Source organism: Bradyrhizobium sp. IC4060, assembly GCF_020193715.1.
Taxonomy (GTDB): Bacteria; Pseudomonadota; Alphaproteobacteria; order Rhizobiales; family Xanthobacteraceae; genus Bradyrhizobium; species Bradyrhizobium yuanmingense.
Genome location: NZ_JADYVJ010000001.1, coordinates 55,669 through 113,339, shown reverse-complemented (window position 1 = coordinate 113,339; position 57,671 = coordinate 55,669). Strand labels below are relative to the sequence as shown.

Here is a 57,671-nt window from a genome sequence, read left to right as displayed (position 1 = left end):
CGCGCGATCTCATCGAGTCCGAATTGTTCGGCCACGAGCGCGGTGCCTTTACCGGCGCCAACACCCGCGCCTCCGGCCGGTTCGAGCAGGCCGAGGGCGGCACGCTGTTCCTCGACGAGATCGGCGACATGCCGATGGAGGCGCAGACCCGCCTGCTGCGCGTGCTGCAGCAGGGCGAATACACCACCGTCGGCGGCCGTACCCCGATCAAGACCGACGTGCGCATCGTCGCGGCGTCCAACAAGGACCTGCGCGTGCTGATCCAGCAGGGCCTGTTCCGCGAAGACCTGTTCTTCCGCCTCAACGTCGTCCCGCTGCGGCTGCCGCCCTTGCGCGAGCGCATCGAGGACCTGCCGGATCTCGTGCGGCACTTCTTCACGCTGGCCGAGAAGGACGGTCTGCCGCCGAAGAAGCTCGACACGCTGGCGCTGGAGCGGCTGAAGCAGCACCGCTGGCCCGGCAACGTGCGCGAGTTGGAAAACCTCGCCCGGCGGCTCGCCGCGCTCTATCCGCAGGACGTGATCACGTCCTCCGTCATCGACGGCGAACTCGCGCCGCCCTCGGTCAGCCCGGGGGCTGCGGTCCAGCAGGGGGTCGACAATCTCGGCGGCGCCGTGGAGGCGTATCTGTCCTCGCACTTCCAGGGCTTCCCGAACGGCGTGCCGCCGCCAGGCCTCTATCACCGCATCCTCAAGGAGATCGAGGTGCCGCTGCTCACGGCCGCGCTCGCCGCCACCCGTGGCAACCAGATCCGCGCTGCGGACCTGCTCGGCCTCAACCGCAACACGCTGCGGAAGAAGATCCGGGATCTCGACATCCAGGTGTATCGGAGCGGGGGCTGACTTTCTTGCGACGAACGCCAAACGCGCTAGCGCGGACCGGTGGCTCAGCTCCCCCTACCAAGGCAGAGCTGAGCCTGTCCGGATCGCGCTGGCCGTTGTGGCTGACGCGGTGAGCACAAGTCCTGACGGGACTCTAATGTTCCGCCCGCACATTCAAATTGGTCGTCGGCCGCAGCGCGGCCATTGCGCCTATCTGACCAGTCCGCCGGAGGCTGGCACCACGCTCGCGACATTCAGCGGCGGCTGCTGAAGGCCGAGGCCGTTGACCAGGAGGTCGGCGGCCACGATCAGCAGCAGAACGGCCGAAACCATCGTCGCGAGAAAGATCCTATCCATGCGGATTAAGCCGGGACGGCGGGAATCCGTTCCGCCCAGGCGGCATGTGCCTGTGGATTGCGCGGGTCCGCCAGGGCGAACACGCCGCGGAATTGTCGCAATTCGGCAACAATGTGGTACGAATACATCAGTATCCGCGCGTCCGCGGACCCGTTTTCAGCATCATTGCCGGAATGACCAGCGCAGATACCTCGGCCGCACACTTTGACACGGCCCCAGCGGAAGAGCCCCGGCGTTGGTCGGTGCGACGCTGGCTGGCACCCTTTGCCGTAGCGCTGGCGCTGTTGTCGGCCTTCCTGACCTTCCTGGTCCTGACGGGTCTGAGCACGATCGAGCCGACGCCCGGGGTGGTCCGCACATTCTATCTGATCAATGCCGCCACGATCCTGCTGCTGGTCGGGATCATTATCCGGGAACTCTGGCAGCTGATCCTGGCGCGGCGGCGGGGCAGGGCGGCGGCGCGTCTCCACGTCCAGATCGTCAGCCTGTTCTCGATCGTGGCGGTGCTGCCGGCGGTGCTGGTCGCCGTCGTCGCCAACGTCACCATCGAGCGCGGCCTCGACCGGCTGTTCTCCGGGCCGACCAAGGAGGTGATCCAGAACTCGCTGACGATCGCGCGGGCCTACATGCAGGACCATGCGCAGCTGATCCGCGGCGACATTCTCGGCATGGCCAACGACATCGCCCATGCCCGGCCGCTCTACGACCAGGACCGCCGCTCGTTCCGCGAGATGCTGACGGCGAGCGCCGCGTCGCGCAACCTGCCGGGCGCGATGATCATCGACAAGAACACCAACATCCTGGAATCCGCCGACACCGGCATGCGGCTCGCTTATTCGCCGCCCGCGCCGGACTTTCTCAGCAACGTCAACGAGAACGAGCCCGAGATCGCGGTCCTTCCCGATGCGAGCTTCGTTGCCGCGGTGATCCGCCTGCGCGCCTTCAACGACACCTTCCTCTATGTCGCCAGGCCGCTTGATCCGAATGTCGTCAATCAGCTCAAGCAGACCGAGGTCAGCGTCGCCGAATACGCCCAGATCGAATCGCGCCGGCTCGGTATCCAGGTCGCCTTCGCGCTGATGTTCGCGGTGATCGCGCTGACCATCCTCATGGCTTCGGTGCTGATCGGTCTCAACTTCGCCAACTCGCTGGTCTCGCCGATCCGGCGGCTGATGAACGCGGCACATACAGTTTCGACCGGCGACCTGCACGTCCAGGTGCCGGTGCACCAGTCGGAGGGCGACCTCGCCCAGCTGGGCGAGACCTTCAACAAGATGACGCAGGAATTGCGCAGCCAGCGCGACGAGCTGGTCAATGCCAGCGATCTCATCGACAGCCGCCGCCGCTTCATCGAGGCGGTGCTGTCGTCCGCGAGCGCCGGCATCATCGGCGTCGACGCGTCCGGCAGCGTCGGCATCCTCAACCGCTCCGCAGAGAAACTGATCGGGCACTCCGAAGCCGAGACGCTCGGCCATCCGCTCTCCGACGTGCTGCCCGAGCTCGACGAGATGATGAAGACGGCGCGGGAAGGGACCCAGCGCCTGGTGCAGGGCCAGATCACGATCACCCGCGACGGCACCGAGCGCAACCTGTCGGTCCGCGTCAGCGCCGAGAAGAACCAGCCGCATGACAGCTACATCATCACGCTCGACGACATCACCGAGCTGGTCTCGGCGCAGCGTACCTCGGCCTGGGGCGACGTGGCGCGCCGCATCGCGCATGAGATCAAGAACCCGCTGACGCCGATCCAGCTCTCGGCCGAGCGCATCCGCCGCAAGTTCGGCAAGGACATCACCGAGACCAAGGACAAGCAGATCTTCGACCAGTGCACCGATACCATCGTCCGCCAGGTCGACGACATCAGGCGCATGGTCGACGAGTTCTCGCGCTTTGCGCGGATGCCGAAGCCCGTGATGGAAGGCGAGGACGTCGCCGACACGGTGCGCCAGGCCGTGTTCCTGATGAAGGTCGCCCATCCCGAAATCGACATCGAGGCCGAGTTCAAGCAGGATCCGTTGCGCGCCCAGTTCGACCGGCGCCTGATCTCGCAGGCTGTCACCAACATCGTCAAGAACGCCACCGAGGCGATCGAGCAGGTCCCGCCCGAGGAGCTCGGCAAGGGGCGTATCGACGTCGTGGTGTCGCGCGAGGGCGACGACGTGCTGATCGACGTCATCGACAACGGCATCGGCCTGCCCAAGGTCGCGCGCTCGCGTCTGCTCGAGCCCTACGTTACCACGCGTGCCAAGGGCACCGGGCTGGGGCTTGCGATCGTCGGGCGCGTGCTGGAAGACCATGGCGGGCGGATCGAGCTGAAGGACGCCTCAGACTTCCGCCCAGGCCAGCGCGGCGCCTGGATGCGCATGCGCTTTGCCGTGTCGGGGCAACCCGCGAAGTCCGCGACAACAGAGCAAGTGCCGACGGTCAACGACGCGACTGGGACAACCTCCAAGCCCGACATCACGCAAACGGCGACGGAATCCGTCGCGACCCAGGCAACAAAAGAGCCGGCCGCCGGAACCAAAGAGCCGGCTGAAAAGACCAATGATTCAACCAAAATCGAAGCCTCAACAGGCAGCTGACAAGACAGGCGCGATCCATGGCAAGTGAAATTCTGATTGTCGATGACGAAGCCGATATTCGCGATCTCGTTGCAGGCATTCTCGAAGACGAGGGGTTCGTCACCAGGACCGCGCGTGACAGCGACACGGCGCTCGCCGAGATCGCCAATCGCAGGCCGCATCTGGTGTTTCTCGACATCTGGCTGCAAGGCTCCAAGCTCGACGGCCTGCAGCTCCTGGAGCAGGTCAAGAAGGACAATGCCGATCTGCCCGTCGTGATGATCTCCGGCCACGGCAACATCGAGACCGCGGTCGCCGCGATCAAGCGCGGCGCCTACGACTTCATCGAGAAGCCGTTCAAGGCCGACCGCCTCATCCTGGTCGCGACCAGAGCGCTGGAGAACTCGCGGCTGAAGCGCGAGGTCAAGGAGCTGAAGCAGCTCGCCCCGAGCGCCAGCCAGCTCGTCGGCCGCTCGCCCAGCATGAACCAGCTGCGCCAGACCATCGAGCGGGCAGCCAAGGCCAACAGCCGCATCCTGATCGTCGGCCCCGCCGGGGCCGGCAAGGAGCTGACCGCGCGCACGCTGCATATCGCTTCGGGCCGCGCCGACGGTCCGTTCGTCGTCATCAACGCCGCCGCGATCACGCCCGAGCGAATGGAGCATGAGCTGTTTGGCGTCGAGCAGTCCAATGGCGAGCAGCCGCGCAAGCCCGGCGCGCTCGAAGAGGCGCATGGCGGCACGCTGTTCATCGACGAGATCGCGGACATGCCGCGCGAGACCCAGAACAAGATCCTGCGCGTGCTGGTGGAGCAGTCGTTCCAGCGCGTCGGCGGCACCGCCAAGGTGCAGGTCGACGTGCGCATCATCTCATCGACCGCACGCAATCTCGAAGAGGAGATCGCAGCCGGCCGTTTCCGCGAGGACCTCTACCACCGGCTCTCGGTGGTGCCGATCCGCGTGCCCGCACTGTCGGAGCGGCGCGAGGACATTCCGGAACTGATCGACTATTTCATGGAGCAGATCTCGGCCGGCAGCGGCCTGCCCAAGCGCCAGATCGGTCAGGACGCGATGGCGGTGCTGCAATCGCATGTCTGGCCCGGCAATGTGCGCCAGCTCCGCAACAACGTCGAAAGAGTCATGATTCTGGCCGCCGGCGGGCCGGAAGTCATCATCACCGCCGACATGCTGCCGCAGGACGTCGGCTCGATGGTGCCGGCGATGCCGACCAGCAACAATGGCGAGCACATCATGGGCCTGCCGCTGCGCGAAGCACGCGAGGTGTTCGAGCGCGACTATTTGATTGCACAGATCAGCCGTTTCTCAGGAAATATTTCTCGAACGGCCGAGTTCGTTGGCATGGAACGTTCGGCCTTGCACCGGAAGTTGAAAGCGCTCGGCGTCGGCTAATGCTGCGACGCTGCGGCGGCATCTCGGAAATAGGCAAAGAAAATCATCGATTTCCGTAATTTTTCGGGGCAATAGGGCCACGCCTGCCGCTTCAAGCGGCTTGCCTAATACCCCGACCTGTCCTCTAATCGAACCGCTGTTCCTTCCGAGGGGGATCTCATGAGGGACGGCAACCGGAGGAGGCCCCGAACTCCACAAAGAGGGCCGCATTCGGCGCAATAAAAAGAAACTCAAAGCGAGAAAAAAACAATGGCGGCAGACCGCGCACAAAACCTACAGGACACCTTCCTTAATCACGTTCGCAAAACCAAGACGCCACTGACGATCTTTCTGGTCAACGGAGTGAAGCTCCAGGGCATCGTGACCTGGTTCGACAATTTCTGTTTGCTGCTTCGGCGCGACGGTCATTCGCAGCTGGTCTACAAGCATGCGATCTCGACCATCATGCCGGGCGCTCCGATTCAGTTGTTCGAAGGCGGCGAGGACCAGCCGGCTTGAGAGTGACCTGATTGGAACCCCGGAATTTCGACGGGGATGCCGACCGTCCGCGGTCGGCAGGGGCTACGCAGACGGGGCGGGTGCTTGTCATCGGCCCCTACTTGCGCGTGCGCGCGGGCAGCGCCGACGTGCAATCGGTGACTCATGCCTTGCGCGATACCGAGGCCCGGCTCGATGAAGCCGCGGGCCTCGCGCGGGCGATTGATCTCGTCATTGCCGATGCCATCGTCGCGCCGGTCTCCCAGATCCGGCCTGCGACCTATATCGGCAAGGGCAAGGTCGAGGAGATCGCCGGGCTGATCAAGACCCTCGAGGTCGAGCTCGTGGTGATGGATTGCGCCTTGTCGCCGATCCAGCAGCGCAATCTCGAAAAGGAATGGCACGCCAAGGTGCTCGACCGCACCGGGCTCATTCTCGAAATCTTCGGCCGCCGCGCCAAAACCAGGGAAGGCTCGCTGCAGGTCGAGCTTGCGCATCTCAACTACCAGCGTTCGCGCCTGGTGCGCTCCTGGACCCATCTCGAACGCCAGCGCGGCGGTTTCGGCTTCATGGGCGGCCCCGGCGAGACGCAGATCGAGGCCGACCGCCGCCTGATCCAGGAGCGCATCTCCAAGCTGGAGAGCGAGCTGAAAAAGGTGCAGGCGACGCGGCGTCTGCATCGCGCCGGCCGTCAACGCGTGCCGTATCGTGTCGTCGCGCTGGTCGGCTACACCAATGCCGGCAAGTCAACGCTGTTCAATCGCCTGACCCGCGCCGACGTGCAGGCGGCCGACATGCTGTTTGCGACGCTTGATCCCACCTTGCGGGCGCTCAACCTGCCGCATGGCGGCAAGGCGATGCTCTCGGATACCGTCGGCTTCATCTCCAACCTGCCGACGCAGCTCGTCGCCGCCTTCCGCGCCACGCTGGAGGAGGTGCTGGAGGCCGACGTCATCCTACATGTCCGCGACATCTCGCATGAGGACGCCGAGGCGCAGCAGAGCGACGTCGACGCAGTGCTTCGCCAGCTCGGCATCAACCCTGATGATTCCGGCCGCATCATCGAGGTCTGGAACAAGATCGACCGTTTCGCCCCCGAGCAACGCGAAGAGCTGCTCAACATCGCCGCGCGCAGGCCGGAGGATCATCCGGCGATGCTGGTCTCAGCCGTGTCGGGCGAGGGCGTCGATGCTCTGCTCGCCGCGATCGAGCAGCGGCTCGCGGCGAAAAGGACCACGCTCGATCTCTCCATCGACGCCGCCGACGGCGCCGGCATCAGCTGGCTGCACCGCAATGCCGAGGTGCTGTCGAAGGAGCTGCACGACGGCCGCTTCGACATGACGGTGCGGGTGGACGAGACCAAGCGGGATATCGTGGTGAACAGGTTCGACGCCGTGCCGCGCGTGGCTTGAATCGGCGAGGGCCGTCATTTTCCCTTGACGGCCTGAGGGGGGAGAGTAGGATCGCCTTCAGGTTGCATTTGGCTACCTGTATAGCGCAGTTCATTTTAAGGTTCTGGCTGCTTTCGACGCTGCCCAAGTTTTGCATTTTTTATCTCGACCAGCCGCGTCGAACTGCCGCGTTCGAAGGCATTGGGCATGGAATCATTCATCAAGATATTTCAGGAAATCTCCAAGGGATTCATGGTGATCCCGTTTTTCCGAATGCTTTTCTACGGGATCATCTTCGCAATCATCATGACCTTCATGATTGGATGGTCTATCGGCGTGTTTACACCAATTCCGACCTTCCCATATTTGACCAACGCGAGTCACTCACCCTGGATACCCGTGATGTTCGGGTCGTTCAGTTTCCTGTTCGCATTTGCTGGCTATTTGAGCAACCTGCAACTCAAAGAAGATATTCTGAGCCCAATCCGGCAGAAGCTCGTAGGAATTTGGGAAGTTAGGGCGCTGACTTGGAAAATCGATCGTACAGAAATTGTCCAAGCCGAGGTCGTCACACACTGCACGATCGGCATCGAAGATGTAGGGAGAAAGCTCATTTTGCACTTCGAAATTACCAACAGCGATATATTCTCCGATCAGTCATTGGATATTACCAACGTGATGATCGCGTTTGTTGGTGAGCCGAAGAAATTGATCTACTTTCAGGACCATGAACTCACCCTTAGAGAGCCGATCGGCACCGGACCGAACCAGGTCACCACAGCGCGGTTTCCATTTCTTGGCGTGCTCAACATCAGCACGAAGAATGATGAAATCAACGAGATGTCCGGGCTTTGGTACGACATCGACAATTCGGTGTTCAACTTAGCGCGACGCATTCCTGATTTGCGAGGCATGGACGATCTTATGAAAGAACTCGAGAAAGGCTCAATCACATTCAAGGGGCCCCTTGCGTTTCGTCGCATCGACCCGCCGAAGCGATAGCGCAGCTGGACGTCTTGATGATTGGCAAATCGTTCGAACGAAAGTCTAGACTTCCGCCTTCGCCGCATTCCACAACGCGTCCATCTCCGCCAGCGAGGCCTGCTCGAGCGTCCGGCCCTGCGCCTCCAGTGCCCGCTCGATATAGGCAAAGCGCCGCTCGAATTTTGCATTCGTCGCGCGGAGCGCAGCCTCCGGATCGGCATCGACATGGCGGGCGAGGTTGACGAGGGCGAACATCAGGTCGCCCGTCTCCTCCGCAATCTCCTGCTTGTCGTTGCGGTCCAATGCCGCCTCGATCTCGTCGACCTCCTCGCGGATCTTGTGCAGCACCGCGCGCGGGTCGTTCCAGTCGAAGCCAACGGTGGAGGCCTTGCGCTGCAGCTCCATCGCGCGGGTCAAAGCGGGCTGGCCGGCCTTAACGCCCGAGAGCAGCGACTTGTGCGTCGGCGCCTCCTCCGGCGGCCGGCGCGCGGCGCGCTCGGCCTTCTCCTCCGCTTTGATGCGGTCCCAGACTTCCTTGACATGGGAGGAGGCGAGATTGCCGTCCTTGTCGGCGAAGACGTGGGGATGGCGGCGGATCATCTTGCGGGTGATGGCCAGGACCACATCACCGAAATCGAACGCGTTCTGCTCCGAGCCCATCTGGGCGTGGAACACGACCTGGAGCAGGAGATCGCCAAGCTCCTCTCTGAGATCGTCGAGATCGCCGCGGGTGATGGCGTCGACCACCTCATAGGCTTCCTCGATCGTGTAGGGCGCGATCGTCGAAAAATCCTGCTCGAGGTCCCAGGGGCAGCCGGTCACCGGCGTGCGCAGCGCCGCCATGATCTCGATCAGGCGGGAAATGTCGCGGGAAGGGGTCATTGCCGGGCAGTCTCCTGGGATACAGAGCCTTATGCCAAAAGCGGGCCCCCGATCCCAGCGCAAGGCGGCGGAACTGGCCGATTTCCACCGATTGGCGGGCAAGTCGTGCGATGCTAAAGCGCGGGCCATGAGTGATGCATTTTCCTCACAAATCGCGCTGGTGCTGTTCTCCGGCGGCCAGGATTCCACCACCTGCCTCGCCTGGGCGCTGAGCCGCTTCGCGCGTGTGGAGACGCTGGGGTTCGACTACGGCCAGCGCCACGCCATCGAGCTTGCCTGCCGCGACCGCCTGCTCGACGGCATCAAGGGCCTGCGCGCCGATTGGGCCGCAAGGCTCGGCGAGAGCCACACGCTGTCGATCCCGACGCTGGCGGCCGTCTCCGAGACGGCGCTGACCCGCGACGTCGCGATCGCGATGGGCGCGGACGGCCTGCCGAACACCTTCGTGCCGGGCCGCAACCTCGTGTTCCTGACCTTTGCGGCGGCGCTGGCCTACCGGCGCGGCATCAGCCACATCGTCGGCGGCATGTGCGAGACCGATTATTCCGGCTATCCCGATTGCCGTGACGAGACCGTCCGCGCCATGCAGGCCGCGCTCTCGCTCGGCATGGCCAAGCAGTTCGAGCTGCACACGCCACTGATGTGGATCGACAAGGCCGCGACCTGGCGGCTCGCGCATGACCTCGGCGGCGACGGCCTCGTCGATCTCATCCGCGAGCACTCCCACACCTGTTATCTCGGCGAACGCGGCGCACGGCACGATTGGGGCTACGGCTGCGGCGAGTGCCCGGCCTGCAGTTTGCGGGCGAAGGGGTGGAACGAGTACGTGGCGGGACGGTAGGCTCGCTCTGTCGTCATTGCCAGGAGCCCTTGCGACGAAGCAATCGAGACTGCCACTGCGGAGGGATTCTGGATTGCTTCGCTGCGCTCGCAATAACGAGAGGCAACAGCTAACCAAAATCCTCCGGCCTGAGCTCGATCGGCTTGCCGTGCGGCGTGCGATCGGCGGCGTGGTCCCACGCATTCCGATAGCGGTGCAGCGTCTCCATCGACGCGACGCCCTTGCGGGCGACGAGGCCCTCCAGCGTGGCGAGCCAGTGCAGATAGTAGGTCTCGCCGGTATCAGGGTCGCCGGCGGCCTGGGCTCGCTTGATCTCGTCTGCGAGTGCTGCGGCCCATTCCGGCCAGGTGAATACGCCGCGCTCGTGCAGGCTCAAGGCCATCGCGAAGGCATGCGCCTCCCAGGGCGCTCGGAACACCGGGCCGTCGTCGTCGCACGGAATGCTCGGGATCGCCGCCGTCGCGGCGGCCGCAAGCGCGCTGCTCATCACGCCGGATCCAGATAGGGCTCGAACGCGTCGATCGAGACCTTCAGCGTGGGATCGCCGTCCTCGCCCCAGAGATCGCGGCCCTCGAACACCACGGTGTAGAGCCATTGCGGGTTCTCCCCGCGCTCCATCGCTGCCGTGTCAGGAAACACGTGACAGCCATGGTTCAGCTCGACCACGCCGACATGGCCACGGACATAGCGCGGCAGCCGCGTGTGCGTGGCTGGATGAATATTCCTGGCGCGGACGCGATCGCCGATGTTGAATTTCGCCGGAGCCGGGGCAGGGCGGCCGAACTTGCCGCGCACCATCACGCGCTCGACATTGGCGCGGTCGAACTTGCCGTGCTTGAGCGCCTTTGCAGGCTGCATCGCATGGCCGGCAGCGACCTCCTCGCGGGTGAGATAGCCCTTGTCGATCAGCATCTCCTCGAGCCCGAGAAACCATTTCTTGTAATAGGAGCTCGACAGATACACGTGCGGCGGCAAGGTCTCGCGATAGAAGCGCGAGGTGTCGATGTTGAAGGCGCCGGCCGCGCCCATCGCGCGCACCATGGCCAGCACGCGCGACTCCCATTCCTCGTGGAACATCGGCTCGTTCGGCTCGGGCTCGACCTTGCCGAAGCCGTCCATGCCGCCCATGTCGTGCACGCCGTTCACGACGGTGCTCCCGGCGTCCTGGGGAAACCGGTGCCGATCATGGAGTCGCGCGTCACGAGCTCGGCGAGCTGCTCCTCGCTCCAGCCTTCCGTGCCCGCGGGGCGCATCGGCAGCACCAGGAAGCGCGTCTCGGCGGTGGAATCCCACACCCGGATCTCGGTGTCCTTCGGCAGCGCGACGCCGAAATCGGCGAGCACGCCGCGCGGGTCCTTCACCGCGCGGGAGCGGTAGGGCGCGGCCTTGTACCAGACCGGCGGCAGCCCGAGCATTTCCCAGGGGTAGCAGGAGCACAGTGTGCACACGACCATGTTGTGCCGCTCGGGCGTGTTCTCGACCACGACGAGATGATCGCCGACGCGGCTGACATGGCCGAGCGTGCCGATCGCCTTGGAGCCGTCCTGCAGCAGCGCGGTCTTGAACGCGGGATCGGTCCAGGCCTTGGCGACCACGCGCGCGCCATTGTGCGGACCGATCTTGGTCTCATAGGCCTGGATGATGGCATCGAGCGCAGCCGGCTCGACATAGCCTTTTTCGGTCAGGATCGTCTCGAGCGCGCGCACGCGCAGCTCGGTCTCGGACAGCTCGGAATGATCGTGATCGTGGTGATGATGGTCGTGATCTTGGCTCATGCGGCGGAAGATAGGCGCAATGGCTAGGGGCTGTCGAGGGCTCGTTGCAGTGCAGTCCTGGCACGTATGCGTGAGGGCAGTTGTGCGCTAGCATCCCGCAAACATCGTGGAGATGATGGTGACCGACTACGTGAAGATCGAGAAGGGTCTCGGGCCGGAGGGGCGGATCGCGGTCGTGCGCTTCGACCGCGGCGACGGCATCAACGCGCTCTCGCCGGAGGCGCTGCGCCAGCTCACGGCGGCCGCGCGCAGCTTCGAGGACGATGCAGCGACCTCGGTCGTTGTGCTGACCGGCAGCTCGGGCGCCTTCAGCGCCGGCTTCGATCTCAAGGACGCTGAGGGACGCTCGCGCAAGGAGATGGACCTCGGCGCGCTGCGGCGGCACCTCAAGCTCGGGCCGCGCCTGACGCACGCCTGGCAAGAGATGGAGCAGATCACCATCGCCGCGATCGAAGGCTTTTGCGTCGGCGGCGGCGTTGCCCTCGCGGTGGCGCTCGATTTCCGGGTGATGGGGCGCGATGCGCATCTGCGCGTGCCCGAGATCGGACTCGGCATGAATATGAGCTGGCAGAGCATTCCGCGCATGCTGCATCTGATCGGGCCGGCTCGTACCAAGCAGGCGGTGATCCTGGCCGACCAGCGCATCAGCGCGGACGAGGCCTATGAATGGGGGCTCATCGAGCAGGTGGCGGATCCCGGCCATGCGTTCGATACCGCAATGGAGCTGGCCCGCAAGATGGCCGCGCAACCGCCGCTGTCCGTCGCCATGACCAAGCTGACCGTCAACCGGCTCGCGCATGCACTGGACGATCTTGCAAGCCATATGGATGTCGACCAGTTCGCGCTCGCCAGCCTCAGCGAGGACCACAAGGAGGGCGTGGAGGCGTTCCTGACGCGCCGCAAGCCGCGGTTCCGGGGTCGGTGATCACAGCGCCGATATTCGGCGGATAATCTTCTCCGCCAGGAAGCGATCGGGAAAATTTCGTCCAAGTCCTTCCAAATATCTGAGATTGCAAGGAAGACCGGAAACAGCGAAGGTGCGTGCTGCGGTGCAGCGCGCTCGATTGAGCCCTCATCGCCATTTTCACCCCGTCGCAGACGCGACCGGTTCCCATGTGCCCTGGGCATGTGGGTGACCGAGCTATCGTGCATGAAGGCCGTCTCCTTGAACGCCCACCAATCGCTCGCGATCGGACGACCGATCGAAACGCTCGAAGCGATTTCACCCGCTCCGGCCGAGCCGGACGCGATGGTCCGTTTCGCCGGCATCTCGAAGACCTATCCGGCCTATCGCGGCAAGCCCGGCGTCAACGCGCTGCAAGACATCGACTTCGCCATTCCGCGCGGCTCCATCACCGGCGTGATCGGCCGCTCTGGCGCCGGCAAGTCGAGCCTGGTCCGGCTGATCAACGGCCTGGAGAAGCCGACCACGGGCCGCGTGATCGTCGACGGCCGCGATATCTCGGCCTTGGCCGGCCGCGAGCTGCGGCTGGCGCAGCGCTCGATCGGCATGATCTTCCAGCATTTCAACCTGCTGTCCTCGCGCACCGCGGCCGACAACATCGCGCTGCCGCTGGAGATCGCCGGTTGGACCAAGACCGACATCAAGGCCCGCGTCGCCGAGCTGCTCGCGCTGGTCGGCATCGCCGACAAGCACGACCGCTATCCTTCCGAACTGTCCGGCGGCCAGAAGCAGCGCGTCGGCATCGCCCGCGCGCTGGCGACGCGGCCGAGCGTGCTGCTGTCGGACGAGGCGACCTCGGCACTCGATCCGCAGACCACGCGCGCGATCCTCGATCTGCTTGCGAACATCAACCGCGAGCTCGGCGTGACCATCGTGCTGATCACGCATGAGATGTCCGTGGTGCGCCAGCTCGCCAAGGAGGTGGTGGTATTGGACGCCGGCCGCGTCGTCGAGAGTGGTCACGTCGCCGACATCTTCACGCAGCCAAGACATCCGATCACGCAGTCCTTCCTGGCCGAGGTGATCGGCGACAGCCTGCCGGTCTCGCTGGAGAGCCGAATCGTTTCGAAGCAGCCTGCCGGCGGGCAGGCCGTGATCCGGATCCAGGTGCGCGGGGCAGGGGCGGGCGACACCGTGGTGGCCCGGCTCGCGCGCGAGCTCGGGCTCGACGTCGCGCTGCTGTCTGCGCGCATCGACGAGATCGGCGGCCAGCATGTCGGCTCGCTCACGCTCGGCATTCCCGGCGGCGAGGACGCGGTGACGCGGACGCTCGCCTGGCTCTCTCAATATCAATTCTCGGCGGAGCGTCTCGGCTATGTCGCCTGAACTCATCAACCTGATCGTCCAGGCTACCTTCGAAAGCCTGTACATGGTCGGCATCGCGGCGCTGCTCGGCACCGCCTTCGGCCTGCCGCTCGGCGTGTTCCTGGCCACCAGCCGCAAAGGCGAGCTGTTCGCGGCGCCCATCGTCAATCGCGTGCTCGGCATCGTCGTCAATGCGACGCGCTCGACGCCCTTCATCATCCTCGTCGTCGCCATCATCCCGTTCACGCGCCTCGTTGCCGGCACCTCGATCGGCTCGACCGCCGCTATCGTGCCGCTGACCATCGCCTCGACGCCGTTCATCGCGCGCCTCGTCGAGGCTGCGATCCGCGAGGTCGACGGCGGCCTGATCGAGACCGCGTCCTCGTTCGGCGCTTCGCCCCTTCAGATCGTGCTCAAGGTCCTGATCCCGGAGGCGCTGCCCGGCCTGCTGCTGGCGCTGACGCTCGCGGTGGTCAGCCTGCTCGGCTATTCCGCGATGGTCGGCGCAGTCGGCGGCGGCGGCCTTGGCGATCTCGGCATCCGCTACGGCTATCAGCGCTTCATGCCGGAGATGATGCTGGCCGTCGTGGTCGTGCTGATCGCACTGGTGCAGATAGTCCAGAGCGCCGGCGATTACCTGGCGCGCCGGGTCAACCGCCGGCTGCGGCATCGCTGAATCCGATCAGGCGGCACACCTCGCGCGACGCAGCGTCTGCGAGGGCAGCTCGCCGAAGTGACGCTTGTAGTCGAGCGAGAACTGGCTGAAGTGCCAGAATCCGTGCTGCACCGCGACGTCGTAGACCGAGGTCTCGTTGCCGCCGGCGCCCTTGAGATCGCGCCGCACACGGTTCAGTCGCATCGCGCGCCAATAGTGCATCGGGCTCGTGCCCAAAACCTCCTGGAAGCAATAACCGAGCTTGCGCGGGCTGGCGCCGACGGCCTTGCAGACCTCCAGCAGCGAGAGCGAGCGATCGCCCCTGCCATGCATCAGCTCGCGGGCACGATCCACGGTTCGCTTCCGAGCCGCCGCACTGCGGCCGGGATCGCTCGGACGTGCGGTCGGCAGCATGTCCATGATTTCGACGAGGAGGGCGTCTTCCAGGGCCTGCCTCGCCGCCGGATCGTTGAACGTTGCCGGAGCGGTCGTGATCGTCGCTTGAATGGCGGCCAGATGCGCCCGCAGCCGCGCGACCGGCGCTTCCGCCATTTCGATCACCTGCAGCCGGTGCCAGGCGGTGCGCGGCAGCTCGATGTCGAGCCGGGCGGCGAGCTCTGCGATCAACACCGTGCTGGCAACGACGCCGCGCAGCTCGAAGGCCTTCGGGGTACACATGTCGATCTCGGCGTCGATGCTGGCGAGGACGCGGGCGCCGCTGGCACCGGTCCCGTTGAAGCTGAGCTCGCCGTCGCCGTGCCAGGGCAGGCCGATGCCAAAACTGTCGGCGCCAAGCTGGCCATATTGGCGGACCTGCTGGCTGGTGATCTCGCAGAACACCTCCAGCCGCGGCAAGGAGAGTTGCGTGAAACTGCCCCGGAACGCGCCGGCGCTGATCTGGTCGTAGCTCAGCCGCCAGCGGCCGAGGCTTGCGCAATGCTCATCGACATCCGTGCTGTTCGCCTGGAGCAAGCCGGCAGCCGAATCCTGAATCGGAAGAGTTGCCCTTAAGGCCATGGCAGAACGTCGAAAATCCTCGAAGCCGGCAGTCAGCCGGGACCACGTCAGACTGGCACGGCCATGGGCGCTGTCCAGCAAAATATTGCCGGATCTCGATAACGCCCGACAACGCCGCGGTGCAGGCTTCCGTCCTGCCATTCCGGCATCGCAGCCGGGGCGGCGCTTCGCGGAGGGATCGAGATGCGACCGACCGATGTCATGCGCGGCAGCCCGCCCGCGCCCGAGGCTCAGGTGACGCGCGCCAATTGGCGCAGCTTTCCCGCGATCCGCTGGGGTTTTACCCACACCCGCGAAGTGCTGCCGACCGCAGAGATCCGCCGCTCCGCCCAGCCGACGCCGATGAGAAGCGCCCCGCGCGAACTGGCAAAGCTCGGCTTCACCGGGCCTGATGGCAAAGCGACCACGATCGAATGCGCGCTGCGCGAAACCTTTGCCGACACGCTCCTCGTGATGCATCAGGGCACGCTGATCCATGAATGGTACGGCGACGGCATGAGCGCGACCACGCCGCATCTGATCTGCTCGATCAGCAAGGCGATCGCTGGCACGCTCGGCGGCGTGCTGGCCGCGCGCGGCCTGGTCGATCCGGAGGCGAGAGTGCTGCGCTACGTGCCGGAGCTGGAGACATCGGTCTACGCCGGCTGCACCGTCCGCAACCTGCTCGACATGGCCGTCGCCATCAAGTTCGAGGAGGATTACGAGGACCCCGCCGGCGACCTCGCGCGCTATCGGTTCTCCTCGGGTTGGGACGTGCCGCCGCCGGACGTCGAGCCCAGCCATCAGCGCGCTTATCTGACGACGCTGCGCGGCAGCGGCAAGCCGCACGGCAAGGTGTTCCACTACGTCTCGCCCAATACCGAGGTGCTCGGCTGGGTGTATGAACGCGCCTGCGGGATGCCCTACCATCTTGTTCTCTCCGAGTTTCTCTGGCAGCCCCTGGGCGCGGAGGAGGACGGCTCTCTCACGCTCGATAGCCACGGCATGGGCCGCATTGCCGGCGGCATCTCGGTCACCGCGCGCGATCTCGTCCGCTTCGGGGAGATGATCCGCTGCCGCGGCGTCGTCGAGGGCCGGCAGGTGGTGCCGGGCTGGTGGATCGACGATATCCGCGAGAACGGTGATCCCAAGGCGTGGGCCGATGGCGACCTCGCCGAGTTCTTCCCGGGCGCGCGCTACCGCAGCAAATGGTTCACCATCGATCCTTCGCGCAACGCGCTCACCGCGATCGGCATTCACGGCCAGCACCTCTATGTCGACCTCGACTCCGACACCGTCATCGTCAAGCTCGCAACACAGCCCAAGGCGATGGACGTGTCGATCGACCAGCGCTGGTTTGCTGCCTTCCGCGCCATCACCGCACATCTCGCCTGATATTTGGACGTCCTCATGCTTGAAACCACCAAAGCCCAACCGCGAGCGCAGACCGCGACACCGCATCCGCTCGATCCGCTGACGGCCGACGAGATCACCGCGGCTTGCGCTTTGGTGCGGGCGGCGGCCACCTCAGCGGCGAACTGCCGTTTCCCGACGGTGCGGCTGGAGGAGCCGACCAAGCAGGAGCTGGCTTCAGGCGAGGTGGGGCGCCGCGCCTTCGCGTTGACGCTCGACGTCGCCACGGGCGAGGCCATCGAGCATATCGTCGACCTCGGCCGCGGCGAGATCGTCGGCCGCAAGGTCGTGCCGAACCGCGAGGCGCCCTATGGGCAGCCGCCGGTGATGCTGGAAGAGTTGTTCAAGTGCGATGCCGTGGTGAAGGCCGATCCCGCTTGGCGGGCGGCGATGGTTCGGCGCGGGCTGACCGACAAGGACATCGAGCTGGTCCAGGTCGACCCGTTCTCCTCCGGATTCTTCGACAAGGAGTTCGAGCGCGGCGCCCGCATTGTCCGGGCCGTCAGCTATTTTCGCGAGCATCTCCAGGACAACGGCTACGCCCATCCGATCGAGGGCGTGGTCGCTGTGGTCGACCTCATCGGGGGCAAGGTCATCGAGCTCACGGATGAAGATCCGATCGTGCCGATTCCGCGCAAGAAACGGAACTACGGCGCGCATGAGGTGCCAAACCCGCGCACCGACATCAAGCCGCTGCATATCGAGCAGCCGGAAGGGCCGAGCTTCAAGGTCGACGGCTGGAAAGTCGACTGGCAGAAATGGAGCTTCGGCGTCGGATTCACGCCGCGCGAGGGTCTCGTGCTGCATCAGCTCGCCTACCAGGACGGCGCGCGTAAGCGGTCGCTGATCCACCGCGCCAGCGTTACCGAGATGGTGGTGCCTTACGCCGATCCGACCGCTAGCCACTTCTGGAAGTCGGCCTTCGATGCCGGCGAATACGGGCTCGGCATGCTCGCCAACGCGCTGGAGCTGGGCTGCGACTGCCTCGGCAACATCCACTATTTCGACGTGCCTGCCGCCGACAACAAGGGCGAGCCCTTCGTCATGCAGAACGCGATCTGCATGCATGAGGAGGATTACGGGATTGCCTGGAAGCACTACGAGTTTCGCAACGGCTTGTTCGAGGTGCGGAGATCCCGACGGCTCGTGATCTCGTTCTTCGCCACCGTCGGCAATTACGATTACGGCTTCTACTGGTATCTCTATCAGGACGGCACGATTCAGCTGGAGACGAAACTCACCGGCATCATCCAGACCGCCGCGGTGCGGCCGGGCGAAAAGTACCGATGGGGCGGCATGGTCGACGATAATCTCGGCGGCCCCACGCACCAGCACTTCTTCAACGTCCGCCTGCATATGGATCTCGACGGCGGCGGTAACACGGTGACGGAGCACGAGTTCGTGCCGCGGCCCTGGGGCGACGACAATCCGCACGGCAACGTGTTCGACACCACCACGCGCGTGCTGTCGCGCGAGCGCGACGCCGCAGCGGTCGCCAATGGCGAGACCGGCCGATTCTGGAAGATCAGTAATCCGAACGAGATCAACTCGGTCGGCGGTGCACCGGCCTACAAGCTCGTCGTCAATCCCAGCCCGCTGATGCTGGCCCAGGAGGGTAGTTACGTGCGCAAGCGCGGCGGCTTTGCCACAAGGCATATCTGGGTGACTGCATTCGATCCGGCCGAGAAATATGCCAGCGGCGACTATCCCAACGTTCACGCCGGCGGTGACGGCCTGCCGCGCTATGCCGCGCAGAATCGCAATATCGAGAATGCCGACATCGTGGTGTGGCACTCCTTCGGCCACACCCATGTCTGCAAGCCCGAAGACTTCCCGATCATGCCGGTGGAATATGCCGGCTTCGTGTTGAAGCCAACCGGATTCTTTGCGGTGAATGCGGCTGGCGACCTTCCGCCGGACCGCAACAGCCGCAGCGTGCTGGCTGGCGAGAAGAGCACGACCTGTTGTCACGCGGACCGGACGTGACCTTCATCCGCTCCCACCCCTGGCTTTGGTTGCAACGCTGATTGCGCGACACGGCCGTCACATGCGGTCGGGTTCCGAACACACTGACAAGATCATTTGGAAGGATTCCAATCCCAAAGAAGCAGCGCGCATGAGCGCATGCGTCGCACGTGCTGTGCACACGTCTGGAGAAATTCTAACGCCGTTCCTATCGCACTCCGAAACCGCCTGAGTTAGGGCGGGCCATCAAGATCGATACCGGCATAGCCGGCAGTGCGTGGGGCTCAACAGACGTGACCGATTTCCAACCTTCTTCGCGTAAGAACACGCGCCGCCGACAAATCCAGATGCTCTTCCTCGGTGCGGCCAGCACACTCGCTCTCGCCGTGCCCTTCGGCTCTGCCCAAGCCCAGACGCAGATTCCCTCTGTCACCGTCGAAGCGCCGACGCAGCGCACCCGTCCAGCGGCGATTGCGTCGTCGCGACGGGCTGCGGCGGCGCGAACCGCACGCGCCAATCGTCGGGGCCCGGCGCAGCAGGCCGCGCCCACTCAGTCGGCATCGTCGAACGGTGCAACGGGCGAACGCGCCAACGGACCGTTACGCGGTTTCGTCGCGACGCGCAGCGGCACCGCCACCAAGACCGATACGCCCTTGATCGAAACGCCGCAGTCGGTGTCGGTCATCACCACCGACCAGATCAGAAACCAGGGCGCGGTCTCGATCGGCGAGGCCTTGCGCTACACCGCCGGCGTCAGCGGCGACGTCAATGGCGGCTCGGACACCCGCTTCGGCGGCCTCCAGATCCGCGGCTTCGACATGACGATGCCGGGCCTCTTCGTCGACGGCTTGCGGATTCCCTCCAGCAACTACGTGCACTTCAATGGCCTCGAGCCCTATGGGGCCGAGCGTATCGAGGTGCTCAAGGGTCCGTCCTCCGCGATGTATGGCGGCAGCGGCACAGGCGGCGTTCTCAACTACGTGACCAAGCTGCCGACGGCGCAGCAGTTCGGCGAGGTCTCGATCTCGGGTGGCAGCTTCAACCGCTATCAGGGCCAGTTCGACATGGGCGGCGCCGCCAACAAGGAAGGCACGGTGCTGTGGCGCCTGACCGGCGTCGTGCGCGACGGCGAGACCCAGGTCGATTTCAGCAAGGACAATCGCGTCTTCATCGCGCCCACCGTCACCTTCAAGCCGAACGAGGACACCACCATCACCCTGCTCGCCAACTATCAGCGGGACCGGGCAGGGTGGGGCCTTCAGTTCCTGCCGGCCTCGGGCACGGTTTGGCCGAACAACGGCCGCACCATCCCGGTCTCGTTCTTCGCGGGCGTGCCGGGCTTCGACGCATTCAACACCGAGATCGCAACCGTCGGCTACCAGCTCGCGCACAATTTCACCGACAACGTCACGTTCCGGCAAAATCTGCGCTACGCCTATCAGCACAACGAGGAGAAGGTGTTTTACGGCGGCGGCTATACCAACGAAGCCGCAGGGCAGCTCGCGCGCTATGGCAGCTACAGCAACTCCTACATCAACTCATTCGCCGTGGACAACCAGCTCCAGGGCAAGTTCACCACCGGCATTCTCAGCCACACCACGCTGGTTGGCGTCGACTATCGCAACACCTCCTTCCGCGACACCGCCTTCGGCGTCACGACCTCGTCCCCCGAGATCAACGTCTTCAACCCGAACTACAGCTACGACTACGCCATCGGCGCCATGTACGACAACACCGGCGTCAAGCAGTCCCAGGTCGGCGTCTATGCGCAGGATCAGATCAAGCTCGGCCGGCTCTCGTTCCAGCTCGGCGGCCGTCAGGATTTCGTGACCACGCAGGTCGATAACGGTATCGCCAATACCACGGCCGCGAAGGACGCCTCGGCCTTCACCGGCCGAGCCGCCGTGATGTACAATTTCGATAGCGGCATCGCGCCCTATTTCAGCTACTCGGAATCGTTCCTGCCGCTGCTCGCGACCGGGTTTGGCGGACAAATGCTCAATCCCGAGACCGGCGTCCAATACGAGGTCGGCGTCAAGTATCAGCCGATCGGCTGGAACGCGCTGTTCACCTTCGCCGCCTTCGACCTGACGCGCGATAACGTCGCTGTGTACGTGCCCGCGGCCACCTTTTACGAACAGATCGGGCAGGTGAAGTCGCGCGGCATCGAGCTCGAAGGCACGATGTCGCTCGCCGATGGCTGGAACCTGCGCGCCGCCTATGCCTATGTCGACGCCATGGTCACGCAGGATCCGGTGAATGTCGGCAAGGCGCCAACTACGGTGCCGCTCAACCGCGCTTCGCTGTGGAGCGACTATACGCTGCAGAACGGGCCGCTCGCCGGCCTGCAGTTCGGCGGCGGCATCCGCTATGTCGGCGCGACCTGGGGCGACGAGGCCAACACGTTCAAGGTGGGATCGTCGACCGTTCTCGACGCGCTGCTGGCCTACAACAGGGACAATTGGCGCCTGGCGCTGAACGTCACCAATCTCGCCGACACCCGCTATGTCGCCTCATGTTACAGCATGTCGGGCTGCTTCTACGCGGAAGGGCGGAAAGCCATCGCCAGGCTGACCTACCGCTGGTGAGCACAACGCGAGGACGGTCCGGCCTTGGAGGCCGGACCTGTTCCTTCCGCCCGATCAGAACGGATAGTGCCGGGGCCCGGTCTGCACGGTGACCCAGCGCAGCTCGGTGAACTCGTCGATGGCGGCCTTGCCACCGAAGCGGCCGTAGCCTGACGCCTTGGTGCCGCCGAACGGCATCTGAGGCTCGTCATGCACGGTCGGGGCGTTGACGTGGCAGATGCCCGCCTCGATCCGCCTGGCAACGCCGAGCGCACGGGCGATGTCGCGGCCGAACACGGCCGAGGAGAGGCCGTACTCGGTGTCATTGGCCACGCGCACGGCCTCGTCCACCCCGCTCACGCGCACCACGGTCACGACCGGACCAAAGCTCTCCTCGCCATAGATCCGCATCGCCGGCGTGACATGATCGACGATGGTGGCGGGCATGATGGTGCCGCTGCCGTGGCCGCCGGCAGCGAGCACGGCGCCCTTGGCGACGGCATCGTCGATCAGGCCCCGGACGCGCTCGCAGGCGGCGTCACTGACCAGCGAGCCGAGCACGACATTGCCCTTGCGTGGATCGCCGAAGGGAAGGCTCCTGGCCTTGGCGGCGAACTTGGCGATGAAGGCGTCCGCCACCTTGTCGTCGACGACGATCCGCTCGGTCGACATGCAGATCTGCCCCTGGTTCATGAAGGCGCCGAACGCTGCCGCATTCACGGCGGCGTCGAGGTCGGCATCGTCGAGGATGACGAGCGGGGCCTTGCCGCCAAGTTCCAGCAGCGCGCGCTTCAGGTGCTTTGCACATGCCAGTGCGATGAGGCGGCCGACGCGGGTCGAGCCGGTGAAGTTGACGCGGCGGATCGCGGGATGGGCGATCAACGCCTCGACCACCGCCTGCGCATCTTCTGGCGCGTTGGTCACGACATTGACGACGCCGTCGCCGAGGCCGGCCTCGGCCAGGCAGCTTCCGATCAGCCGATGCACGCCGGGGCTCATCTCGGACGCCTTCAGGACCACGGTGTTGCCGCAGGCGAGCGGCATCGCGACCGAGCGCACGCCGAGGATCACAGGCGCGTTCCACGGCGCGATGCCGAGCACGACGCCAACCGGCTGGCGAAACGCCATGGCGAGATTGTCGGGCTTGTCGGTCGGAATGACCTCGCCGGATATCTGCGTCGTCATGGCCGCGGCTTCGCGCAACATGCCTTCGGCCAGGTGCACGTTGAATCCGGCCCAGCCCGCGGTGGCGCCGGTTTCGGCGACCATCAGCGCGGTGAATTCCGCGGCCCGGCGTGCGAGGATGTCGGCGGCCGCATTGAGCCGCTTGCGGCGCTCGGACGGGCCAAGCTGCGACCAGGCCGGGAAGGCGGCGGCCGCAGCGTCCGCGGCCCGCATCGCGTCGTCGATCGAGGCCGCCGCCACGATCGTCGCGACGTCGCCGGAGATCGGGTTGTGGCGCTGGAAGGTACGCTGATGGCTGGCCGACTGGTCCTTGCCGCCGATGAGAAGGTCGATCGCGTTCATGATGCACTCCAAAGGTTGCAGGCGGGATTGAGCGATTATGGTGGGGACGGGGCCGCGCGGGCCTTGCCGAGATAGGCGCGCTGGACCTCCGGATCGTTCTTCATCGCACTGGCCGGCCCGCTGCCGGCGTTGCGGCCGGACTCGATCAGGTAGACACGGTCGGCGATGTCGAGGCTCGCCCGCGCATTCTGCTCGACCAGCAACACGCTGAGGCCGCTGCTACGGATCTCCGCCAGTGCACGGAACACTTCGCGGCTGAGCAGGGGCGACAGGCCGAGCGAAGGCTCATCGAGCAGGAGCAGCAGCGGGTTCGACATCAGCGCCCGGCCGATCGCCACCATCTGCTGCTCGCCGCCGCTCATGGTGCGAACGGCCTGGGCCATACGCTCGGCAAGGCGCGGGAACAGTCGCAGGATCCTCGCGAGCCGGTCTGCCTCGCCTGCGCGGGCGCGGGCGGGGTAGGCGCCGAGCTGCAGATTCTCGGCAACCGTCAAATCGCCGAATACGCCGCGGCCTTCGGGCACCAGCGCGATGCCGCGCTCCACGATCAGGTGGGCGGGCAGCTCGCCAATGTGATGTCCCTCGAACCGGATCGTTGCGCCGGGGGCAGGCTTGACCAGCCCGGCGATGCTCTTGAGCAAGGTGGACTTGCCGGCGCCGTTGGCGCCGAGGATCGCGACGATCTCGCCTTGCCCAATAGCGAGCGCAATGTCGGCGAGAGCCTGGTGCTTGCCATAGAAATGGGAGAGGGCGGCGACCTCAAGCATCGTCGCCTCCGAGATAGGCTGCAACGACTTTTGGATCGGACAACACGGCCTCCGGCGCGCCGCGCGCGATCACGCTGCCGGCATTCATGACGATGCAATGGCTGCACAGCGCTCGAATCGCATCCATGACATGCTCGACCATGATGATGGTGAGGCCGCGATCGCGCAATTTCGCGATCAGCGCGATGCCGGTCTCGAGCTCGCTCGGGTTGAGGCCCGCCAGCCATTCGTCGAGCAGCACGAGGCGCGGCTGCAGCGCCAGCGCGCGGGCAAGCTCGAGCCGCTTCTGGTCGATATAGGTCAGCTCGCTCGCGGGCGTTTCCTGCAGCTTGCCGAGCCCGACGAGGTCCAGCAGCTCGCTTGCCGTTGCGCCCGAGCCGTTCGTCGTCGAGAACAGCCGCGCCGCCGCAACGTTTTCGGCCACCGTCAGGTCCGGCATCACGCGCACCAGCTGGAACGTGCGCGCAAGGCCAAGGCGCGCGATCTGGTGCGCGCGCATACCGTTGAGGACGATGCCGCCCAGCCGGATCGTGCCCGAGGAGGGCCGCAGCGCCCCGGACAGCGTATTCAACAGCGTCGTCTTGCCGGATCCGTTCGGGCCGATGATGCCGATGATCTCGCCCGGCGTGACTGTGAAGCTGACACCGTCGACGGCGCGTAGTCCGCTGAACGATTTGCTGACGCCGTCGACCGCGAGCAGCGGTGCATCGCCCGCGCGGGCGGGCGCGGCGGCGGGACCGCCGGCCGGAACACGCCAGCGGCCCGCCCCGAACAGGCCGATCACGCCGTTCGGCAACACCATCACGATGAACACGAAGATGACGCCGAGCACGATGCTGAAATGGTTGGGCAGCGTCGCCGTCAGCACCTCGAACAGCAGGACCAGGGGAATGACGCCCAGCACGGGCCCGAACAGCGAGCCCGCGCCGCCCAGCAGGGCCATGATCACGACCTGGAACGAGATGGTCGGATTGAACGCAATGGCCGGATCGATATAGGTCCAGCGTGGCGCCATCACCGCGCCGGTCACCGCCATGAAGGTCGCGCTCAGAATGAAGACGCCGAGCTTGATCCGCGTGGCATCGATGCCGGAATGGCTCGCCGCGGTCTCGTCGGCGCCGATGGCGCGCAGGGCCAGCCCGTAGCGCGAGCGCCCGAGCATCCACCCCACCAGGAAGACGATCGTGGTCAAACCGAGGAGCTGCCAGTAGAGAACGTCCTGCGTCACCGCACTGAAGAGATAGCGGCCGACCGACTTGTGGATGTTGACCTCGTACCAGATCACGAGCTGCCGGATCAGCTCGGCCAGGCCGAAGGAGAAGATCACGAAATAGATTCCGGACAGCCGCAGCGTCGAAAGCCCGGTGATTGCGGCGGTGAGTGCGCCCACGCCGGCTGCGGCCAGCAGCACGACCGGCCAAGGCATGGTCTCGCCGAGCACCGCAGCCGTGTAAGCGCCGAGCCCGAAGAACGCGACCGTTGCAAGCGAGATGTAGCGCGTCGGGCCCGAGAACATCGCCCACGCGGTCGCCAGGATCGTGAAATAGAGCACGCTGATGCCGAGCGCGAGATAATAGCCGTTGGCATAGAGCGGATAGGTGACGAGGCATGCGGCGAGGGCGAGGCCGGCGCACCACAGCAGAATGCGGACGGGCCCCGTCATGACGCCGCCCTGCCGAACAGGCCGGTGGGCTTGATCACGAGCACGCCGAGAAACAGTGCGTAGGTCGCAGCCAGCGTCAGACCGGGATCGACCAGCCGCGCCACCGCGGTCTCGACCACACCAAGCAGCAGCCCGGCGACCAGCGCGCCGATGACGTTGCCGACACCGCCCATGATGACGACGACCAGCGCCTTCATCGTGAAGACCACGCCCATCGCGGCATTGAAGGTGAGGAACATGCTGATCAGCACACCGCCGACGGCGACGAGGCCGCCGCCGAAGGCAAACGCCAGCCCCGACAGGGCCGCGACGTCGATGCCGACGAGACGCGCGGCGTTGGCATCGACGGCGATGGCGCGTACCGCAGTGCCGATCCGGGTGCGGGTGAGGGCGAGATAGACGGCGCCGCCGACCAGCGCCGCGAACAGCAGCGCGACGAGCCGATTGACGGCAAGCGTCGAGCCCATGATCGTCAGCGGAATGGAGAGATAGCTGTAGCTGTAGTACTGGCCGCCAAAGGCGACCAGCATGGCGCCCTGGATCACGAACAGAACGCCGAAGGTGACGAGGATGCTGTCGATCTCCTGTGCGCCCCGGTCCTTGCCGCGCCGCATCAGCCGTTCCAGCAGGAAGCGATATAGCAGCCAGTTCAGCACCATCGCGACCGGGACCGCCAGCAGCAGCGCCGCGAGCGGGCTCAGCCCAAGGCCGCCGTAGAGCGAGAACGCGCCGAAGGCGGCCGCGACCAGCGACTCTCCATAGGAGAGGTTCATGATCCGCGCCACGCCATATTGCAGCGTCAGCCCGAGCGCGATCAGCGCGTACATGCCGCCGAGCACGAGGCCCGGCAGGATGATGTCGACGAGCAACATGAAGCGGCGTCCCCTTGAGCGGACGGCAGGCAGGCCTCGCCGACGCAAGGCCTGCCAACCAGCCTTACTGCCACTGCGGCTTGGGCACGACCGCGGCGCGCGCGCCCGTCAGCGAGGTTGGCGCGAGGGCGTAGAACTCGCCGTTCTGCCACTGTCCGACGCTCCAGACCTCCTGCAGCAGCCCGTCCTTCAGCTTGACCTTGCCGATGATGGTCTCGAATGTGCCCGCACGGATTTCCGCCGCGACAGCGGTGCGATCCAGCTTGCCGACCTTTTCGATCGCCTGCTGGAGCACCTGCAGGCTCGCATAGGTGATCGAGCTCGCCCAGCGATCGGGCTCCTTGCCGGTCGTGGCCTTGTGGCGCGCCAGATACTCCTTCAGCTGCGGAGACTCGGCATTCCAACCGCCGATGCCCATCACGCCGTCGCTGTTGGCGGCAAACTTGCCCTTGTAGAGCGGGAACGCGGTGCCGACGCCGACATAGAAAACCTTCGGGTTGAACTTCAACAGCTGCGCCTGCTCGGTCAGCGCGATCGTATCCGGCGGATAGCTGAAGGCGACGAACGCATCCGGGTTCGACGCGATCGCATCCTTCAACAGAGGCTGGAGATCCTGCGTGCCCATCGGATAGGTCTTGTCATAGCCGAGCTTGAAGCCGTGCTTCTTGAAGGCCTCGCGGCCCGCGGCGGACAGCTCGATGCCGAACTGGTCGGCGATGCTGACCATCGCGATGTTCGCCCCGATCTTGCCTTCGCTCTTCAGCTTGCCGAGCAGATCGGCGAGCCCCTCGGATATCTGGGCCGACGTCCCGAGCCAGAACGTCGCGTTCGACCAGCGCTTGGCAAGCTCCGGCGCCTTGTCGGTCACCGACGTGACCGCGAGGTGAGGGTAGCCCAGACGGTTCAGAGTCGGGCCGACCGCGAGATTGAGGCCCGTGCCCCACGGCGAAAGAATGAAATCGACCTTGTCCTGGTTGGCGAGGCGCTCGATCGCCTTGACGGCTTCTTCCGAGCTGCTGCGGTCGTCATATTCGACCACCTCGATCGGCAGCGTCTTATCGCCGAGCTTGATGCCGCCGGCGGCATTCACGTCCTTCACCCACAGCTCATAGTTGGGCAGGGTGGTGATGCCGGCGCCGCCGGCATAAGGACCGGTCTTGGAAATGGCGTAGCCGATCCGGATCTTCTCCTGCGCATCGGCCGAGGACGTCCCCAGCGTTCCGGCCAGAGCCGCAAGGCCAACGACGCGCAGCAACGTTCGACGGTTCGCTGAAAACATATCGTGTCTCCCTCCTGTTGCACTCAAGCGATGGTCGGCATCGCAGTGAGTGGTCGTTTCCTCTTGATCCCAACTTTCTCTAGGGCGGCATCATTGAGCCGGCCGCCACCGGGACTTGACCTAGCAAGCATCCCAAGCTTTGCTCGCACAATGGACAAATCCGGTGAAAGATTGGACGGTTCTGGTCTCGGTGGCCAAGTGCGTCGAGGCGTCGCGGGCCCAGATCCGGCACCGGCAACCGCCCCGAGTGGGGCTGTGCCTGTGGGCGCCGAGCTGATCGCGGCGCACTACGTCGCGCGGCGATGGACGCTGACCTCGAAAGCGGCCCGTCCGTTCATTCATCTGCTCTGCCTTCCCGGCGGCGGGACCGCTGAGATCGGTCAGGCCGGCAGGACCATGCGGACGGTCGGATCCGCGCTGGTCTGGCTCCCGGCGGGATCCGCCGACTATCTGGAGGTGTCGGCAGGCACGACGGCGCAGCTGCTGCAATTGCGCGCCGGTATCTGGCATCGCTATCTCCCGCCGTCGGCGGAGGCGGCCTATCTCGCGCTCGAGGGCGCAGGCGGCATCCTGGCGTTGCAGGTCGAGGCCGATCTCGCGGCCACGTTCGCGCGTTCGATCGCGGCGATCGCCGCCGAGATCGCCTCGCCCGCACGCAGTAGTGCAGCGTCGATCATGTCGGCGGAGCTGACGCTGTGCGTGCTGCGATTCTGGCGCCTGTTCGCTGGCGATGGGAACCGCAACGAGGAGAGCAGCAGCACCGAGATCCTGAGCCGGTTCCGCAGGCTGCTCGAGGAGCGCTATCAACAGCACTTGCGCGTCAGCGATTACGCCAGGCTACTCGGCACCACGCCGGATCGCCTGCACGCGCTGTGCAGCCGCGAGCTGAAGCGCTCGCCGAGCGAGCTGATTCAGCAGCGCCTCGTCAGGGAAGCGGCGACGCGGCTGGAGGCTGGAACCATCGCCGTCAAGCAGATCGCATTTGCGCTGGGCTTCACGGACACCGCCTATTTCAGCCGCTTTTTCCGCAAGCACACCGGCGAGGCACCGGGCGTATGGCGTCGGCGCGTTGCGGCACGCGCGAGAGCGGGGCGATCGAGACCGACGCTGAATTTTGCCGATTGGCCGTAACGCACGCGGCTGCGTCGACACCCGATCACGCATGGACGCTTTGTCGCGCAGCTTATTGGCCAGTCTCGATAAATTCTAATGTCGGACCTCTCGCACTGCAACTGTCCCTGCGTTAGGCCGAAGGCCCACCGGCTGAACTGCCGGCGGCGAGTCCAATCGAAAAGCGGTCCGGCAAATGAGGGGCCGGGCCCAGTGGGAATGAGATCTGAGCGATGAGAGCGATATTCGGCAAACTGCATCGCTGGGCGGGACTGCTGACGGCCGCCTTCCTGTTCTTCTCCGGCATCACCGGCGCGATCATCTCTTGGGATCACGAGCTCGACGACGTCCTGAACAGCCATCTGTTCGATGTCTCGACGAAGGGCCCGGCCATTCCCTCGCTCGAGCTTGCCAAGATGATCGAGCAGCGCGATCCCCGCGCGCGCGTCGTCTACCTCTTCATGACGCCGGAGCAGGGCCACTCGCTGTGGTTCTTCGTCATGCCGCGAATCGACCCCGCGACCGGCAAGCGTTACCCGCTCGACTACAACCAGGTCTTTCTTGATCCCAACACCGGTGCGGAGCTCGGCCGGCGCTATTGGGGCGCGGTCTGGCCCGTCACGCGGGAAAACTTCGTCTCGTTTCTGTACAAGCTGCACTACACGATGCACATCCCGGAATTCTGGGGCAGCGACCGCTGGGGCATGCGCGTGCTCGGCATCATCGCCATCATCTGGACCATCGATTGCTTCGTCGGGTTCTATCTGACGCTGCCCTCGCGCCGGCGCGCCAAGGCCGCGCGGGCGCCTGAGGTCACGCGCCAGCTCGAGCGCGGCTTCTGGGCGCGCTGGGCGCCGGCCTGGACCATCAAGACCTCGGGCAGCGCCTACCGGATCAATTTCGACATCCACCGCGCATTCAGCCTGTGGACGTGGGGCGTACTGTTCATCATCGCCTTCACCGCGTTTTCGCTGAACCTCTACTTCGAGGTGTTCTCGCCGCTGATGAAGATGGTGTCGAACTACACCCCGACACCCTATGAGCAGCGGCCCTATCGCGATCTCGATAATCCGATCGAGCCCAAGATGACCTTCGCCGAGATTGCTGCCCGCGCGGCCGCCGACGGCAAGGCGCGAGGCTGGACCACCCCGGTCGGCGCGCTCAGCTACGGCCCGGCCCATGGCGTCTACGCCGCCGCGTTCTTCCATCCCGGCGACGATCACGGTGCCGGCGGCGTCGGCCCGGCGCAGCTCTATTACGACAGCGAGGACGGCCGCCCCATTGGCGAGCGGCTGCCCTGGGTCGGCACCGCCGCCGACATCTTCGTGCAGGCGCAGTTTCCGCTGCATTCGGGGCGCATCGTCGGACTGTTCGGGCGTATCCTGATCTCGGTGATGGGCCTCGTGGTCGCCGCGCTCTCTGTCACCGGCGTCGTGATCTGGTGGCGCAAGCGCCGCGCCCGCGTTCGCGTGCGGGAGACGGCGGCCGTGCGGCTGAACCGGGAGCAACTGACGCCGGCAGAGTAGGGCACCCGCGTTCCGCCAATGGATGAACCTTGGCACGCGGCCTCGGCACAAAGATGGGAGATCGCTTTCCAGTCTTCCGGAATTGCAATGAGATTGCTTGCCTTGCTCTGCGTGCTCGTCCTGGCCGCGCCCGCCGGGGCGGCCGCGCCCGAGCAGCATTATCTCGACCTGCGTGACCGCTACATCGCAAAATTCTCGAATGCCAAGGAGAGCGACGAGATCTATAAGCAGCACGATGCGGCCCTGAAGGAGCTGGCCGGCGTGCTGCGCGGTCTGATCGGTCCGGTCGCGATCAAGGGAGTCCCGGCCGAGGGCAAGTCGAATGTCGATACGCTGTTCAAGGACGACATCGGCTTCGGCCATCTCGACGGGCTGAGCTTCGCATCCGAAGGCGACAAGATGCAGGCCGTGGTGACCACGACCGGGCTGCTCAAGCACTGGCTTGGCGAGCATCGCGAGGACGGCATGCCTCAGGACAGTGGCGCCGCGTTGAAATCCGACCGCTTCTATTATTACGCCATCCAAGACGCCGCCTTCGCGATCTACGCGGAGCTGCCGATCACCAAACCGGCAAGGGCGAGCGTCGCAGCCGCTGTGCTCGGCGTGCGCGGCAATGGCGGCCTCAAGGGCCCGCCGGACGAAATCGATGTCGTCGCGATCCAGGGCGACAAGGTCTATTTCCTCGCGGCAAGGGAGGCCGTGAAGACCGCCCCGATCGCGACCTGCGAGAAGGTCTGGAAGCAGAGGATGGCCAAGCCCATCGACAAGAAAGACCCGCGCGGCGAGATGGCCCGCGAGGACAAGGCAATGACCGCCTTCACGGCGTGCTTCGCCAAGGAAGCCCCGAGCCAGAGCTGGTATGCGGCCGCCGTCAAGAAGGCGCAGAGCCAGCTGGACCGGCTGCCGCTTCCCTAGGAATGCCAGCTCGATATTCTCCGCCGTGATCCTCCGGCTGTGAACCACCGGCTTTGAACCACGCCTTAGACGGCGCAGGCGAGGCGGCGCCGCGCCGTCGGCAAACGGAAGACATGAGGTTTTTGAATAGGTTAGGCCAATGCGGTCGTCCTGATCGTCATATTCGGCGGATGCAATCCCCGCGAGCTTCCACTTGCGGGTTGGGCGAGTTACTATGGCCTTTTGCGATACTTGCTGCATCCGGTCTGGCACCCGCTGGAGACCGTTCTTGCGGTTCGTCAACGAGTTGGCTGCGATTGACGATGATTACGCAGACCCGCGACCCCAGAGGCGAACGTCATCGATTGACGGTGCTGTTCTCCGACCTTGTCGGATCAACCGCCCTGGGCCGGGATGTCGAGTCCGAGCACCTTTCCGAACTCCTCAGCCAGTTGCGGCAGATCTGGCATCGCGCGGTGGCGAAGCACGGTGGTCGCATCATCCGAACGCAGGGAGACGGTGCGCTCGCCATTTTCGGCTATCCCCAATCCGGCGAAGATGACGGTCGTCGTGCTGCGGAAGCAGCACTCGATATTCACGAATGGGTCGGAGAGCTGCGCCACGATGGCGTATCGCCGGCGCTGATGCCGCTTCGAATGCATTCGGGTATCCATGCCGGCACCGTGCTCCTGACCCAAGGCGACATCGAGTCCGGCCGGTATGACCTGATCGGCGATGTCGTGAACACGGCAGCGCACCTGTCGCGCCACGCCGGTCCGGATCAGATCCTGGCCAGCCTCGATGCCCTTGGGCCGCATGCCAACTTCTTCGAGCTCGCCGCCCACCTCCCGGCGGCTTCGGGAATGCCGCAGGCGAGGCTGGTGTTGGGTCGAAGCACGGCGACCCGACGCTTCGAAGCAACCTCGCGCCGCGGCCTGACACCCTTCATCGGCCGCAACGAGATATTCGGCTTCCTGACACGCTTTCTGAGCGAAGCACCTGCGCAGGCGCAACGCTGCGCGGTGGTCGTCGGCGGGCCCGGACTCGGCAAGACGCGCCTTCTGGAAGAGGTGCTGGGGCACGTCGGCACCGAGCGCATCAGGCTGCTGCGAGGCAGTTGCGAGAGTTACGTCGGTGCCGAGGTTCTGCAACCATTCCTGCAAATGCTGCGCGCTGCGCTGGGAATTCGAGCGGACGCCTCCCTCGTCGAGGCAAAGGAGACGGCGCGCGCGGCTCTGGAGCCATGGGCGGCCCAGCTCGGTCCGAATGCAGAATCGATCCTGGCACTGGCGTCGGCCGGCGCCGATGCGCGTGGCGGCCGCATCACCGTCGATGGCGTCGTCGGCGATCTGCTCGGGTTCTTCACCGGACTGTCGGCACATGGCCCGCTGGTGCTGGTGATCGACGACTGGCAATGGTCTGATGACGCGAGCCGCCAATTGCTGCAGGCTTTGCTGGAATTGCCCAACGGACCTCGCGTCATCCTCGCCAGCCGGCCGCGCGAGGACGGCACCGAATGGATTTCCGGCGCGCCGCACCTGTTTCTCGAACCGTTTCAGGGGCCGGAAACCGACTTTGCCGTACGACGTTGGGTCCCGCAGGCCGATCCCTTCCTCGTAGCCCGCATCCATGCCTATGCGGGCGGGGTGCCGTTGTTCATCGAAGAGCTCTGCCATTCCATCGCCGCCAACGATCCGGCCTCGTTCGAAGCGCGCAGCAAACAGGGCTGGATCGCAACCCTGGTCGCTTCGCGCCTGGCACGCCTGCCGCCCGATGAGGCGAAGGTGGTGCGCGCCGCGGCCGTTATCGGCAACACCGTGCCGCACGGGTTGCTGGTTTCGGCCTGCGGCAGCGAACCCGACCCGGCCATCGTGCGGGCATTGGCGGATGCGGACTTTCTCTTTGCGGATCCAGCGGGCGGCGTCCTTCGCTTCAAGCACGGCATCACGCGCGATGCGGTCTACGACACCATTGGCCTGCACGAGCGTCAGGCATTGCACAAGCGGATCGAAGACACCCTGCTGGCGCGGTCCGAGCAGGCTGATCGCGAGGATGCGATGGAAGCTCTGGCCTACCATTCGCAAGGCGCAGGTCATTGGGAAAGCGCAGCCCATTATGCTGAACGTGCCGGCGACAAGGCCATGGCTGCATTTGCGCTCGATCGTGCCAGTGCGCAGTACCAGGTCGCGATGCAGGCGCTGGATCGCGTGCCCGATCGCTCGCGCGAACAATCGCTGCGCTGGTGCCTGCTGGCCAACAAGCTGGGTATGGCCAACATCTTCGACCCGCTGTCGCTGACCGACGATACCTCCGTGTTCGAACGCGCGGTCGCGATCGCGTCCTCCCTCGGCGAGACCGCCGCGATGGCCAGCGCCTATGAATGGCTCGGCTACATGTGTTACGGGTTCGGCCGCTTCCGGGAGGCCGTGACGCACACGCGGACGGCACTGGAATTGGCACGCAAGCTCGAAGATCGTCGCCTGATCGCCCAGATCGAAGCTACGCTCGGGCAGATTCTGGCTGCAAGCTGTCAGTACGACGAAGCGATCGCCTTGATCGACGCTGCCATTTCGACCAAGCAGCAACGCAGCCGGCGTCATGGTGCGATATCCTTCGGGGCGGCCTATGCGCTGTCGTGCAAGGGCGGTGTCTTGGCGGATCGCGGCGATTTCGAGGGCGCCCACGCCTGTTTCAGTGAAGCCATGGCTCTGGTCGAAGGCTCGACTCACCCAGTCGTCAATTCCGTCCGCAACTGGATTGCGGTCGCACTGATCTGGCAGGGCCGCTGGCAGGAGGCGGAGCAGCTCGCCGTGGAAGGGGCGCGCATCGCCGAGAACACGCGCAGCCTGCTGCTTCTGGCGGATTGCCGCGCCGCCTCCGGATTTGCCCGCTGGTCGGCGACCGGCGACGCCGACGGCTTGCTGCAGTTGCGGAATGCCGCGGAATGGATGGAGCGGCGCAATTTTCACTTCTACACGTCGGTTCAGTACAGCTGGCTCGTCGAGGCGGCGACCGCCGAAGGCGATGTCGAGACGGCGCGGCGGTATGCCGCCCATGTCCTGCGCCGTGCGCGCGAAGGCGAGCGACTGGGCGAGGCGGCGGCATGCCGCTCGCTGGCGAAGCTCGCAGCGCTGCGCCAGGATCGCGGCCTGAGCGAGCGCTGGTTGCGACGGGCTGAAACCTCCGCAGGCTGGCGCGGTTCGCTGCGCGATGCGGCTCTGAACCTCTCCCTGCGCGGCGAGCTTCTCGCAGGGCAGGGCCGGGGCGAGGCGGCCCGCCAGACCATGATGGAAGCCGCCGAGAAGCTGCGCGCGCTCGGCATGCACTGGCATGCGGAGGAGACGATCAGGCTCGTCATTGGCATACCCGTCGGCTACGCCAACGATCAGCTCGCTCGGCATTGTGCCGTCTAACCCCTGCGCACCTTTCCTTACACGGCTCTAGGGTGGAGATGGGCTCGGCGCGGGAACTCTTCCGTCCATCGTCAGGCTCATTGGAATGGGGCCGGTCCGCAAGGGCAGCTCCGTCTCCACCAGTGCGCTGAAGAAACCCAGCATCACCGCCAGTGCCGGGTCTGCTCCGGGACATGAATGCGTCGGATGCCCCGCGACCCTGCGGTTGCCGCCGAAGGCGTGATAGATGTCCTGGCGACCTTCGGCGAGACTTTGCTGGGTGGCGGAGACTGCGCCGGCGACGATGACGTCGCCAGGCCTCACCTCGACCCCTCCGATGCTTTGCGAAACGACGGCTGTCCGCCAGATCAATTCTGGCACCGCGCGAAGTTGCATCGCGGGGATGAAGTCGTCTCTTAGCCGGTTGAGGGCGTCCATGTAGTTCTTTGCCTTCGTGCCGGCATAGCGAGCGCGCAACGCCCATAGCGTTCCTTCGCGCAGCCATTCGTTCAGTATCCGCCGCAGGTTGCCGTCGACGGTCGGAATGAATCCCATCATGGCGCCGGCGACCGTGCGCGCCACGAACGGAATGTCGCCGTTGCCCCGCGGCGAGTTATAGACCGCCTTGGTCACTGGCCCGTTTGTCGGCCCGAACTGCGTCAGGAAACCTTCCATCGCACGGCGCGCAGCGTCGCCATGTGCCGCGCCGATCGCCTCCACTGTCGCGTTCGGGTGCGGCTGGAAGATGTAGCGCGAAGGCGACAGGAAATGCCCGGGATAGCCGGGCGGCTCGCCCGGCGTCCAATCCCAGCGATAGCCGACGCGGCGGAAATGACCCCCGTCCTCGCTCAACCCGAACCACGCTTCGCAGAAGGCGGCGAGCAGCGGATCCACCAATTCGTGCACGTCGACGGTCAGCTCCCAGCTCACTTCGCCGTCGCTGGCGGCATAGTCGATCGTCTGCTTGACAAACAAGCCCAGCACCTTCTGTGTGACCGCGCGCGCCAGCTCGAATGCGGCGGGCTGGTCAAGGGCCATGATCGCGGCGTTGCAGGCCTCGGATTCCTGCTCGTAGACTTGGTCTGGCTGCCCGGCGTCGCGGCCAAGATAGAGGATGCCGAACGACCGCAGCATGCGGGGAAGATAGCCGGTGATGGTCAGCTTGGTGTCGGAATCGGCGAACACCTTGTAGACCATGTCGCGGTCGGCCACCAAGACCCCGAAGGGCGTGCGAAGTGCGCCGCCGTGGCGCTCGCGGATCGCAGCCCAGATCGAGGCGTTGACGAAATGCGAGGCTGAATCCGGATCTTCGAGCGCTGTCTTCCACGCGGCCATCGCCGCGGCTTCGCCCTGCTGGCGCTCGATCAGGCGCAGACGCGCGATCTCTTTTTCCCCCTGATCCGCGGACCACGTCACGGCCGGTTTGTACCCCTGGCTCGCCGCCCATTGCTTTAGATCGGCAAGCGCCTTCTTCGATGGCGCAAAGAAATATGCTCCCCATTCCAGCCGAACGAACGGACGAGGTTCGTCGTGGAGCCGGTCCGAGCCGTCCAGCGCCACGCGAATGGTCTGGCCTTCATGCTCGAAACGGAAATGCCGGAGCCGGCCAGGCTCGGCGAGGCCGAGGAAAGGATCGCTGACCCCTGAGGACGAACCCGCGCTGTTGCCGCCGGAGAGCCAGCTCTGCACCACCTCGAACTGCTCGCCGAGGCTGGCATTGTAGGCCATGAAAACCAGGCCCCGCTCTGCTTGCTGGCCGGATTTGGCGGCTTGCGGGTCGACGGGCGGCCCGTAGGACATGCCGCGCCTGACGATCCGTGGGGGCCGGGCGCCGGCATCCGCCTTGGTGATCGATACGCGCGGATTGGCGCGCCGTATGTGCGCGTGAAACGGACACGATTGGGCCTGCGGGTCGGCGTCGTAGTTGAAGTCGTTGTGGCCTTTGTCAGGGGGCGGAGTGGGGGTCAGGGGTTGCCCGGCCTGGGGATGGCCGGTCGGCCAGCGTCCCATCATCTTGGCCATCAGCGTCTCGCGCGTCAGGGCAGGTGCGTCCGGTCCGGCCATCTCGGCTGCCTGTCGCGTCGCGCGGGCAAGCACATCCTCGAGCTGCTCGACGTCCTGTCGCAGCTTGCGCAGCGCCATGAAGCTGCCGTCGCGGAGCATCGCGTGAGCACGATTGGTCGCGTTGCCGAACGGCGCCGTCTCGTCGGCGATGTTCGGATAGCCGCACAGAATTTCGCCGAGATGCACCCGATTGGAATAGTACGTGCCGGCCTCGCACTCACGCAGCACCGGGTTCGAACTGCCGTCGGCGAACCCGAAATGGTCCTGCATGTCGCGGGATCTCTTATCGCGCTGCCGCTGCATCCATTGGATCGAAAGGGGCCTGATACCCGCATCGACCCCGACCAGGCGGTTCATTTCGGCCATCAACGCGTGTCTCGCATCCGCCGTCGTCTGCGCGTCCTTGGACAGCAACAGGCGGAGTTGAAGGACGGCATGGACCGAGCTCATGCTGATGCGCGGCGCCGGGTCGCCTTCGGGCAGGTCCGGCGCGTCGGTCCCGAGCGACCAATTGCTGGCGGGAAGGCGCCATCGTTGGGGATGATTCCAACGCACATCGCCGAGCAGGCCGGCGCGTCTTTCCATGCCCTGCACGAACTCTTCCGGCAGAGTGCGCACCTCTTCGTCGGACAGGCCGGCCTGACGCAGTCCCTCGACCGTGAATGCGATGTTGGTGACGATTTGTCCCGGCGTCAGAACGTCGGCTTCGGAAGTCACCTGGAGGACGCCGAGAAACGCGGCCAGTGCGGCCGGGTTGGCGAACTGCAGCAGCAGCAGGCAGCCGTGATCTGAATTGTAGGCGGTCAGAATTCCGCCCTGCACGTTGCCGGGATCCTGCAACGGCAGTTTTGCCGGCGGGGCGAGGGGCAGGTTGCGCCGTACCGGCGCCACATCGGGCGGGGTCATCAACCAGCGCAGGGCCTCTTCATAGCGCCGGCGGGCGCGCTTGACCCCTTCCGCGTAGGTGGGGTCGTTGATCATGGTGACGAATTCGGGCAGCAGCTCGTGACCGGCCCGATGCAGAAGCACCCCGTCATGCGTCCCCGGCGGATAGAAGTCGGCCAGACGGTAGAGTCCCGCCAGTGCGCGGATGCCGTGGCGAAACGGAGGCCGGGCGGCGGCTTCGATGCTGAGCGGTTTGCTGAAGCCGGCATTGGTCGGATCGACGCCGACCTCGCCGTCGACTTCGAATATCGAGTGTCGCGCGATGTCTTCCGGCGAGGGAATCCTGATCCGCGTGACGATCTTGTCGGCGCCGGCGCCAGAGGCGCGCCGATAGACCCGCTCCTCCATCCGCAGGAAGCGCGTGTCATCCACGGTCAGGTCGGGGGTGGCATAGAGGAAATAGGCTTCGGTCTGCTTGCTCTTGAGCCAGATACCCCAGTTTTCGTACGTGTTCTCGTATCCGAGCACATAACCATCGGTATTGCAGAAGATGAGGTCGAGCAGCCGGGCGGCCTTCTGCCAGATGACGCGGACATAGGCTTCCCAGGAGCCGTCGAACGTGGCGGTCAGCAGCAAATAGTCCACGCCGTCCACGGATTCGTCCTCGGGTTCGAGCACGGCGATGCCCACCGAGTGGATTCGCCCGACGCGGTCAACGGAATCGGTCAGCACGCGGGCGAGCTCGTATTCATACGCGTTGGCGCGTCCGCCATTCAGCGCCCGTAGCACGTATTTGACGCGGGTCTTGTACGTGGTCGCATCCAGGGACGGCACGAACCCCTTCTTGATCGGAGCCATCACCCTGAAATCGGACGTGCCGGCCATGCTGCCGGTCTTGATGGTCAAATCACGACGCATGTTTTTGGCTCCCCCGGGTCGCACGCAGACTTGAGGCCATTTCGCGCCTGAGCCCGGCAACCGAAACGTGTTTCGCAATGCAACGCTATTTGCGAATAGTGCGGCTCGCGGCCGCTCGATTGTATGAACTGGCCCACACTTTCCGAACTTTCCGTTGCGGTCAGCGGTCGGAAAGTTCGCCGGAGCAGCGCAATCCACCAGGACTGAGCGACCTCGGGTTTGAGCTCGGTAAGGGGCGATATCGGCTTCGGCCATCTGAGCACGGAACGCTTCCTCAATCAGGCAGGTCTGCAGATGGTCCACGTCCCATACCGGGGCCAGGCGCCGACGACGCTCGCCATCTTTGCCGGCGAGGTCGACATTCTGCTCACCACCACGTCCGATACGCTGAACGAGCACATCCGCTCCGGCAAGGTGAAGCTGCTCGGGGTTTCCTCGCCCGGTCCTTCTCCGGTTGCTCCCGGTGCGGCATCCATCGGCAGTGCCTTGAAGGACTATTCGGTCGAAACGTGGTTCGGCATTCTCGCGCCTGCCGGCACTCCGCCAGACGTCTTGGCCAAGCTCAACGCTGCGCTTGGCACGGTGCTGGCGATGCCGCAAATACGGGATCGGTTTCTCTCCTATGGCGTGGAGGCCAAGGCCAGCACGCCTGCCGAACTGCACGCCCTGATCGCCGCAGAAATCCCGTCCTGGCGCAAGGTGATCGAGGAACGCAACGTCAAGACCGAATAGCGGACGTTCGGGGAGAGGGGACTGGCCGAGGCGGAAGAGACCTCGATTAGGGCGATCACCAGCCGGTGGATCGCGGCGTCTGGGCTTCCGCCGACCGCCGGAGCTTGGAGGTAGGCTCGCGCCGCAGCCGCATCGTCACGTTGCCAGGAAGCCGCCGATCACTTGGGGTACCAGTCGGCAGAACCAGATCAACGTAGCAGCGTCGAAATCGCCGCAGGACATTGGCCTGGTGCCCGGCACATCCGTAATTCGCATAAGGTATATTATGGAATATATTTATGTACAATCAGATCAGTTATTTAGGCGGAATTGCTGACATCCGACCTTCGCCAAAGCCTGTATCTCCGTCTGCGCGTCGGCCGTCGTCTTAGCTCTTGACGGCTACTGTGCATGGGGTTGTTTTTCAGGTTTTGAATCGGGTCGAGGTCTGCGAAAGCCGATATTGCCGTGACCTTGTCCGGCTGCAATAAGCGAGGCATCCGCGAGATCGCAGATGACCCTAAGGCCGACCGCCCGTATAGGTTTGCATCTCAGAACAACAACAAACCTTCCGAGGAAGCAGACCCATGGTCCTTTCCACGCGCTATTCCCGACGCACGCTTCTCAAGGCTTCCGCCGCGACCGCGGCCCTGGGCGGCCTCGGTGCGCCCCATGTGGCCCGCGCCCAGAGCGCCGAGTTCACTTACAAATACGCCAATAACCTGCCTGACACCCATCCGCTCAACGTCCGTGCCAAGGAGATGGCGGCGGCGATCAAGACCGAGACAGGCGGCAAGTTCGACCTGCAAATCTTCCCGAACAATCAGCTCGGCTCCGACACCGACATGCTGAGCCAGATCCGCTCCGGCGGCGTCGAGTTCTTCACGCTGTCCGGCCTGATCCTGTCGACCCTGGTGCCGGCGGCGTCCATCAACGGCATCGGCTTCGCGTTCCCGGACTACGACACGGTCTGGAAGGCCATGGACGGCGATCTCGGCGCCCATGTCCGCGGCGAGATCAAGAAGGCCGGCCTCGAGGTCATGGACAAGATCTGGGACAACGGCTTCCGCCAGACCACGTCGTCGACCAGGCCGATCGCCGGGCCTGACGATCTCAAGGGCTTCAAGATCCGCGTGCCGGTGTCGCCGCTGTGGACCTCGATGTTCAAGGCGTTCGATGCCGCGCCCGCCTCGATCAATTTCAGCGAGGTTTATTCCGCACTCCAGACCAAGATCGTCGAGGGCCAGGAGAACCCGCTGGCCATCATCTCGACCGGCAAGCTCTACGAGGTGCAGAAGTACTGCTCGCTGACCAACCACATGTGGGACGGCTTCTGGTTCCTGGCCAACCGCAGAGCCTGGGAAAAGCTGCCGCAGGACGTGCGCACCATCGTCGCCAGGAACATCAATGCCGCCGCCGTCAAGGAGCGTGAGGATACCGCCAAGCTGAACGCCAACCTGCAGCAGGAGCTCGCGGGCAAGGGCCTGGCCTTCAACCAGCCGGCCATCGCGCCGTTCCGCGACAAGCTGCGCTCCGCCGGCTTCTATGCCGAATGGAAGGGCAAATATGGCGATCAGGCCTGGGAGCTTCTGGAGAAGGCCGTCGGCAAGCTGTCGTAGCGCGTTGGGGCCGTCGAGGGTCGGTATCAGGATGGCTCATGTCGAGATCGAGATGACCGAAGCTGTGGGCGAGGTGACGTTGCAGTCCCCTCGCCGACCTTCGCTGCTGGCCTCAGTCGAGCGCGTGCTCGGCCTCGTCGTCGAAATCCCCACGGCGATCCTGGTGGTCGCCGAGATCGTGATCCTGTTTGCCGGCGTGGTCGCACGCTATGGCCTGCACCGGCCGCTGATCTGGTCGGACGAGCTCGCCTCGATCCTGTTCCTGTGGCTCGCCATGCTGGGCGCGGCGGTTGCGTTCCGCCGCTCCGAGCACATGCGCATGACGGCGGTCGTCGCCAGCGCCAGGCCGGCGATGCGGGCCTATCTCGATCTGGTCGCGACCTCCGCGGCCCTGGCGTTCCTGATCCTGATTGTGTGGCCGGCCTGCGACTACGCCTATGAAGAAAGCTACATCACGACGCCGGCGCTGCAGATCTCCAATATGTGGCGCGCCGCCGCGCTGCCGGCCGGCATCGGCCTGATGGCGGCCTTTGCCCTGCTGCGGCTCGCGCGCGCCGCCAACCACCGAATGGTTGCGGCCGCCGTGCTGTCGGTTGCGGTCGTGATCGGCCTGTTCTGGCTGGCCGAGCCATTGCTGAGGCCGCTCGGCAATCTCAACCTCATCATCTTCTTCGTCGGCGTCGCCGGCTTCTGCGTGTTTGCCGGGGTTCCCATTGCGTTCGGCTTTGGTCTTGCGATCTACGGCTATCTCGCGCTGACCACGCGCACGCCGGTCATGGTGCTGGTCGGGCGCATGGACGAGGGCATGAGCCACCTCATCCTGCTTTCCGTGCCATTGTTCGTGTTCTTAGGGTTGCTGATCGAGATGACCGGCATGGCGCGGGCCATGGTGGCGTTCCTGGCAAGCCTGCTCGGCCATATCAGGGGCGGCCTGCATTACGTGCTGGTCGGCGCGATGTACCTCGTCTCCGGCATCTCTGGCGCCAAGGCGGCCGACATGGCGGCAGTCGCGCCCGTGCTGTTCCCGGAGATGAAAGAGCGCGGCGCCAAGCCCGGCGACCTCGTCGCGCTGCTGGCGGCCACCGGCGCCCAGACCGAGACCATCCCGCCCAGCCTCGTGCTGATCACGATCGGCTCGGTCACGGGCGTCTCGATCGCCGCCCTCTTCACCGGCGGCCTCCTGCCCGGCGTCGTGCTCGCCGTCACGCTCTGCATGCTGGTGTGGTGGCGCTACCGCCACGAGGACATGGGCCACGTCCGCCGCGCGACGGCTGGCGAGATCGGCAAGACCTTCGTCGTCGCCCTGCCCGCGCTCGCGCTGCCCTTCGTGATCCGCTATGCCGTGGTCGAGGGCATCGCGACCGCGACCGAAGTCTCCACCATCGGCATCGTCTATGGCGCCCTCGTCGGCCTTCTGATCTACCGCCGCTTCGACTGGCGACGGCTGTTTCCGATGCTCGTCGAGACCGCCGCGCTGTCGGGTGCGATCCTCCTGATCATCGGCACCGCAACCGGCATGGCCTGGGGCCTGACCCAATCCGGCTTCTCGCGCTCGCTGGCTGCGGCCATGACGGGATTGCCGGGCGGGGCTGCGACCTTCATCGCCGTGTCGATCCTGGCCTTCACCATCCTCGGCAGCGTGCTGGAGGGTATCCCGGCGATCGTGCTGTTCGGACCGCTGCTGTTTCCGATCGCCCGCGCCGTCGGCGTGCACGAGGTGCACTACGCCATGGTGATCATTCTCGCCATGGGTATCGGGCTATTCGCCCCGCCGTTCGGCGTCGGCTATTATGCCGCCTGCGCCATCGGGCGCGTCGATCCGGCCGAAGGCATCAGGCCGATCTGGGGCTATCTGCTGGCGCTGCTGGTGGGATTGATCATCGTCGCGATCTTCCCCTGGATCTCGATCGGATTTCTTTGATGCGGTTTAAGGAGGGTGTCGATGAGTGAGCGACAGAATCCGTACAATATCGGCCTCGACAAGACGCAAGCCAATTATGTGCCGCTGAGCCCGCTGAGCTTCCTCGCGCGCAGCGCCGCGGTCTATCCCGATCACGTCAGCACGGTCTATGAAGGCCGCAGCTTCACCTGGGCTCAGACCTATGAGCGCTGCCGGCGGTTCGCCTCGTGGCTTTCGAGCAAGGGCATCGGCGTCGGCGACACCGTCGCGGCGATGCTGCCGAACATTCCCGCGATGAACGAGGCGCACTTCGCGGTGCCCATGACCGGCGCCGTGCTCAACGCGCTCAACATCCGCCTCGATGCGCCTTCGATCGCGTTCCAGCTCGATCATGGCGGCGCGAAAATCATCTTGGTCGATCCAGAGTTTTCAGGCGTCATCACTGCGGCCCTGGCGCAGATGACCGGCCCCAAGCCGCTGGTGGTCGACGTCGACGATGCATCGTTCAAGGGCGGCACCCGCATCGGCGAGATCGAATACGAGGCAGCCGTCGCCGAAGGCGATCCAGGCTTCGCGCCGATCACGCCGAGCGATGAATGGGACGCGATTGCGCTGAGCTACACCTCGGGCACGACGGGCAATCCCAAGGGCGTCGTCACCCATCATCGCGGCGCCTATCTGAACGCCGTCAGCAACATCCTCGCCGGCAATCTCGGCCAGCATCCGGTCTATCTCTGGACGCTGCCGATGTTCCACTGCAACGGCTGGTGCTTTCCCTGGACCATAGCGGCGGCCGCCGGCATCAATGTCTGCCTGCGCAAGGTCGAGCCGACCAGGATCTTCGAGCTGATCAAGCAACACGGCGTCACCCATATGTGCGGCGCGCCGATCGTCTACAACACGCTGATCAACGCGCCCGATGCACCAAAGGGCGATGCGGCCCGCCGCGTCGTCGGCCTGATCGCGGGCGCAGCGCCACCGGTCGCGGTGCTGGAAGGCGCCGAAAGCATCGGCATCAAGCTGACGCATGTTTACGGCCTGACCGAGGTCTACGGCCCCGCCTCCGTCTGCGCCGAGCAGCCGGGCTGGGATGACCTGCCCGCCGCCGAGCGCGCGCGCATGAAGCGCCGGCAGGGCGTGCCCTACCCGCTGCAGGAAAGCGTCACCGTGATCAACCCGCAAACGATGCAGCAGGTGCCGCGCGACGGCGAGACCATCGGCGAGGTCATGTTCCGCGGCAACATCGTGATGAAGGGCTACCTGAAGAACGAGAAGGCGACGAAGGAAGCTTTCGAAGGCGGCTGGTTCCACACCGGCGATCTCGGCGTGCTCGACGAGCACGGCTACGTCATCATCAAGGATCGCTCCAAGGACATCATCATCTCCGGGGGCGAGAACATTTCCTCGGTCGAGGTCGAGGACATCCTCTACAAGCACCCGGCCGTGCTGTTCGCGGCCGTGGTGGCAAAGCCCGATCCGAAATGGGGTGAAGTGCCCTGCGCCTTCGTCGAACTGAAAGAGGGCGCCAGTGCCAGCGAGGCGGAAATCATCGCCTTCTGCCGCAGCCAGATGTCCGGCTTCAAGACGCCGAAGGCGGTCGTGTTCGGGCCGATCCCGAAGACGTCCACGGGCAAGATCCAAAAGTTCCTGCTGCGCAACGAAGTCGGCTCGGTGAAGGCGATCTCGGCCTGACCAGCGGCCAAAGAAGCTTCCGCCCGCCTGCGGCGGGCGGAAGCTCTCTCATCCTCACATCTTCTTGTAGGCGTCGAGCACCGCCTGACCGTCGGCGCCTGCCTTCTTAAGCCAGTCGGCCGTGAGCTGGTCGCCGATCTTCTGGAAGCCGGCCTTCAGTGCCGGGCTCGGCGGCTCGACAGTCATGCCTTTGGCCTTGAGCTGACCGAGGTACCAATTGGCCTTCTCTTCCCAAGCCTTCCAGCCGCGCGTCTCCGCGGTGGCGGCGGCCTTCAGGATGGCCTCCTGGGTCGGCTTGTCGAGCGCCTCGAACGCAGCCTTGTTGACGAAAGTGTAGTTCTTCGGAATCCAGGCCTGCACGTCATAGAAGTATTTGAGCGACTCCCACGCCTTCGAATCGTAGCCGGTGCCGCCCGACGACATGAAGGAGTTCACCACGCCGGTCGCCAACGCCTGTGGCAGTTCCGCAGCCTGGATCGTGACCGATTGCGCGCCGACCAGTTCGCCGATCCGCGCGGTCCCGACATTGTAGGCGCGCCACTTCAGACCCTTCATGTCCTCGATCGTGGCCAGCGGCTTGTTGACGTAGACGCCCTGCGGTGCCCACGGCACCACGAACAGCAGCTTGAGACCTTGCGCGTCGAGCTTCTTGGCGATCGCAGGCTTGGAGGCCTGATACAGCTTCGTCGCCTCGGGGAAGCTGGTCGCGAGGAACGGCACGACGTCGACGCCGAAGATCGGGTCTTCGTTCTCGTGGATCGACAGCAGCACCTCACCCATCTGCGCCTGCCCGGTCACCACGGCGCGCTTGATGTCGGGCGCCTTGAACAGCGAGGCGCCCGGATGAACCGTGATCTGGAGCTTGCCCGAGGTGGCGGCTTCGACGTCCTTGGCGAACGCGACCAGGTTTTCGGAGTGCGGATTGTCCGCAGGATACGCTGCCGGCAGATTCCATTTGCTCTGAGCCAAGGCAGGTGTCGCGGCCAGCACAACGCCGGCAATCAAGGATGCGTGGAATAAGCGAGACATCATCGGACTTCTCCTCATAGTCGATCTAGAGAACGGGTACGCTCAGTCTGGGAAAGCGAGCTTCGGCAGGAACGTCACGATCTGCGGATACTCCGTGATGATGAAGACCGCAGCGAGCAATAGCACGAAGAACGGGAAGGCCGCCCGCGCGACCGTGAACGTATCGCGGCCGCTCATGTTCTGGAGCACGAACAGGTTGAACCCCACCGGCGGCGTGATCTGCGCCATTTCGACGTGGATGATCAGATAGACGCCGAACCAGACCAGGTCGAGGCCGGCCTGCCTGACCATGGGCAGCACGATGACAGCGGTCAGAACGATCATCGAGATGCCGTCGATCAGGCAACCCAGGATGATGTACATGATGCTCAGATACAGCGCCAGCATGCTCGGCGTGAGCTGCTGGCCCTGGACCCAGGTGGCGAGCGCGGCCGGAATCCCCGTATAGGCCATCGCCGCCGTGGTGTAGGCCGCGCCTGCCAGGATCAGCATGATCATGCAGGTCAGGCGCGTCGCGCTCATGATACTCTCGAGGAAGTTCTTGCGCGTGAGCGTGCCGCTCCACCAAGCCAGCAGCAGCGCGCCGGAAACGCCCCAGGCCGCGCATTCCGTCGCCGTCGCAAAGCCGAGAACGAGCGACAGGAACACCGCCAGGATCAGCAGCAGGCAGGGCGCGAGCTTGGCGGACTCGCGCAGCTTCTGCCGGAGCGGCATCGGCGGATCGCGCGGCGGAACCTTTGTCGGGTTGAGCAGCGACCAGATGATGATGTAGCCGGAATAGAGCGCGATCACGAGCAATCCCGGCAGGAAGCCGCCGAGAAACACTTGAAGCACGGAGACGTTCGCCGTGACGGCATAGACCACCATCGGAATCGACGGCGGGATCAGCAGGCCGAGCGTGCCCGAGCCCGCCAGCGATCCGAGGCTCAGGCCCTTGTCATAGCCGCGCTTGTCGAGCTCCGGCAGCGCGATCTTGCCGATCGTCGCGCAGGTCGCCGCCGACGAACCCGACACCGCCGCGAAGATGCCGCAGCCGATCACGTTCACATGTGTCAGCCGTCCCGGCAGCCACTGCACCCAGGGCGACAGGCCGCGGAACATTTCCTCCGACAATTTGGTGCGGAAGAGAATCTCTCCCATCCAGATGAACAACGGCAGGGCCGCCAGTGTCCAGGATGAGCTCGCGCTCCAGGTGGTGGTCGCAAGCACGGTGCCGAGCGGCAGGCTCGTGGTGAGCGCCATCGCCACGAAGCCGACCAGCCCGAGCGAGACCGCGATCCAGACGCCGCTTCCCAGCAGCAGGATCATGACGCCGAGCAGGACGAACGACAGCTCGATCATGCCGAGACTGGCCATGGTCAGCCCCCACCGCCCTGCGAGATGCGTTCGACGAACTCTTCCGGAGTTTCGTCGGGCGAGCCCTTCTCGTAGCTCGGACGGTTGCCGCCGATGACGTTGACCATCTCGTCGATCAGCGCGATCGAGAGGATCACGAGGCCGCCGGCGAAGCCGAGCTGGGGAATCCAGAGCGGAAGCGCGACCACGCCCTGCGCCACGTCGTTGAAGCGCCAGGAATCGTAGGTCATCTGCACAGCATGACGGGTGAAGTAGAGAATGAAGACAGCGGCAATGCCGAGCGCCACGACCTCCGCGATCTGCTTGGTCCGCCCGTGCAAGCGCTCCAGCAACAGGCCGACGCGGATCATCTCTCCGCGCTTGAACGTGTGAGCGAGGCCGAGGAACGCCATCGCCGCCATGCACCAGGACGCAAAATCATCGCCGGCGGGAATGTTGAGCGCAAACTGGCGCCCGACCGACATCACCATCATGATTGCGAAGATCGCGACCAGGAAGACGCCCGCGGCATAGCCCGCGCCGAGATAGAGGAGGTCCAGCGCGCGTCGTACCGGTCCCTGAGTCGCTACATCGTCCTCTGCCAACGCGATCCCCATCCTCACACGATGCGACTCGACGGACCGATAGCATCCGACTGCCGGTCCTGTTTGAATATCGCCCTGCCCAACGCCTGTCTTTCAGACGTTAGATCAACATGATGGGGCCGGTGCAAGCAAGGTCTATGCCGGCTGGCAGGAGAATTTCTACCGCGGGTTTAGTGCGTCTCGAGCCGCAGCCCGTCATAGGCCGGCACCACGCCAGGGGGCAGCGACTGCCGGATAACCTCATAATCGACGTCGGCGGTCATGTTGGTGATGACCGCGCGCTTCGGCTTGAAGCGCTCGATCCAGGACAGCGCGTCGTTGATGCTGAAATGGCTGACATGGCCGGTGTAGCGCAGGCCGTCGACGATCCAGAGATCGAGATTTTCCAGCGCCTCCCAGCTCTCGCGCGGGATATCATTGAGATCAGGCGTGTAGGCCGCATCCCCGATGCGGTAGCCGAGCGCGGGGATGTTGCCGTGCTGCACCAGAAAGGCGGTCATCGTCACCGCGCCGCCCTTCCCCAGAATGGTCTGGCTTTCTCCCGCCTCGATCGAATGCCGCGTCAGGATCGGCGGATAATCGCTGCCCTCGGGCGAGATGAAGCAATAGGAGAACCGCGACAGGATGTCCTTGGCGGTCGACTGGTTGAAATAGGTTGGAATGCGCCGGCGCATGTGCATGACGACCGAGCGCAGATCATCCATGCCGTGGGTCTGGTCGGCATGTTCGTGCGTCAGGAACACCGCGTCGATGTGGTCGACATTGGTCGAGAGCAATTGTTCGCGCAGGTCCGGCGAGGTGTCGATCACGATGCGTGTCGTGCCATGCTCGGACGTCCGTTCGACCAGCAGCGAGCAGCGGCGACGGCGGTTCTTGGGATTGTTGGGATCACAGGCGCCCCAGCCGAGCGCCGGGCGCGGCACGCCGGCGGAGGAGCCGCAGCCCAGGATCGTCAGCGTCAGCGTCATGTGGCTCCCAGTCTCAAGCTTTCACCTTCGAGAACAGGCGGAAGAAGTTTTCGCTGGTCTGGCGCGAGATCTCGTCGAGCGACACGCCGCGCGTCTCGGCGAGCACCTTTGCGACCTCGACCACGTAGGCCGGCTCGTTGCGCTTGCCCCGAAATTTGCCGGGCGCAAGATAGGGCGAGTCTGTTTCGACCAGGATACGATCGGGCGGCAGTTCGGCTGCGATCGCGCGTAAGGTCTCCGATTTCTTGAAGGTCAGGATTCCCGTGAAGCCGATATAGAGCCCGAGCGACACCGCCTTCAGTGCCAGCTCGCGCCCGCCCGTGTAACAATGCAGGACGGCGCGAAACGATCCCTTTGCGGCCTCCTCTTCCAGGATGCGCGCGCAGTCCTCGTCGGCCTCGCGGGTATGGATCACCAGCGGCAGTCCGGTGGTGCGGGCGGCGGCGATGTGGGCGCGAAAGCCCCTCGCCTGCGCCTCCGGCGAGCCGTTGTCGTAGAAATAATCGAGCCCGGCCTCGCCGAGCGCGACGACCTTGGGATGCTGGGTCAGCGCAATCAGCTCATCCAGCGCGATGCCGTCCTCCTCGTCCGCATGATGCGGATGGGTGCCGACCGAGCAATAGACGTCGTCATAGCGCTCCGCGATGGCGAGCAGGTCCTGCAGCCGCCGGACCCGCGTCGAGATCGTGACCATGCGGGCGATCCCGGCGGCTCGCGCCCGCGACACGATACCGTCGAGATCTTCCGCAAAGTCCGGAAAATCCAGATGGCAATGACTGTCGACCAGCATCGTGCGAACGCCTTCAGGCCGCCGGCTCGACGTAGCGCGGGAACGCCGGCATCGGCGCCGGCAGCGTCGAACCGGGCGCGATGCGCTTGGCGCCGCCGAGCATGTCAAAATTGCGCTCGGCTTCGGGGATGCCGAGGCTGTCGAGCAGCTTGCCGGAGGCGGTCGGCATCGCGGGCTGAGCCAGGATCGCAATCTGACGCACGACTTCGGCGGTGACGTAGAGCACCGTCTTCTGCCTGGCCGGATCCGTCTTGGCGAGCGCCCACGGCGCTTCACCCGCAAAATAGCGGTTGGCCTCCGCGACCACGGCCCAGACGGCGTTGAGCCATTGATGAATCTGCTGCGTCGCCATGGCTTCACGCGAGGCAGCGATCATGCCGTCGGCCATCGCCAGGATCGCCTTGTCGTTGTCGCTGAACTCGCCGGGCTCGGGCAGCACGCCGCCGAGCTGTTTTGCGATCATCGACAGCGAGCGCTGCGCGAGATTGCCGAGATCGTTGGCGAGATCGGCGTTGATGCGCGCGACAATCGCCTCGTGATTGTAGTTGCCGTCCTGGCCGAACGGCACCTCGCGCAAGAAGAAGTAGCGCAACTGGTCGACGCCGTACTGGTCGGCGAGGTTGAAGGGATCGACAGTGTTGCCGACCGACTTCGACATCTTCTCGCCCCTGTTGAACAGGAAGCCGTGGGCATAGACCCGTTTCGGCAGCGGGATGCCCGCCGACAAAAGGAAGGCCGGCCAATACACCGCATGGAAGCGGATGATGTCCTTGCCGATGACGTGCACGTCGGCCGGCCAATAGCGCCAGTTCTTGTCGCTCTCATCGGGGAAACCGACGCCGGTGATGTAGTTGGTCAACGCATCGACCCAGACATACATCACGTGCTCTTCGTCGCCGGGCACCTTCACGCCCCAATCGAACGTGGTGCGCGAGATCGAGAGATCGCGCAGGCCGCCCTTGACGAAGCTCACCACCTCGTTCTTGCGCGAGTCCGGCCCGACGAAGTCGGGCTGATCCGCATAGAGCTTGAGCAGCTTGTCCTGGTACTCCGACAAGCGGAAGAAATAGCTCTTCTCCTCCACCCATTCCACCGGCGTGCCCTGCGGCCCCAAGCGCACGCCATCGTCGTTCACACGCGTCTCGTCCTCGGCGTAATAGGCCTCGTCACGGACCGAGTACCAGCCCGAATAGGTGTCAGCGTAGATGTCGCCGTTCGCTTCCATGCGGCGCCAGATCTCCTGGCTGGAACGGTGATGCTGCTCCTCGGTGGTGCGGATGAAGCGGTCGAACGACACGTCCAGGCGCTCGTCCATCTCTCTGAAGCGGCCGGCATTGCGCGTCGCGAGCGCGGCGGTGGACATGCCTTCGTTCGCCGCCGTCTGAATCATCTTCTGACCGTGCTCGTCGGTCCCGGTCAAAAAGAACACATCCTTGCCGTCGAGCCGCGCAAAGCGCGCCAGGGCGTCGGTCGCGATCGCCTCATAGGCATGACCGATATGCGGGCTACCGTTGGGATAGGCGATCGCGGTGGTGATGTAGAAGATGTTGTCGCGCGCGGCGGCAACCGCAGGCGCGGCAACGTGCGCAGAAGCGACGGGCTTCGGCGAACGAGGAGCCTTTGGCTTCGGCGCCTTTGGCTTCTCAGGCGTCACGACGGGAGTCGGTGCGGCGGTCACGGCAGGCGCAGCCGCATTTTTCGCGACCTTCTTCGCCGGAGCCTTGGCCGGCTTTTTGGCAGCTTTCTTCACCGCCTTCTTGGCGACGACCTGCTTCTTCGCGGCCTTCTTTGCGGCGCCCTTCTTCACGCTCTTCTTGACGGCAGCCTTCTTGGTCTTCTTGACCTTCTTGGCAGCTTTGGCCGCGCGCGCCTTGGCCTTTTTCGCGGCTTTCTTGACGGCCTTCTTCGCAGCCTTCTTGCCGCTCTTGCGTTTGACGGATTTCTTAGCTCGCGTTGCCACCACGAATTCCTTTACCGGCTTCTCGAATTTTGGAAACGGCTCGGCGTTCCGTTATTGTTTTGCGCATGATCTTTCGGAAAACCGCTGCGCACTTTTCCGGATCATGCTTTAGCGCGTTGCGTCCGCCAGCCAGCCGAACACCGAGAAAACCAAGGGCTTTCGCTCCAGATTGTAGGTTTCGGTGTCGCGCGCGGCGCGGACGATCTTTTCCCATACCTCAGCTAGCCGCGCAAGGCGCGGCAGGTTCTGGTTGGCATTGGCCTCATCCGCATGCAGGCGCTCCGCAATCCAGCGGTCGATGCCGTCGATGAAGGCCGCAAGCGCCACGCGGTCGCTGGTGCCGAGCGAATCGCCGAGCGTGTGCAATTCGCGCGGATCGACCTGCGGCAGGCGCGCGAGCAGCGCCGCCGTGCGCTGCTGAAGCTTCAGGGCCTCGCCACCGAGCAACGTCAGCGTCCGTGCGACGCTGCCCTCGGAGGCCTCGGCCGCCTCGCGCAGCGCGGCATCGTTCGGATCGAGCTCAGCCGCCGAAGCGGCGGCGCCGATCACATCGTTCGTGGTGAGCGGCCGCAGGCGCAGCTTGCGGCAGCGCGACTGGATCGTGGCGAGCACCCGCGCGGGCGCGTGGCTCAACAGCAGGAACAGCGATTGCTGCGGCGGCTCCTCCAAGATCTTCAGAAGCGCGTTGGCCGCGTTCGGATTGAGCTCGTCGACGGTGTCGACGATGCAGACGCGCCAGCCTTCGGCCGCGGCGGTCGAGCCGAAGAAACCGATCGTCTCGCGCGTCTCGTCCACGGTGATCACGGTGCGCATCACGCCGCGCTCGTTGGCGGTGCGCTCGAGCGTCAGCAGGCCGCCATGCGAGCCGGCCGCCACCTGCCGCGCCACGGCGTCGTCGTGATCGATCGCAAGGCTTTCGGCGCGCTGCACGGCCGGCGCCAGCGGCTGCGCATGGGTGAGCACGAAGCGCGCCATGCGATAGGCCAGCGTCGCCTTGCCGATCCCCTGTGGCCCGCCGATCAGCCAGGCATGCGGAATGCGTCCGCTGCGATAGGCATCAAGCAGCGCGGCCTCCGCCTCGCGATGGCCGAACAGCTGCGACGTCTCGCGCGGATGCGGTATGGCGGTTTCGCGCTCGGCCTGACGCGGGCTCATACCGACACCACTGACGCAGGCGTTGGCAGCAGGCGCTCGCGCAGCGCCGTCCAGACGCGCGCGGCGACCGTGTCCGGATCGGAATTGGCGTCGATCAGCACGCAGCGCGCGGGATCCTCCGCCGCGATCTTGCGATAGGCTTCGCGGAGGCCCTGGTGAAAGCTGAGCTTCTCAGCCTCAAACCTGTCGGGCGTGCCGCTGCCGCGGCGCGCGGCGGCACGTTGCAGGCCGATCTCGACCGGCAAATCGAGGATGATGGTGAGGTCCGGCTTGAGGTCGCCGATCGTCACCCTTTGCATCGCGTTGATCAGGCCATCGGGCACCTGGCCGAGGCTGCCCTGATACGCCCGCGTCGAATCCGCGAAGCGGTCGCACAGCACCCAGACGCCCTGGCTCAGCGCCGGCTGGATCACGGTGCGGACATGGTCATCGCGCGCGGCGGCAAACAGCAGCGTCTCGGCCTCGGGGCCGAGCAGCTTGCCCATGCCCGACAGCACCAGATGACGCATGATTTCAGCGCCCGGCGAGCCGCCCGGCTCCCGCGTCACGCGGATGCGCAGCTTTGCCGCCTTCAGGCGGTCGGCGAGCTTCTTGATCTGGGTCGACTTGCCCGTGCCCTCGCCGCCTTCAAAGGTGATGAAGCGTCCCCGTCCGGACGGTCGCTGTGCAGCGCTCTCACTCATGATCAGAGCTTCTCGGCGCCTGCGCGGAACATGCCGATCACGAGCTCGCTGGCGCCGTCGATCGCGCGGCGCATGGTCGAGCCGGTGCCGATCGCCTCCGCGGCATAGACCGGCGTCTCGACCGCGATGTTGCCGCTGCGCCAGACCCTGACCACGCCGACCCGCTGGCCGGCCTCGATCGGCGCGCGCACCGGGCCACTATAGACGATGCGCGCAATCAGCTTGTCGCTGCCGTTCTTGTGCACCATCACCTTCACAGGGGTCTTGGCGATGAGCTTGACCGACCGGCTCTCGCCGCCGAACACCTTGGCGTAGCCGACCGGCTGCTCGGCTGCGATCAGGGTGCGGGTCTCGAAATTGCGAAAACCCCATTCCAGCATCTTCTTGGCTTCCGTGGCGCGGTCCTCGGGATCGTCAAGTCCGTTGACGACGACGATCAGCCGCGTGCCGTTCTGCACGGCGGAGCCGACCATGCCGTAGCCGCCTTCCTTGGTGTAGCCGGTCTTCAGGCCGTCAGCGCCCTCCATCGAATTGAGCAGCGGATTGCGGTTTTGCTGGCGGATTTTGTTCCAGGTGAACTCCTTCTCGCCGAACAGTTTGTAGAATTCGGGGAAGTCCAGGATGATGTGCCGGGCAAGCATGCCGAGCTCGCGCACCGTCATCTTGTTGCCGGGATCGGGCAGACCGCTGGAATTGGCGAAGGTCGACCTGGTCATGCCAAGCTCGCGGGCGCGCTTGGTCATGAAGTCGGCGGCAAAGATCCGCTCATTGCCCGCCATGGCTTCGGCCAGCGCGATGCAGGCGTCGTTGCCGCTCTGGATGATCGCGCCGCGCAGGAGATCGTCGACCGAGACCTTGCTGTTGATGGCGGCGAACATGGTCGAGCCGCCCGAGGGGGCCCCGCCTCTGCGCCAGGCATTCTCGCTGATCCGATACTCGTCGTTCAGCTTGATGTCGCCCTTCTTGATGGCATTGAAGACGACCTCCGCGGTCATCAGCTTCATCATGCTCGAGGGCGCGCGCAGCTCGTCGGCGTTCTTCTCGAACAGCACGCTGCCCGAGGAGGCTTCGATCAGGATCGCGGTCGGGGCATCGCCGTCGAAGCCGGCATCTTCCGCTTTCTTGCCGCCCTGGACGCTCTGGTTGGCCGCATGGAGCGCCCCGCCCCAGCCGATGGCCGCTGCCAAAACCGTCGCGATCAGCCCGCGCGCCAGCGTTCCGGCGGTGAGCCGGTTGCGACGAAGCAAAGGAAGACGAAGTGCCATGGCGAAGCCCTGAGAGAGGCGTTCTAACAGCTGGAACAGATGCGAACAACACGCGGTTGGACGCTTGTCGCCGAGATTGCACGATTCTCGCTGCGCCCCTATCGTGACGCCTCATGTTTTTCGACCAAACCCCTGAAAAAAGGCGGAAAAGCGAATGCCCTCAACCCGCATGATCAAGTCCAACGGGGTCGAGCTGTTCGTCCGCGAAGCCGGACAGGGACCGCTTGTAGTGCTGTGCCATGGCTGGCCGGAACTGTCCTATTCCTGGCGCCACCAGATCCCGGCAGTCGCCGAAGCCGGGTTTCACGTCGTCGCCCCCGACATGCGCGGCTATGGTCAGAGCGCGGCACCACTCGATATGAACGCCTACTCGATCTTCGACACGGTCGGCGACGTGGTGGGCCTCGTCCAGGCGTTCGGTGAGACAAAGGCGATGGTGGTCGGCCACGATTGGGGTGCACCGGTCGCCTGGCACGCGGCGCTGTTCCGGCCGGACATCTTCACGGCGGTCGCGGGCCTGAGCGTGCCGCCGCCGTTCCGGGGCCGCGGCAAGCCGCTCGACCTGCTGCGCCAGGGCGGCGTCACCAACTTCTACTGGCAGTATTTCCAGACGCCCGGCGTCGCCGAGGCCGAGCTCGAGCGTGACGTCGCACGCACCATGCGCATCGTCCTCGGCGGGCGGGGCCTCGCCGATCCCACCGCGGCCATGTTCGTGCAGGAGGGCAAGGGCTTTCTCGGCCACGCGGGCGCCGACGAGCCGCTGCCTGGCTGGCTCAGCGAGGCAGACCTGGCCTATTTCACCGAGGCCTTCCGCAAGTCCGGCTTCCGCGGCGGGCTCAACTGGTATCGCAACATCGACCGCAATTGGGAGCTGACCGCGCCTTGGCAGGACGCGCAGATTCACCAGCCTTCCCTCTTCATCGCAGGCTCGAAGGACGCCGTCATCACCGGCCTGATCGGGGCCAAGCGGGTCAACGAGCTCGAGCGCGTGCTGCCCAATCTGAAGCGCAAGCTGATCATCGAGGGCGCCGGCCATTGGGTGCAGCAGGAGCGGCCCGAAGAGGTGAATGCGGCGCTCGTCACGTTCTTGAAGGAGAGCGCGGCTCAGTAGAGGCCGCGGCCGCTCAGGATGCTGCGGGCCTCGGCGGCGCCATCGGTCGATGCGGCCGCGCTGTCGGCGGCGTAGCGACCGTCCTCGCCATAGGACACCGCGCGGGCGTTCTGGAGCGCCCGGCCCCGGCTGCGGCTCGAAGCCGACATCTCCGAGGTAGCATTGAGCGAAGCCATATCGGCCGAGGTACTGCCGAGATTGTATGGCCGCCCCTCCGGCATCGGGACCTCGCCGCGAATGGCACCGCGGGCCGAGGACGGCAGCTCCGGCACAAACGGCTTGGCCGAGGCGACCCGGACCATCGAGGGCGACGGCGCCGGAACGCCGGTCCGCAGGGTCGCCAGAAGCTGGCGGTCGTCGGAGCCTTCGAGCGGAGCCCGGCCGACATATTCGACGCGGACCTTGGCGACGCCGTTCCCTTTGAATTCAAGGAGTTCGGCAGCCTTATTCGAGACGTCGATGAGGCGGTTGCCGTGATAAGGCCCGCGGTCATTGACGCGGACGATCAGCGACTTGCCGTTCGAGACGTTGGTCACCCGCGCATAAGACGGCATCGGCAGGGTCGGATGCGCCGCGGTCAGCGAGGTCATGTCGAACACTTCGCCATTGGCGGTCAGGCGGCCGTGGAAACTGTCGCCGTACCAGGAGGCCATGCCCTCAGCTCGGTAGTTGACGTCCTCCTCCGGCACGTAAGTCCGGCCCGCCACGACATAGGGCTTGCCGACGCGGTAGGTGCCGCCACCCTTCGGAACCGGATCGCCGAAGGCCACCACCCGCGGGCTCGAGGACACGCCGTATTTCGGGTCGACGCGGCTGGCGAACTTGTTCGAGGAAGCGCAGTTGGCGAGCGCAAGGCAGGTCGCGACCGCCGCAACACCGCGCGCGGCTCGCAAAACCGAATCTGACCGATGGATCCCCATGCGCCCCAAATACCACTTTGCCGGAGGCGTACCCAACCCGCTTTGGCTACGGGAGCGCTGTCCGGTCATCTCATCCGAGGCGGCCCACCACCGTCTCGGAAGCGGTAACGATAACGCAACCCGAACGCGGCGGAAATGGGGAGCCCACGGCGATCACGCCGGGATGGTAAACGAGACGTTCGCATTTTTCCGTTGTTCTACGGGGCGATGGCCCCCGCACTGTGCCAGTGCCGGACAGTCTGTTGCGCCAAATCCTCACTCCACCCCCATTGTCGCGCCGCTCACCGAAATTCTTTTGACTGTGCAAGGCCGCCCGCGTTCTCTCGGATGCGAGGGCGGGATTTGGAATTTAACGATGATCGAGACGGTTTCGGCACTGATGGGTCTGGTAAGCGCGGGGATCTTCCTGGCCCATGCGTTCGAGGGTTACCGCACGAGGGCCTAAAGGCACTCGCGCGGACGGCAAGCATCACCTCTTTCAAAGCGGCGCGTTCGGACGGTCTTGGTCGATCCACTCGCGCATCGAACACGAGAGCGGCAGGTGTCCCATGCGTAATCATGACCTCGTATCCGATGGCTTCCTGGCCTTGACCGCCGGCGGCTTGGTGCTGCTCTGCTCGAGCCTCGTCGCGCTGGCGTTTGCCTGAACCGCACGTCCGCCTGTCCAACACGGGTTCTCTCCATTGCGGCGCAGCAGGCGCGGCTGTCCCCGCTCCCATTCAGTTGATTGAATTATTGCGTTCGGCGCCTCGACCAATTGCAAGAGGCCATCACCAACGAGGGTGACGCAAATGCTTGCCGAGAAGTTCTTCCTGGTCTTGGAATCCCTGATCCGCGGCAACCGCACCTATCCGGATGGAAGTCCCCGGGTCATCAGCACCTCCCCGCATGTGCCGGTCAGGCTGCCGTCAGCGAAATAACCGGCGCGTCCGCCAGCCGCCGAAATCCGCCGCTCAGCGCAGGCCCAACAGCGAGCGGCGGTAGAAGCCGCCGCGGGCCTCGTTCTGGCAGACGAAGCTGCCGTCGAAGCCCTGGCCGTAGCGCTTCTGCCCCTTGCGGTAATAGACGCCCTTGCCGAAGTCGAGCCAAACCACCTTGTCGCGCGGGCAATGACGCTGGGCCTGCGCCTCGTATCGAAACGGCGTCAGCGGCGTCGCCGAGACCTCGGCGCCACCTGCAGCGACCAGCATGGCGCCGGCGCATGCGATTGCGCCGGACCATTTGCCAAAGCTGCCCCGTGACATGCCCCCACCTCCCGCTCGCCGCCGTCTCCGGCGGCTGGCACGGTAGCACAAAACGGCACAGCCCGCGGAAGGCGGCAAGCGCGCCGAATGAACGCAGCAGCGGGTGTCATTGCCGGTCCGCTTCGAGCTGCGCCAGCGCCTGGTGCAGACATTCCTGAAGCCTCTGCGCGACCTGCTCGCGCGCGATCCCCTTGCCTGCGAGATCGCCCGCCACCTTGCCGACTACATCGTCCATCGTCCGGCTCTCCAGATGGTCCGTCACCAGCGCAGCCGCGTAGCCTGCAGCGGCATCGCCACTGAGCCCGAGCTGGCCTGCGGCCCAAAGCCCGAGCAGCTTGTTGGACCGCGCCGTGGCCTTGAACATCAATTCCTCGTCGTGGGCGAATTTGGCTTCAAAGCCCCGCTCGCGCTTGTCGAACGTGGT

The 57,671-nt window shown here is 65.1% G+C and carries 47 protein-coding genes (2 of these 47 only partly in view); 23 read left to right on the top strand and 24 right to left on the bottom strand.

All coding sequences use genetic code 11. From position 1 onward, the window contains the following. On the top strand, window positions 1-842 hold the 3' portion of the coding sequence (gene ntrC / locus I6F16_RS00520) for a nitrogen regulation protein NR(I) (RefSeq protein WP_035999368.1). Its footprint begins 601 nt before the window's first position; the window shows 842 of its 1,443 coding nt (coding positions 602-1,443); its start codon lies beyond the left edge, outside the window; its stop codon occupies window positions 840-842. Window positions 843-1,031: 189 nt separating this feature from the next. On the opposite strand, the gene I6F16_RS00515 is transcribed toward ntrC, so the two are convergent. Beyond that, complete coding sequence (locus I6F16_RS00515; RefSeq protein ID WP_167361662.1) at window positions 1,032-1,178, bottom strand: hypothetical protein; 147 nt, start codon at window positions 1,176-1,178, stop codon at window positions 1,032-1,034. A 173-nt stretch (window positions 1,179-1,351) separates the two neighbouring features. On the opposite strand from I6F16_RS00515, the gene I6F16_RS00510 reads away from it, so the two are divergent. The 5 genes from I6F16_RS00510 to I6F16_RS00490 all read left to right on the top strand — a co-directional run bounded on the left by I6F16_RS00510 (window position 1,352) and on the right by I6F16_RS00490 (window position 8,018). Further along, a complete protein-coding gene (locus I6F16_RS00510; protein WP_225112867.1) occupies window positions 1,352-3,760 on the top strand; it encodes a PAS domain-containing sensor histidine kinase in 2,409 nt (802 codons plus the stop codon). Between the two features lie 17 nt (window positions 3,761-3,777). After that, on the top strand, window positions 3,778-5,148 hold the full coding sequence (locus tag I6F16_RS00505; RefSeq protein WP_035999365.1) for a sigma-54 dependent transcriptional regulator: 1,371 nt from the start codon (window positions 3,778-3,780) through the stop codon (window positions 5,146-5,148). Between the two features lie 249 nt (window positions 5,149-5,397). Continuing rightward, complete coding sequence (hfq, locus tag I6F16_RS00500; protein WP_007591126.1) at window positions 5,398-5,646, top strand: RNA chaperone Hfq; 249 nt, start codon at window positions 5,398-5,400, stop codon at window positions 5,644-5,646. Between the two features lie 11 nt (window positions 5,647-5,657). Next, complete coding sequence (gene hflX, locus I6F16_RS00495; protein ID WP_225112868.1) at window positions 5,658-7,037, top strand: GTPase HflX; 1,380 nt, start codon at window positions 5,658-5,660, stop codon at window positions 7,035-7,037. 186 nt (window positions 7,038-7,223) lie between these two features. Beyond that, window positions 7,224-8,018 carry a hypothetical protein gene (locus tag I6F16_RS00490; RefSeq protein ID WP_225112869.1) on the top strand — a complete coding sequence of 265 codons (795 nt, stop codon included), beginning with the start codon at window positions 7,224-7,226 and terminating at the stop codon, window positions 8,016-8,018. A gap of 45 nt (window positions 8,019-8,063) precedes the next feature. Here the strand turns inward: I6F16_RS00490 and mazG are convergent, their stop codons facing one another. After that, on the bottom strand, window positions 8,064-8,882 hold the full coding sequence (gene mazG, locus I6F16_RS00485) for a nucleoside triphosphate pyrophosphohydrolase (RefSeq protein ID WP_225112870.1): 819 nt from the start codon (window positions 8,880-8,882) through the stop codon (window positions 8,064-8,066). Window positions 8,883-9,009: 127 nt separating this feature from the next. On the opposite strand from mazG, the gene queC reads away from it, so the two are divergent. Further along, complete coding sequence (queC, locus tag I6F16_RS00480) at window positions 9,010-9,723, top strand: 7-cyano-7-deazaguanine synthase QueC (protein ID WP_225112871.1); 714 nt, start codon at window positions 9,010-9,012, stop codon at window positions 9,721-9,723. A 109-nt stretch (window positions 9,724-9,832) separates the two neighbouring features. Here queC and I6F16_RS00475 read toward each other — a convergent pair whose 3' ends face one another. The 3 genes from I6F16_RS00475 to nthA are packed head-to-tail and all read right to left on the bottom strand — an operon-like array spanning window position 9,833 to window position 11,498. Further along, window positions 9,833-10,210, bottom strand: a complete 378-nt coding sequence (locus tag I6F16_RS00475; protein WP_036028031.1) for a nitrile hydratase accessory protein — start codon at window positions 10,208-10,210, stop codon at window positions 9,833-9,835. Beyond that, entirely contained in the window at window positions 10,210-10,869 is a 660-nt protein-coding gene (gene nthB / locus I6F16_RS00470) for a nitrile hydratase subunit beta (protein ID WP_057029182.1), read from the bottom strand. The genes I6F16_RS00475 and nthB overlap by 1 nt, the downstream gene beginning before the upstream one ends. Further along, complete coding sequence (nthA, locus tag I6F16_RS00465; protein ID WP_225112872.1) at window positions 10,866-11,498, bottom strand: nitrile hydratase subunit alpha; 633 nt, start codon at window positions 11,496-11,498, stop codon at window positions 10,866-10,868. Before nthA ends, nthB begins: the two co-directional genes overlap by 4 nt. Window positions 11,499-11,616: 118 nt before the next feature. On the opposite strand from nthA, the gene I6F16_RS00460 reads away from it, so the two are divergent. From I6F16_RS00460 to I6F16_RS00450, 3 genes are all read left to right on the top strand, one after another. Further along, window positions 11,617-12,423 carry an enoyl-CoA hydratase/isomerase family protein gene (locus I6F16_RS00460; protein WP_225112873.1) on the top strand — a complete coding sequence of 269 codons (807 nt, stop codon included), beginning with the start codon at window positions 11,617-11,619 and terminating at the stop codon, window positions 12,421-12,423. 225 nt (window positions 12,424-12,648) lie between these two features. After that, a complete protein-coding gene (locus I6F16_RS00455) occupies window positions 12,649-13,788 on the top strand; it encodes a methionine ABC transporter ATP-binding protein (RefSeq protein WP_225112874.1) in 1,140 nt (379 codons plus the stop codon). Then, window positions 13,778-14,443 carry a methionine ABC transporter permease gene (locus I6F16_RS00450; protein ID WP_057029183.1) on the top strand — a complete coding sequence of 222 codons (666 nt, stop codon included), beginning with the start codon at window positions 13,778-13,780 and terminating at the stop codon, window positions 14,441-14,443. Before I6F16_RS00455 ends, I6F16_RS00450 begins: the two co-directional genes overlap by 11 nt. A 6-nt stretch (window positions 14,444-14,449) precedes the next feature. Here I6F16_RS00450 and I6F16_RS00445 read toward each other — a convergent pair whose 3' ends face one another. Next, entirely contained in the window at window positions 14,450-15,439 is a 990-nt protein-coding gene (locus I6F16_RS00445) for a helix-turn-helix domain-containing protein (protein ID WP_109143779.1), read from the bottom strand. Window positions 15,440-15,622: 183 nt separating this feature from the next. Here I6F16_RS00445 and I6F16_RS00440 point away from each other — a divergent pair, with 183 nt between their 5' ends. The 3 genes from I6F16_RS00440 (at window position 15,623) to I6F16_RS00430 (ending at window position 21,384) form a co-directional block, all read left to right on the top strand. After that, a complete protein-coding gene (locus I6F16_RS00440) occupies window positions 15,623-16,813 on the top strand; it encodes a serine hydrolase (RefSeq protein ID WP_225112875.1) in 1,191 nt (396 codons plus the stop codon). A gap of 15 nt (window positions 16,814-16,828) precedes the next feature. Then, entirely contained in the window at window positions 16,829-18,817 is a 1,989-nt protein-coding gene (locus I6F16_RS00435; protein WP_225173356.1) for a primary-amine oxidase, read from the top strand. Window positions 18,818-19,143: 326 nt separating this feature from the next. After that, on the top strand, window positions 19,144-21,384 hold the full coding sequence (locus I6F16_RS00430) for a TonB-dependent siderophore receptor (RefSeq protein ID WP_225112877.1): 2,241 nt from the start codon (window positions 19,144-19,146) through the stop codon (window positions 21,382-21,384). A 54-nt stretch (window positions 21,385-21,438) separates the two neighbouring features. Here the strand turns inward: I6F16_RS00430 and I6F16_RS00425 are convergent, their stop codons facing one another. The 5 genes from I6F16_RS00425 to I6F16_RS00405 all read right to left on the bottom strand — a co-directional run bounded on the left by I6F16_RS00425 (window position 21,439) and on the right by I6F16_RS00405 (window position 27,471). Next, the gene (locus I6F16_RS00425; protein WP_225112878.1) at window positions 21,439-22,890 is read right to left on the bottom strand and encodes an aldehyde dehydrogenase; all 1,452 of its coding nucleotides are present in this window, start codon (window positions 22,888-22,890) and stop codon (window positions 21,439-21,441) included. Between the two features lie 35 nt (window positions 22,891-22,925). After that, on the bottom strand, window positions 22,926-23,657 hold the full coding sequence (locus I6F16_RS00420; RefSeq protein ID WP_036028046.1) for an ABC transporter ATP-binding protein: 732 nt from the start codon (window positions 23,655-23,657) through the stop codon (window positions 22,926-22,928). Continuing rightward, a complete protein-coding gene (locus I6F16_RS00415) occupies window positions 23,650-25,320 on the bottom strand; it encodes a branched-chain amino acid ABC transporter ATP-binding protein/permease (protein ID WP_225112879.1) in 1,671 nt (556 codons plus the stop codon). The genes I6F16_RS00420 and I6F16_RS00415 overlap by 8 nt, the downstream gene beginning before the upstream one ends. Then, window positions 25,317-26,192: a branched-chain amino acid ABC transporter permease gene (locus I6F16_RS00410; protein WP_109143775.1), complete on the bottom strand. Its 876-nt coding sequence runs from the start codon at window positions 26,190-26,192 to the stop codon at window positions 25,317-25,319. Before I6F16_RS00410 ends, I6F16_RS00415 begins: the two co-directional genes overlap by 4 nt. Before the next feature lie 64 nt (window positions 26,193-26,256). Then, entirely contained in the window at window positions 26,257-27,471 is a 1,215-nt protein-coding gene (locus I6F16_RS00405) for an amino acid ABC transporter substrate-binding protein (RefSeq protein WP_225112880.1), read from the bottom strand. Between the two features lie 255 nt (window positions 27,472-27,726). Here I6F16_RS00405 and I6F16_RS00400 point away from each other — a divergent pair, with 255 nt between their 5' ends. The 4 genes from I6F16_RS00400 (at window position 27,727) to I6F16_RS00385 (ending at window position 34,414) form a co-directional block, all read left to right on the top strand. Further along, on the top strand, window positions 27,727-28,602 hold the full coding sequence (locus I6F16_RS00400; RefSeq protein ID WP_225112881.1) for a helix-turn-helix domain-containing protein: 876 nt from the start codon (window positions 27,727-27,729) through the stop codon (window positions 28,600-28,602). A 212-nt stretch (window positions 28,603-28,814) separates the two neighbouring features. Continuing rightward, window positions 28,815-30,107 (top strand): siderophore utilization protein FsrB, encoded by a 1,293-nt coding sequence (gene fsrB, locus I6F16_RS00395; protein WP_036039542.1) that lies wholly within the window; start codon window positions 28,815-28,817, stop codon window positions 30,105-30,107. An 87-nt stretch (window positions 30,108-30,194) separates the two neighbouring features. Continuing rightward, window positions 30,195-31,022, top strand: coding sequence for a hypothetical protein (locus I6F16_RS00390; RefSeq protein ID WP_225112882.1), 828 nt, complete (start codon window positions 30,195-30,197; stop codon window positions 31,020-31,022). A 302-nt stretch (window positions 31,023-31,324) separates the two neighbouring features. Further along, window positions 31,325-34,414: an adenylate/guanylate cyclase domain-containing protein gene (locus I6F16_RS00385; protein ID WP_225112883.1), complete on the top strand. Its 3,090-nt coding sequence runs from the start codon at window positions 31,325-31,327 to the stop codon at window positions 34,412-34,414. A gap of 27 nt (window positions 34,415-34,441) precedes the next feature. Here I6F16_RS00385 and I6F16_RS00380 read toward each other — a convergent pair whose 3' ends face one another. Continuing rightward, window positions 34,442-38,563, bottom strand: coding sequence for a Dyp-type peroxidase (locus tag I6F16_RS00380; protein WP_225112884.1), 4,122 nt, complete (start codon window positions 38,561-38,563; stop codon window positions 34,442-34,444). Here I6F16_RS00380 and I6F16_RS00375 point away from each other — a divergent pair. From I6F16_RS00375 to I6F16_RS00360, 4 genes are all read left to right on the top strand, one after another. Then, the gene (locus tag I6F16_RS00375) at window positions 38,555-38,992 is read left to right on the top strand and encodes a tripartite tricarboxylate transporter substrate-binding protein (RefSeq protein WP_249785391.1); all 438 of its coding nucleotides are present in this window, start codon (window positions 38,555-38,557) and stop codon (window positions 38,990-38,992) included. The two genes, I6F16_RS00380 and I6F16_RS00375, sit on opposite strands and share 9 nt — an antisense overlap. Window positions 38,993-39,558: 566 nt before the next feature. Then, the gene (locus I6F16_RS00370) at window positions 39,559-40,590 is read left to right on the top strand and encodes a TRAP transporter substrate-binding protein (protein WP_225173355.1); all 1,032 of its coding nucleotides are present in this window, start codon (window positions 39,559-39,561) and stop codon (window positions 40,588-40,590) included. Window positions 40,591-40,621: 31 nt separating this feature from the next. Beyond that, window positions 40,622-42,511, top strand: coding sequence for a TRAP transporter large permease subunit (locus tag I6F16_RS00365; RefSeq protein WP_225173354.1), 1,890 nt, complete (start codon window positions 40,622-40,624; stop codon window positions 42,509-42,511). Between the two features lie 21 nt (window positions 42,512-42,532). Continuing rightward, window positions 42,533-44,182 (top strand): acyl-CoA synthetase, encoded by a 1,650-nt coding sequence (locus I6F16_RS00360; RefSeq protein ID WP_035999240.1) that lies wholly within the window; start codon window positions 42,533-42,535, stop codon window positions 44,180-44,182. Between the two features lie 54 nt (window positions 44,183-44,236). On the opposite strand, the gene I6F16_RS00355 is transcribed toward I6F16_RS00360, so the two are convergent. From I6F16_RS00355 to I6F16_RS00315, 9 genes are all read right to left on the bottom strand, one after another. Beyond that, the gene (locus tag I6F16_RS00355) at window positions 44,237-45,214 is read right to left on the bottom strand and encodes a TRAP transporter substrate-binding protein (protein WP_057029200.1); all 978 of its coding nucleotides are present in this window, start codon (window positions 45,212-45,214) and stop codon (window positions 44,237-44,239) included. A 39-nt stretch (window positions 45,215-45,253) separates the two neighbouring features. Beyond that, window positions 45,254-46,567, bottom strand: coding sequence for a TRAP transporter large permease subunit (locus I6F16_RS00350; protein ID WP_035999234.1), 1,314 nt, complete (start codon window positions 46,565-46,567; stop codon window positions 45,254-45,256). 2 nt (window positions 46,568-46,569) lie between these two features. Continuing rightward, complete coding sequence (locus I6F16_RS00345; protein WP_225112889.1) at window positions 46,570-47,163, bottom strand: TRAP transporter small permease; 594 nt, start codon at window positions 47,161-47,163, stop codon at window positions 46,570-46,572. 158 nt (window positions 47,164-47,321) lie between these two features. Next, window positions 47,322-48,119 (bottom strand): MBL fold metallo-hydrolase, encoded by a 798-nt coding sequence (locus tag I6F16_RS00340; protein WP_035999229.1) that lies wholly within the window; start codon window positions 48,117-48,119, stop codon window positions 47,322-47,324. A 13-nt stretch (window positions 48,120-48,132) separates the two neighbouring features. Further along, a complete protein-coding gene (locus I6F16_RS00335; protein WP_225112891.1) occupies window positions 48,133-48,909 on the bottom strand; it encodes a TatD family hydrolase in 777 nt (258 codons plus the stop codon). A gap of 13 nt (window positions 48,910-48,922) precedes the next feature. Then, window positions 48,923-50,869, bottom strand: a complete 1,947-nt coding sequence (gene metG / locus I6F16_RS00330) for a methionine--tRNA ligase (RefSeq protein ID WP_074448020.1) — start codon at window positions 50,867-50,869, stop codon at window positions 48,923-48,925. A gap of 108 nt (window positions 50,870-50,977) precedes the next feature. Further along, window positions 50,978-52,024 (bottom strand): DNA polymerase III subunit delta', encoded by a 1,047-nt coding sequence (locus tag I6F16_RS00325; RefSeq protein ID WP_225112892.1) that lies wholly within the window; start codon window positions 52,022-52,024, stop codon window positions 50,978-50,980. Continuing rightward, entirely contained in the window at window positions 52,021-52,707 is a 687-nt protein-coding gene (gene tmk, locus I6F16_RS00320) for a dTMP kinase (RefSeq protein ID WP_225112893.1), read from the bottom strand. The genes I6F16_RS00325 and tmk overlap by 4 nt, the downstream gene beginning before the upstream one ends. A gap of 2 nt (window positions 52,708-52,709) precedes the next feature. Continuing rightward, window positions 52,710-53,972 (bottom strand): D-alanyl-D-alanine carboxypeptidase family protein, encoded by a 1,263-nt coding sequence (locus I6F16_RS00315; protein ID WP_225112894.1) that lies wholly within the window; start codon window positions 53,970-53,972, stop codon window positions 52,710-52,712. Window positions 53,973-54,126: 154 nt separating this feature from the next. Between I6F16_RS00315 and I6F16_RS00310 the strand changes: the two genes are divergently transcribed. After that, window positions 54,127-55,083: an alpha/beta hydrolase gene (locus I6F16_RS00310; RefSeq protein WP_225112895.1), complete on the top strand. Its 957-nt coding sequence runs from the start codon at window positions 54,127-54,129 to the stop codon at window positions 55,081-55,083. On the opposite strand, the gene I6F16_RS00305 is transcribed toward I6F16_RS00310, so the two are convergent. Beyond that, entirely contained in the window at window positions 55,077-56,003 is a 927-nt protein-coding gene (locus I6F16_RS00305) for a septal ring lytic transglycosylase RlpA family protein (RefSeq protein WP_225112896.1), read from the bottom strand. The genes I6F16_RS00310 and I6F16_RS00305 overlap by 7 nt on opposite strands. A 791-nt stretch (window positions 56,004-56,794) precedes the next feature. Between I6F16_RS00305 and I6F16_RS37945 the strand changes: the two genes are divergently transcribed. After that, on the top strand, window positions 56,795-56,923 hold the full coding sequence (locus I6F16_RS37945) for a hypothetical protein (protein WP_260347296.1): 129 nt from the start codon (window positions 56,795-56,797) through the stop codon (window positions 56,921-56,923). 33 nt (window positions 56,924-56,956) lie between these two features. On the opposite strand, the gene I6F16_RS00300 is transcribed toward I6F16_RS37945, so the two are convergent. After that, window positions 56,957-57,247, bottom strand: coding sequence for a hypothetical protein (locus I6F16_RS00300; protein WP_036031443.1), 291 nt, complete (start codon window positions 57,245-57,247; stop codon window positions 56,957-56,959). Window positions 57,248-57,353: 106 nt separating this feature from the next. Next, on the bottom strand, window positions 57,354-57,671 hold the 3' portion of the coding sequence (locus tag I6F16_RS00295) for a DUF1476 domain-containing protein (protein WP_225112897.1). Its footprint extends 3 nt past the window's final position; the window shows 318 of its 321 coding nt (coding positions 4-321); the start codon falls outside the window, past its right edge; it ends in the stop codon at window positions 57,354-57,356.

Bases quoted from the DNA above. Each gene is read 5' to 3' on its own strand.
- I6F16_RS00515 (WP_167361662.1), bottom strand. From the start codon at position 1,178: ATGGATAGGATCTTTCTCGCGACGATGGTTTCGGCCGTTCTGCTGCTG.
- I6F16_RS00510 (WP_225112867.1), top strand. From the start codon at position 1,352: ATGACCAGCGCAGATACCTCGGCCGCACACTTTGACACGGCCCCAGCG.
- I6F16_RS00505 (WP_035999365.1), top strand. From the start codon at position 3,778: ATGGCAAGTGAAATTCTGATTGTCGATGACGAAGCCGATATTCGCGAT.
- hfq (WP_007591126.1), top strand. From the start codon at position 5,398: ATGGCGGCAGACCGCGCACAAAACCTACAGGACACCTTCCTTAATCAC.
- I6F16_RS00490 (WP_225112869.1), top strand. From the start codon at position 7,224: ATGGAATCATTCATCAAGATATTTCAGGAAATCTCCAAGGGATTCATG.
- mazG (WP_225112870.1), bottom strand. From the start codon at position 8,882: ATGACCCCTTCCCGCGACATTTCCCGCCTGATCGAGATCATGGCGGCG.
- queC (WP_225112871.1), top strand. From the start codon at position 9,010: ATGAGTGATGCATTTTCCTCACAAATCGCGCTGGTGCTGTTCTCCGGC.
- I6F16_RS00475 (WP_036028031.1), bottom strand. From the start codon at position 10,210: ATGAGCAGCGCGCTTGCGGCCGCCGCGACGGCGGCGATCCCGAGCATT.
- nthA (WP_225112872.1), bottom strand. From the start codon at position 11,498: ATGAGCCAAGATCACGACCATCATCACCACGATCACGATCATTCCGAG.
- I6F16_RS00455 (WP_225112874.1), top strand. From the start codon at position 12,649: ATGAAGGCCGTCTCCTTGAACGCCCACCAATCGCTCGCGATCGGACGA.
- I6F16_RS00450 (WP_057029183.1), top strand. From the start codon at position 13,778: ATGTCGCCTGAACTCATCAACCTGATCGTCCAGGCTACCTTCGAAAGC.
- I6F16_RS00445 (WP_109143779.1), bottom strand. From the start codon at position 15,439: ATGGCCTTAAGGGCAACTCTTCCGATTCAGGATTCGGCTGCCGGCTTG.
- I6F16_RS00440 (WP_225112875.1), top strand. From the start codon at position 15,623: ATGCGACCGACCGATGTCATGCGCGGCAGCCCGCCCGCGCCCGAGGCT.
- I6F16_RS00435 (WP_225173356.1), top strand. From the start codon at position 16,829: ATGCTTGAAACCACCAAAGCCCAACCGCGAGCGCAGACCGCGACACCG.
- I6F16_RS00430 (WP_225112877.1), top strand. From the start codon at position 19,144: ATGCTCTTCCTCGGTGCGGCCAGCACACTCGCTCTCGCCGTGCCCTTC.
- I6F16_RS00425 (WP_225112878.1), bottom strand. From the start codon at position 22,890: ATGAACGCGATCGACCTTCTCATCGGCGGCAAGGACCAGTCGGCCAGC.
- I6F16_RS00420 (WP_036028046.1), bottom strand. From the start codon at position 23,657: ATGCTTGAGGTCGCCGCCCTCTCCCATTTCTATGGCAAGCACCAGGCT.
- I6F16_RS00415 (WP_225112879.1), bottom strand. From the start codon at position 25,320: ATGACGGGGCCCGTCCGCATTCTGCTGTGGTGCGCCGGCCTCGCCCTC.
- I6F16_RS00410 (WP_109143775.1), bottom strand. From the start codon at position 26,192: ATGTTGCTCGTCGACATCATCCTGCCGGGCCTCGTGCTCGGCGGCATG.
- I6F16_RS00405 (WP_225112880.1), bottom strand. From the start codon at position 27,471: ATGTTTTCAGCGAACCGTCGAACGTTGCTGCGCGTCGTTGGCCTTGCG.
- fsrB (WP_036039542.1), top strand. From the start codon at position 28,815: ATGAGAGCGATATTCGGCAAACTGCATCGCTGGGCGGGACTGCTGACG.
- I6F16_RS00390 (WP_225112882.1), top strand. From the start codon at position 30,195: ATGAGATTGCTTGCCTTGCTCTGCGTGCTCGTCCTGGCCGCGCCCGCC.
- I6F16_RS00385 (WP_225112883.1), top strand. From the start codon at position 31,325: ATGATTACGCAGACCCGCGACCCCAGAGGCGAACGTCATCGATTGACG.
- I6F16_RS00375 (WP_249785391.1), top strand. From the start codon at position 38,555: ATGGTCCACGTCCCATACCGGGGCCAGGCGCCGACGACGCTCGCCATC.
- I6F16_RS00370 (WP_225173355.1), top strand. From the start codon at position 39,559: ATGGTCCTTTCCACGCGCTATTCCCGACGCACGCTTCTCAAGGCTTCC.
- I6F16_RS00365 (WP_225173354.1), top strand. From the start codon at position 40,622: ATGGCTCATGTCGAGATCGAGATGACCGAAGCTGTGGGCGAGGTGACG.
- I6F16_RS00360 (WP_035999240.1), top strand. From the start codon at position 42,533: ATGAGTGAGCGACAGAATCCGTACAATATCGGCCTCGACAAGACGCAA.
- I6F16_RS00355 (WP_057029200.1), bottom strand. From the start codon at position 45,214: ATGATGTCTCGCTTATTCCACGCATCCTTGATTGCCGGCGTTGTGCTG.
- I6F16_RS00350 (WP_035999234.1), bottom strand. From the start codon at position 46,567: ATGGCCAGTCTCGGCATGATCGAGCTGTCGTTCGTCCTGCTCGGCGTC.
- I6F16_RS00345 (WP_225112889.1), bottom strand. From the start codon at position 47,163: ATGGGGATCGCGTTGGCAGAGGACGATGTAGCGACTCAGGGACCGGTA.
- I6F16_RS00340 (WP_035999229.1), bottom strand. From the start codon at position 48,119: ATGACGCTGACGCTGACGATCCTGGGCTGCGGCTCCTCCGCCGGCGTG.
- I6F16_RS00335 (WP_225112891.1), bottom strand. From the start codon at position 48,909: ATGCTGGTCGACAGTCATTGCCATCTGGATTTTCCGGACTTTGCGGAA.
- I6F16_RS00325 (WP_225112892.1), bottom strand. From the start codon at position 52,024: ATGAGCCCGCGTCAGGCCGAGCGCGAAACCGCCATACCGCATCCGCGC.
- tmk (WP_225112893.1), bottom strand. From the start codon at position 52,707: ATGAGTGAGAGCGCTGCACAGCGACCGTCCGGACGGGGACGCTTCATC.
- I6F16_RS00315 (WP_225112894.1), bottom strand. From the start codon at position 53,972: ATGGCACTTCGTCTTCCTTTGCTTCGTCGCAACCGGCTCACCGCCGGA.
- I6F16_RS00310 (WP_225112895.1), top strand. From the start codon at position 54,127: ATGCCCTCAACCCGCATGATCAAGTCCAACGGGGTCGAGCTGTTCGTC.
- I6F16_RS00305 (WP_225112896.1), bottom strand. From the start codon at position 56,003: ATGGGGATCCATCGGTCAGATTCGGTTTTGCGAGCCGCGCGCGGTGTT.
- I6F16_RS37945 (WP_260347296.1), top strand. From the start codon at position 56,795: ATGCTTGCCGAGAAGTTCTTCCTGGTCTTGGAATCCCTGATCCGCGGC.
- I6F16_RS00300 (WP_036031443.1), bottom strand. From the start codon at position 57,247: ATGTCACGGGGCAGCTTTGGCAAATGGTCCGGCGCAATCGCATGCGCC.